Source organism: Streptomyces sp. NPDC046859 (assembly GCF_040645135.1).
Lineage (GTDB): Bacteria > Actinomycetota > Actinomycetes > Streptomycetales > Streptomycetaceae > Streptomyces.
Map to the genome: position 1 here is coordinate 180,412 of NZ_JBEYXR010000011.1, position 57,671 is coordinate 238,082.

46 protein-coding genes are annotated in these 57,671 nt (G+C 69.2%); 28 read left to right on the top strand and 18 right to left on the bottom strand.

Translation table 11 applies throughout. The features are described from left to right. The 3 genes from ABZ899_RS18870 to eccE form a co-directional block, all read right to left on the bottom strand. On the bottom strand, nucleotides 1-490 hold a 490-nt coding region (locus ABZ899_RS18870), incomplete at its 3' end, for an SCO5717 family growth-regulating ATPase (protein WP_361347133.1). A 390-nt stretch (nucleotides 491-880) separates the two neighbouring features. Beyond that, complete coding sequence (locus tag ABZ899_RS18875) at nucleotides 881-1,720, bottom strand: hypothetical protein (protein WP_361347136.1); 840 nt, start codon at nucleotides 1,718-1,720, stop codon at nucleotides 881-883. Continuing rightward, the gene (eccE, locus tag ABZ899_RS18880) at nucleotides 1,720-3,030 is read right to left on the bottom strand and encodes a type VII secretion protein EccE (protein ID WP_361347138.1); all 1,311 of its coding nucleotides are present in this window, start codon (nucleotides 3,028-3,030) and stop codon (nucleotides 1,720-1,722) included. The genes ABZ899_RS18875 and eccE overlap by 1 nt, the downstream gene beginning before the upstream one ends. 374 nt (nucleotides 3,031-3,404) lie before the next feature. On the opposite strand from eccE, the gene eccB reads away from it, so the two are divergent. The 12 genes from eccB (at nucleotide 3,405) to ABZ899_RS18940 (ending at nucleotide 15,818) form a co-directional block, all read left to right on the top strand. Further along, complete coding sequence (eccB, locus tag ABZ899_RS18885) at nucleotides 3,405-4,967, top strand: type VII secretion protein EccB (protein WP_361347140.1); 1,563 nt, start codon at nucleotides 3,405-3,407, stop codon at nucleotides 4,965-4,967. 246 nt (nucleotides 4,968-5,213) lie between these two features. Then, on the top strand, nucleotides 5,214-5,525 hold the full coding sequence (locus tag ABZ899_RS18890; protein WP_055623214.1) for a WXG100 family type VII secretion target: 312 nt from the start codon (nucleotides 5,214-5,216) through the stop codon (nucleotides 5,523-5,525). A gap of 98 nt (nucleotides 5,526-5,623) precedes the next feature. Further along, nucleotides 5,624-5,914 (top strand): WXG100 family type VII secretion target, encoded by a 291-nt coding sequence (locus ABZ899_RS18895; RefSeq protein WP_055623213.1) that lies wholly within the window; start codon nucleotides 5,624-5,626, stop codon nucleotides 5,912-5,914. A 209-nt stretch (nucleotides 5,915-6,123) separates the two neighbouring features. Continuing rightward, nucleotides 6,124-7,383, top strand: a complete 1,260-nt coding sequence (gene mycP, locus ABZ899_RS18900) for a type VII secretion-associated serine protease mycosin (RefSeq protein ID WP_361347144.1) — start codon at nucleotides 6,124-6,126, stop codon at nucleotides 7,381-7,383. A gap of 66 nt (nucleotides 7,384-7,449) precedes the next feature. Next, on the top strand, nucleotides 7,450-7,788 hold the full coding sequence (locus ABZ899_RS18905; protein WP_361347147.1) for a hypothetical protein: 339 nt from the start codon (nucleotides 7,450-7,452) through the stop codon (nucleotides 7,786-7,788). Nucleotides 7,789-7,823: 35 nt separating this feature from the next. Continuing rightward, nucleotides 7,824-9,275: a hypothetical protein gene (locus tag ABZ899_RS18910; protein WP_361347150.1), complete on the top strand. Its 1,452-nt coding sequence runs from the start codon at nucleotides 7,824-7,826 to the stop codon at nucleotides 9,273-9,275. Nucleotides 9,276-9,354: 79 nt separating this feature from the next. Further along, nucleotides 9,355-10,644 carry a type VII secretion-associated serine protease mycosin gene (mycP, locus tag ABZ899_RS18915; protein WP_361347153.1) on the top strand — a complete coding sequence of 430 codons (1,290 nt, stop codon included), beginning with the start codon at nucleotides 9,355-9,357 and terminating at the stop codon, nucleotides 10,642-10,644. A 435-nt stretch (nucleotides 10,645-11,079) separates the two neighbouring features. Further along, the gene (locus ABZ899_RS18920) at nucleotides 11,080-12,393 is read left to right on the top strand and encodes a S8 family serine peptidase (protein ID WP_361347156.1); all 1,314 of its coding nucleotides are present in this window, start codon (nucleotides 11,080-11,082) and stop codon (nucleotides 12,391-12,393) included. A 128-nt stretch (nucleotides 12,394-12,521) separates the two neighbouring features. Beyond that, entirely contained in the window at nucleotides 12,522-12,857 is a 336-nt protein-coding gene (locus tag ABZ899_RS18925) for a hypothetical protein (RefSeq protein ID WP_361347159.1), read from the top strand. After that, entirely contained in the window at nucleotides 12,854-14,020 is a 1,167-nt protein-coding gene (locus ABZ899_RS18930; RefSeq protein ID WP_361347160.1) for a WXG100 family type VII secretion target, read from the top strand. The genes ABZ899_RS18925 and ABZ899_RS18930 overlap by 4 nt, the downstream gene beginning before the upstream one ends. Further along, on the top strand, nucleotides 14,017-15,369 hold the full coding sequence (locus ABZ899_RS18935; protein WP_361347162.1) for a hypothetical protein: 1,353 nt from the start codon (nucleotides 14,017-14,019) through the stop codon (nucleotides 15,367-15,369). The genes ABZ899_RS18930 and ABZ899_RS18935 overlap by 4 nt, the downstream gene beginning before the upstream one ends. Before the next feature lie 134 nt (nucleotides 15,370-15,503). Continuing rightward, nucleotides 15,504-15,818, top strand: coding sequence for a hypothetical protein (locus ABZ899_RS18940; protein WP_361347165.1), 315 nt, complete (start codon nucleotides 15,504-15,506; stop codon nucleotides 15,816-15,818). A 33-nt stretch (nucleotides 15,819-15,851) separates the two neighbouring features. Here ABZ899_RS18940 and ABZ899_RS18945 read toward each other — a convergent pair whose 3' ends face one another. After that, complete coding sequence (locus ABZ899_RS18945; protein WP_361347168.1) at nucleotides 15,852-16,454, bottom strand: hypothetical protein; 603 nt, start codon at nucleotides 16,452-16,454, stop codon at nucleotides 15,852-15,854. Between the two features lie 82 nt (nucleotides 16,455-16,536). Further along, nucleotides 16,537-16,833, bottom strand: coding sequence for a hypothetical protein (locus tag ABZ899_RS18950; RefSeq protein ID WP_361347171.1), 297 nt, complete (start codon nucleotides 16,831-16,833; stop codon nucleotides 16,537-16,539). A gap of 370 nt (nucleotides 16,834-17,203) precedes the next feature. Here ABZ899_RS18950 and ABZ899_RS18955 point away from each other — a divergent pair, with 370 nt between their 5' ends. The 5 genes from ABZ899_RS18955 to ABZ899_RS18975 all read left to right on the top strand — a co-directional run bounded on the left by ABZ899_RS18955 (nucleotide 17,204) and on the right by ABZ899_RS18975 (nucleotide 20,809). Further along, complete coding sequence (locus ABZ899_RS18955) at nucleotides 17,204-17,572, top strand: hypothetical protein (RefSeq protein WP_361347173.1); 369 nt, start codon at nucleotides 17,204-17,206, stop codon at nucleotides 17,570-17,572. A gap of 20 nt (nucleotides 17,573-17,592) precedes the next feature. Further along, nucleotides 17,593-18,675, top strand: coding sequence for a PE-PGRS family protein (locus tag ABZ899_RS18960; RefSeq protein ID WP_361347176.1), 1,083 nt, complete (start codon nucleotides 17,593-17,595; stop codon nucleotides 18,673-18,675). Nucleotides 18,676-18,883: 208 nt separating this feature from the next. Further along, nucleotides 18,884-19,291, top strand: a complete 408-nt coding sequence (locus ABZ899_RS18965; protein WP_361347178.1) for a hypothetical protein — start codon at nucleotides 18,884-18,886, stop codon at nucleotides 19,289-19,291. 84 nt (nucleotides 19,292-19,375) lie between these two features. After that, nucleotides 19,376-20,506, top strand: a complete 1,131-nt coding sequence (locus ABZ899_RS18970) for a hypothetical protein (protein ID WP_361347181.1) — start codon at nucleotides 19,376-19,378, stop codon at nucleotides 20,504-20,506. Nucleotides 20,507-20,527: 21 nt separating this feature from the next. After that, a complete protein-coding gene (locus ABZ899_RS18975; protein ID WP_361347184.1) occupies nucleotides 20,528-20,809 on the top strand; it encodes a hypothetical protein in 282 nt (93 codons plus the stop codon). A 96-nt stretch (nucleotides 20,810-20,905) separates the two neighbouring features. Here ABZ899_RS18975 and ABZ899_RS18980 read toward each other — a convergent pair whose 3' ends face one another. The 3 genes from ABZ899_RS18980 to ABZ899_RS18990 all read right to left on the bottom strand — a co-directional run bounded on the left by ABZ899_RS18980 (nucleotide 20,906) and on the right by ABZ899_RS18990 (nucleotide 30,033). After that, nucleotides 20,906-23,152: an SUKH-4 family immunity protein gene (locus ABZ899_RS18980; protein WP_361347187.1), complete on the bottom strand. Its 2,247-nt coding sequence runs from the start codon at nucleotides 23,150-23,152 to the stop codon at nucleotides 20,906-20,908. 136 nt (nucleotides 23,153-23,288) lie between these two features. Next, nucleotides 23,289-25,337: an SUKH-4 family immunity protein gene (locus tag ABZ899_RS18985; RefSeq protein WP_361347190.1), complete on the bottom strand. Its 2,049-nt coding sequence runs from the start codon at nucleotides 25,335-25,337 to the stop codon at nucleotides 23,289-23,291. 124 nt (nucleotides 25,338-25,461) lie between these two features. Continuing rightward, nucleotides 25,462-30,033 carry a toxin glutamine deamidase domain-containing protein gene (locus tag ABZ899_RS18990; protein ID WP_361347193.1) on the bottom strand — a complete coding sequence of 1,524 codons (4,572 nt, stop codon included), beginning with the start codon at nucleotides 30,031-30,033 and terminating at the stop codon, nucleotides 25,462-25,464. Nucleotides 30,034-30,441: 408 nt separating this feature from the next. On the opposite strand from ABZ899_RS18990, the gene ABZ899_RS18995 reads away from it, so the two are divergent. After that, a complete protein-coding gene (locus tag ABZ899_RS18995) occupies nucleotides 30,442-30,819 on the top strand; it encodes a hypothetical protein (protein WP_361347196.1) in 378 nt (125 codons plus the stop codon). Nucleotides 30,820-31,057: 238 nt separating this feature from the next. Beyond that, nucleotides 31,058-31,483 carry a hypothetical protein gene (locus ABZ899_RS19000; protein ID WP_361347199.1) on the top strand — a complete coding sequence of 142 codons (426 nt, stop codon included), beginning with the start codon at nucleotides 31,058-31,060 and terminating at the stop codon, nucleotides 31,481-31,483. Between the two features lie 103 nt (nucleotides 31,484-31,586). Here ABZ899_RS19000 and ABZ899_RS19005 read toward each other — a convergent pair whose 3' ends face one another. The 8 genes from ABZ899_RS19005 to eccCa all read right to left on the bottom strand — a co-directional run bounded on the left by ABZ899_RS19005 (nucleotide 31,587) and on the right by eccCa (nucleotide 45,257). After that, entirely contained in the window at nucleotides 31,587-33,665 is a 2,079-nt protein-coding gene (locus ABZ899_RS19005; RefSeq protein ID WP_361347202.1) for an SUKH-4 family immunity protein, read from the bottom strand. Between the two features lie 82 nt (nucleotides 33,666-33,747). Next, the gene (locus ABZ899_RS19010; RefSeq protein ID WP_361347205.1) at nucleotides 33,748-35,727 is read right to left on the bottom strand and encodes an SUKH-4 family immunity protein; all 1,980 of its coding nucleotides are present in this window, start codon (nucleotides 35,725-35,727) and stop codon (nucleotides 33,748-33,750) included. 246 nt (nucleotides 35,728-35,973) lie between these two features. Continuing rightward, nucleotides 35,974-36,681 (bottom strand): SUKH-4 family immunity protein, encoded by a 708-nt coding sequence (locus tag ABZ899_RS19015; RefSeq protein WP_361347207.1) that lies wholly within the window; start codon nucleotides 36,679-36,681, stop codon nucleotides 35,974-35,976. Nucleotides 36,682-36,727: 46 nt separating this feature from the next. After that, nucleotides 36,728-38,056 carry an SUKH-4 family immunity protein gene (locus tag ABZ899_RS19020; RefSeq protein ID WP_361347210.1) on the bottom strand — a complete coding sequence of 443 codons (1,329 nt, stop codon included), beginning with the start codon at nucleotides 38,054-38,056 and terminating at the stop codon, nucleotides 36,728-36,730. A gap of 83 nt (nucleotides 38,057-38,139) precedes the next feature. Continuing rightward, nucleotides 38,140-40,107 carry an ATP-binding protein gene (locus ABZ899_RS19025; protein ID WP_361347212.1) on the bottom strand — a complete coding sequence of 656 codons (1,968 nt, stop codon included), beginning with the start codon at nucleotides 40,105-40,107 and terminating at the stop codon, nucleotides 38,140-38,142. 216 nt (nucleotides 40,108-40,323) lie between these two features. Continuing rightward, a complete protein-coding gene (locus ABZ899_RS19030) occupies nucleotides 40,324-40,638 on the bottom strand; it encodes a DUF397 domain-containing protein (protein ID WP_361347215.1) in 315 nt (104 codons plus the stop codon). Nucleotides 40,639-40,770: 132 nt separating this feature from the next. Further along, the gene (locus ABZ899_RS19035) at nucleotides 40,771-41,157 is read right to left on the bottom strand and encodes a hypothetical protein (RefSeq protein WP_361347218.1); all 387 of its coding nucleotides are present in this window, start codon (nucleotides 41,155-41,157) and stop codon (nucleotides 40,771-40,773) included. Nucleotides 41,158-41,312: 155 nt separating this feature from the next. After that, on the bottom strand, nucleotides 41,313-45,257 hold the full coding sequence (gene eccCa / locus ABZ899_RS19040) for a type VII secretion protein EccCa (protein WP_361347220.1): 3,945 nt from the start codon (nucleotides 45,255-45,257) through the stop codon (nucleotides 41,313-41,315). A 266-nt stretch (nucleotides 45,258-45,523) separates the two neighbouring features. Between eccCa and eccD the strand changes: the two genes are divergently transcribed. From eccD to ABZ899_RS19070, 6 genes are all read left to right on the top strand, one after another. After that, nucleotides 45,524-46,981 carry a type VII secretion integral membrane protein EccD gene (gene eccD / locus ABZ899_RS19045; protein WP_361347223.1) on the top strand — a complete coding sequence of 486 codons (1,458 nt, stop codon included), beginning with the start codon at nucleotides 45,524-45,526 and terminating at the stop codon, nucleotides 46,979-46,981. Nucleotides 46,982-47,178: 197 nt separating this feature from the next. Further along, nucleotides 47,179-47,466: a 30S ribosomal protein S15 gene (gene rpsO, locus ABZ899_RS19050; protein WP_030046008.1), complete on the top strand. Its 288-nt coding sequence runs from the start codon at nucleotides 47,179-47,181 to the stop codon at nucleotides 47,464-47,466. A 340-nt stretch (nucleotides 47,467-47,806) separates the two neighbouring features. Then, nucleotides 47,807-50,026: a polyribonucleotide nucleotidyltransferase gene (locus ABZ899_RS19055; RefSeq protein WP_361347226.1), complete on the top strand. Its 2,220-nt coding sequence runs from the start codon at nucleotides 47,807-47,809 to the stop codon at nucleotides 50,024-50,026. Next, a complete protein-coding gene (locus tag ABZ899_RS19060) occupies nucleotides 50,023-51,402 on the top strand; it encodes a pitrilysin family protein (protein ID WP_361347228.1) in 1,380 nt (459 codons plus the stop codon). Before ABZ899_RS19055 ends, ABZ899_RS19060 begins: the two co-directional genes overlap by 4 nt. Before the next feature lie 28 nt (nucleotides 51,403-51,430). Beyond that, nucleotides 51,431-52,183, top strand: a complete 753-nt coding sequence (dapB, locus tag ABZ899_RS19065; protein WP_361347230.1) for a 4-hydroxy-tetrahydrodipicolinate reductase — start codon at nucleotides 51,431-51,433, stop codon at nucleotides 52,181-52,183. A gap of 15 nt (nucleotides 52,184-52,198) precedes the next feature. Beyond that, nucleotides 52,199-52,651, top strand: a complete 453-nt coding sequence (locus tag ABZ899_RS19070; protein ID WP_361347233.1) for a hypothetical protein — start codon at nucleotides 52,199-52,201, stop codon at nucleotides 52,649-52,651. 59 nt (nucleotides 52,652-52,710) lie between these two features. Here ABZ899_RS19070 and ABZ899_RS19075 read toward each other — a convergent pair whose 3' ends face one another. Both ABZ899_RS19075 and ABZ899_RS19080 read right to left on the bottom strand, forming a co-directional pair. Then, a complete protein-coding gene (locus tag ABZ899_RS19075) occupies nucleotides 52,711-53,265 on the bottom strand; it encodes a hypothetical protein (RefSeq protein WP_361347236.1) in 555 nt (184 codons plus the stop codon). 90 nt (nucleotides 53,266-53,355) lie between these two features. Further along, on the bottom strand, nucleotides 53,356-53,592 hold the full coding sequence (locus tag ABZ899_RS19080; RefSeq protein WP_361347238.1) for a hypothetical protein: 237 nt from the start codon (nucleotides 53,590-53,592) through the stop codon (nucleotides 53,356-53,358). A gap of 200 nt (nucleotides 53,593-53,792) precedes the next feature. Between ABZ899_RS19080 and thyX the strand changes: the two genes are divergently transcribed. From thyX to ABZ899_RS19095, 3 genes are all read left to right on the top strand, one after another. Then, complete coding sequence (thyX, locus tag ABZ899_RS19085; protein ID WP_361347241.1) at nucleotides 53,793-54,533, top strand: FAD-dependent thymidylate synthase; 741 nt, start codon at nucleotides 53,793-53,795, stop codon at nucleotides 54,531-54,533. Between the two features lie 213 nt (nucleotides 54,534-54,746). After that, nucleotides 54,747-55,646, top strand: a complete 900-nt coding sequence (gene dapA, locus ABZ899_RS19090; protein WP_361347243.1) for a 4-hydroxy-tetrahydrodipicolinate synthase — start codon at nucleotides 54,747-54,749, stop codon at nucleotides 55,644-55,646. A gap of 152 nt (nucleotides 55,647-55,798) precedes the next feature. Further along, nucleotides 55,799-57,484: a ribonuclease J gene (locus ABZ899_RS19095; RefSeq protein ID WP_361347246.1), complete on the top strand. Its 1,686-nt coding sequence runs from the start codon at nucleotides 55,799-55,801 to the stop codon at nucleotides 57,482-57,484. Nucleotides 57,485-57,671 lie beyond the last annotated feature (187 nt).

Consider the following 57,671-nt stretch of genomic DNA (forward strand, 5'->3'; position numbering starts at 1 on the left):
CGAATCCGCCGGGGGTGTTCGGCTGAGGCGTGCCGAATCCGCCGGGGGTGTTCGGCTGAGGCGTGCCGAATCCGCCGGAGGTGTCCTGGCTCTGCTGCGGCGCCGTCGGACCGGGCTGCTGCTGCGGGTAGCCGTAGGCGCCGGACGCAGGGGCGGCGCCCGGGACGGACTGCTGCTGGGGGAAGCCGTAGCCACCCGCGGTCTGCCCCTGCTGCGGCGCGGCCGGTGTGCTCCGGGCCGGTGCGGGTCCCGGGCCGGCCGGAACGCCGGGTGGACCCGCGGGCGTTCCGACGGGTGGGCCGGTCGGCGGCGGTGGTGCCGCCCGCTCGGCATCCTGCTGACCGCTCGGCGGGGAGCCACCCTGCGTGCTCTGGGCGTACCAGGCTGGAGGTGTGTAGACGATTTCGAACTCGCCCGTCAGATCCACCTCGTGATCGTCCCCGTCCGAGGAAGGGCTCCCGCCGTTGTACTCGGACCGATCCCTGTTCACTGCTTGCCTCCTGGTCAGCCACTGCTGCTGAGCGTGTCGTCGTCGCGGCCGGGCGGACCGAGTGGCGAGTCCCCCGCGACTGCGATCGTCACCGCACCACCAGAAGCCTAATCACTCGCTTGGCGGGACGGAAAAGGCCCCATGTGCGCGGACGCTATAGCCCGGACTCCGTGGACGGAAGGGGTTTCCGGGCCCGGAGGGACCTGACCGCCGAGCCCGCCGGAAGCGGGCCGCCGGCCCCGGGGGACCTCCGGTCGAGCCCCCGAAGGACGCGACGGTCGAGCCTCCGACGGTGTGACGGTCGAGCCCCGGAGCGCCCGACCGGTGAACACCGGCACAAGTCCCGCGCGGGTGCGCCCCGTTCACACCGCGCCCGGCACCGACGACGGCTCAGTCCATCCGGCGGGCCACACCGAGCAGCCCCGTCTCCGCGTCGGTGGGCTCGGTCATCACGAACTTCTGGTGCTTGCGCGTACACCACAGCGCGACGCCGTCGTGCAGCGTCGGAAGGTGCTGAAGGTGCTCCTCCGGGATGCCCAGGGTGTCCTTCACGGCCTCGGTCTCGTACGGCGAGATGCGCTGGATGCCCACGAGGTGGGCCTGCGCCAGCCAGCGCGGAGCGTGCTCGCTGACGAACGGCAGCACCGTCACCACGGACTGCCACGGCACCGACGTCACCCGTCCACGCGGCGGACGGATACCGCAGTCCCGGATCAGCACGACCGGGCTGGACACGGACGGGCCCTGCGCGGGCACCCGGCCCACCGGGTACACCGTCACACACTGCTGACCGCCGCCGGCCGCCTGGGCCAACTGCTGCCACGCCTGCGGGCGGCCGGTCTCCACACCCACGCGCGCCCCGGTCGCGGCGGCCCGCAGCGCCAGCACCTGCGCCAGCCACAGACCGCCCACGAGCACGACGTCGAAGGGCGTGGGCCGGGCCAGTCCAAGCACCGCCGGCTGCGACTCCGCGTCGGTGCCGATGAGTACACCGTCGTCACCGATCGGCATGCTGATCGCCGCGAGCTCGTCGACGGTCACCACGTGACGGTTGCGGCGGGGGCCGCGCAGCCCGAACCCCGGGCTGAAGATGCGCCGTTGACGCTGGGGCGCCTCCGGCTGCCGGATGATCGGGATCATGCCGGTGTCGGTGGGGGAGGCCACATGGGCCGGGGTGCCGGGGGTGCGGCCCTGCTGTCCCGGGGGCATGGTCGGAGCGGGCTGGGACATCAGTAGGTACCTCCGAGCGGCAGAGTGGCGAGGGCTCCGGGGACCTGCTCCCGGTCGAGGCGGACCAGACCGACCTTCGCGGCGCTCGCGGCCCGCTCCAACTCCCTGCCCACCTCGCCGAGTTCGTCGTCGCCGCGCGCGGTGACACGGATGTGCCCGGTGAGGGCGACACCCCGGTTGCCGGCCTTGCTCAGGGTCATGCTGAACGTCGTGGCCAGCACCGGCAGCGAGGTGAACCGCGTCACCAGCTCCGGCAGCGCCACCCCGCCGGGGCCCAACTGCGGCCAGCGGGACACCCAGTACGTGGTGTGCCACCGGTCGTCGACCCGCCAGGTGCGCACCGCCTCGACCGTACGGCGCTGGGTGCGCCCGTCCTGGCCGTGCTGCTGGTTGGCGCGCGGGTTCAGGCAACTGGAGGTCGCGAGCGCCTGCACCAGTTCGGTCTCGTCGAGGATCGTCGCCTTGAAGCCGGCGCCGGCCAGCCGGCTCGCCAACTGGTCCGCCACCCGCAGCAGGGCGCGCTGCGCGCCCGGGACCCCGTCCCCGCGCGCCTTCACCGCCTCCGGGCACAGCTCCGGGTCCAGCTTGAGGGCCACCCAGGTCAGCCGCAGCGCGGGCGAACCGGACTGCGCCTGGAGCGGGCCGTAGGAGCGCGCGGCGAGCGACTGCGGCGGCAGGTGCGGCGCGGGCGCCGGCTGGGTGTGCTGCACGACCTGCACGGAGGCCAGCCGGATCCCGTCGACCTCCAGGGCGTCCTGGACCAGCTTGAGCGGCAGTTGCCGTTCGCCCGCTCCGGGGCGCAGCGGCTGGTCGCCGGGCTGCACGAAGAGCACGGCCGTCAGGAACGTGCCGTCGCCGATCATCCCGATCGAGCGGTCGTCACGGGACACGAAGGAGTACGTCCGCAGGGCCGGGTCGCACTCGACGACCGGCACCAGCATGGCGTCCGTCCCCGGCGGCACGGGCAGTTTGGCGTCCCGCCGGCGCCGGCTCAGGGCGCGCGTCGTCTCGTACCACTCCGGCAGGGGGCGGCGGCCGCGGCGCAGCACGGCGAGGAGCAGCAGCAGCGCGGCCACGGCACCGGCCGGGGCAAGCAGCCAGGATGTCCCGGCGGCCCAGGCGGCCACCATGACGGCCGCGGCCAGCTCGACCAGGATCAGCTGCTGCAGACGTACCGGACCGAGCCCGCCCGGGCGGGGCAGCGTGCGCGGCGAGGCGGCGGAGGGAGCGGCAGGCGTACGTCTGCCGTCCGGACCTCCCGGTTGCTGCGGTGCGCGGCGTCCGCGCCGAGTGCTCGTAGCGCTGCTCATCCCCCGGGACATCCCTTTCGCGAAGTAGTGGCCGTCGGGCGGGCGGGAACCGCTGTCCCGGATCCCGGCGCCGGGCCGGAGGCTTCATCGGCCCACACCATCCATGCGGGTGGCTCACGGTACCCGCTGCGGCACTTCGGGCGACACATGGGGACACCCGAACCCACGGACAACACCCCAGCCCCAAATGGCCAGCCTGCCATGGTCCGCGCCCGCGTGGTGGAGAGCCGTGGAGAAGCTCTGTGAAGATGCGAGGGCCGGTTCCCACCTGAGGGATCGTCGGCACACGGCGCAGGGCATAGTAGGTCCCTGCACGGCCGTTGCGGCCTTTTCGAGCGCGATCGAAGCATCACCAAACGGGAGATACGGGGACCATGGCAAAGCGTCGGGACGAGCTCGCCGCCTACACGTTCGCTCGCAAGCGCACCGTCGCGGCCTTCCTGGCGCCGTCGCCGGGCGGCTCGGAGGAAGGCGCCCCGCGCCCCGTGCGCACGGTGATGCCGAGCCTCGCCGTCGGAGTGGTCCTGGTCATCGGCTTCATCGCATGGGGCGTCATCAAGCCCACCGCTCCCAAGGGCTGGGACACCCCCGGCGAGCACATCATCGTCGACAGCGACTCCACCACGCGGTACGTGGTCCTCGACCCGAACCCCAAGGACAGCAAGGTGGAGAAGGTCCTCCACCCGGTCCTCAACTACGCCTCCGCGAAGCTGCTGCTCGACAAGGGCAAGGGCAGCGTGCTCGAGGTCCCCGGCAAGGAGATCGACAAGAGCGGCATCCGGCACGGAGCGACCATCGGCATCCCCTACGCGCCCGACCGGCTCCCCTCCAAGGAGGACGCCGAGAAGACCAAGACCTGGGCGGTGTGCGAGCGTCCGGCGCCGGGCTCCAAGGCGGCCATCGACCGCGCGGTCTTCGTCTTCGACGACAGCGACGCCAAGTCCCTGGAGAACACGGGGAAGGTCGACCCCCGCGAGGCCCTGTACGTCACCGACACCAGGACCAGGACCGAGTACCTGGTCGACAGCAAGGGGAACCGCTTCCTGCTCGGCGGGAAGGCCGGACTCGACGAGACCTCCATGGAGCAGCTGCGGTCCGCCGTCATCGGCAGCAGCGCCACCACCGACCCGCAGCCGGTGAGCCAGGAATGGCTCAACACCCTCAACGACGGTGGGGACATCACCTTCCCCGTCGTGCCCGGCGCCGGCGGCCAGACCGCCGTGCAGGGGCTCCCCGCCGAGGCGGGCACCATCGGCCAGGTGCTGCGGGCCCGTGACGCCCAGGGCGAGCAGTTCTACATCGTCCTGAAGGACAAGGTCGCGGCCGTCTCGCCGTTCGTCGCCGCCCTGCTCGTGGCGCGCGACGACAACGGCGCCCTGAAGGTCGACACCCGCGCCGTCATCGAGGCCAACGGCGGCCGCGCGGACCGTTTTTACGCCGACAAGGGCTGGCCCGAGATCGTCCCCCGGCAGGCCAACAGCGCCAACACGGCGACCGGCGCGACGATCAGGACCTCCTGCAGCGTCTACAAGGGCACCTTCGGCGCGGACCGCAAGCCGAGCCTGGCGGCCTGGGCCGGGGCCGACTACCCCAAGAAGGTCATCACCGACTCGCTGAGCGCCTACGTCTCCTCCGGCTCCGGCCTGCTGTTCCAGGAGGTCGCCGGTACGGCCGCGGGCGGCGGCGCCACGTACCTGCTGACGGACACGGGCCTGCGGTACTCCCTGCCCAAGGGCAACGACAGCGAGGCGCAGAACCCGGCCGCGTCGGCCGGCGGCTCGTCCCAGGGCGAGGCGAGCGAGACGGACAAGGCCCGTACCCGGCTGGGCTACGAGGACCTCAACCAGCCGGCGGTCGTGCCGCAGACGTGGGCGACGTTCATTCCGAAGGGGCCGACGCTCGACACGGCGGGTGCGGCGCAGCCGCAGAGCCAGTGACACGGGTACGGACAGGGGGGCCGGTCCGCCGGCCCCAACAACCCCTTGCCGCAACCCATTTGAGGTAAGACGGCGCACGGGTCACAGCTTCGTCGCTCGTGTGTGTGAGGCGTGTAACTGATTGGCCGCGCCTGTGGATGAGTGACAGGCTGACGATAGAGTGTTTGCAGCGCTCAAGCGTGCGAAGCAGCTCCGGGCAACGGCATCAGGTTTCCCGGATCAACGACGACATGGGGGAAGGTTCACATGGCCGGCCAGTTCCGGGTAACAGAGGACGAACTCACCAAGCTCTCCAGCGACATCAGCACCGCCAACGGTCAGCTGCAGGGCGAGATCCGCCGCCTCAACGGAGTGATCGACCAGATCGCGGGCGGCTGGAAGGGCCAGGCTGCCCAGTCCTACCGCCAGTTGCAGGAGCGCTGGAACGCGGACGCGAAGAAGATGAGCGACATCCTCAACGACATCAAGGAAGCCGTGGACTCCACGCGGAGCAACTACTCCGCGTCCGAGGAGCAGCAGAACTCCGAGATCAGCAAGATCATGTCGGACTTCGGCTGATCGAGCCGTACCGGTTCGCGCGTCGTGCCGTCCACCGGCAGGACCCGTCCGCTCCTCCCTCTTTCCAGCGACTTTCCTCCGAATCTTCCTGAAAGGGAATGACGATGTCGATCCTCGTCAATTACGCAACCATCACCAACGCGTCCACCGACGTGAAGTCGACGGCCGGCCGCATCAAGCAGCAGCTGGACGACCTCGAGGCCGCCGTCAAGCGCGTCGCCAACACCTGGGAGGGTGAGGCGCAGGAGGGGTACCAGCGCAAGCAGCGCGAGTGGGACCAGACCGCCGCCGACCTGCACTCCACCCTGCTGAAGATCTCCACCGCCCTGCAGAGCGCCGCCGAGAACTACCAGGCCACGGAGAAGAGCAACGCCTCCACCTGGGGCTGAGCCAGCCGGCGAACCGGGGGACATCGGATGAAGAGATTCGGCCCAGCCGACGCCATGGCGTCCGCTGGGCCGACCTCTGCTTCGGGGTCGTTCACACCGTCTTCCGGACTGCGCACGGTAAATCCGCCGAATCTTCACATCGGCCAACGGCGCGGGACACGCGCCGGCGGCCGGGACACCGTCGACAAGAAAGCCCTGGGGACCTGGACATGAGGGGCCTGAACGTGGAGGGCCACAAGGCCCGTTCGCGTAGCCGCACGAGTGGGACCCGCGCACTGAAGCGGGTCCTCGGCGTGCTCGCGGTGACGGGTACCTGCGTCACCGCGACGCCGTTCGCCCCCACGGCGGCGGCCGACGGCGGCCCGGACTTCGGTCTGTCGGCCAGCACCGAGTGCGTGTTCGGCGGCGACGTCATCAAGTCCACGCCCTGGTCGCTCCAGCGGATCCTCCTGGACCAGCTGTGGGAGCACTCCACGGGCAAGGGCGTCAAGGTCGCGGTGATCGACACGGGCGTGGACAAGCGGAACCAGCAGCTGACGGCCGCGGTGACCGGCGGCAAGAGCTACGTCGACGGCTCCGCCACCCGGGACATCGAGGGCCACGGGACACGCGTGGCGGGCATCATCGCCGCCCGCCCGCTGAAGGGCACCGGCTTCGTGGGGCTCGCCCCCGACGCCGACATCCTGTCCTACCGCTACACGGGCGGCGAGGAGAAGCAGGGCAACTCCCGCACGATGTCCCAGGCGATCGGCGCCGCGGTCGCCGCCGGGGCCGACGTCATCAACATCTCCTCGGACACCGCGAACAAGGTGGACGACGGGGGACTGCGCGCCGCCGTCGCCTCCGCCGTGCAGAAGGGCGCGCTGATCGTCGCGGCGGCCGGCAACGATGGGGCGGACGGCAAGTTCGCCGACACCTACCCGGCCGCGTACGACGGCGTCCTGGCGGTCGGCGCCTCCGACCGCAACGACGAGCGGGCCTTCTTCTCGCAGTCCGGCGACTTCGTGGACGTGGCGGCACCCGGCGTCGGCATGGTCTCCACCGTCCCGGGCGGCGGCCAGTGCACCGCCGACGGCACGAGCTTCGCGGCGCCGTACGTCGCGGGCGTGGCGGCCCTGCTGAAGGAGAAGCACCCGGAGTGGAAGGCGGCCCAGATCGCCACCCGCATCGAGCAGACCGCCCAGCGCCCGGGCCGCGGCCCCAACGGCTTCATCGGCTGGGGCGTCGTCGACCCGGTGGCGGCTCTCTCGGACGACTCGACCCCGGGCACGACTCCGGAACCGGATCCGCCGGTGAAGGCCGGGTCTGGCGGTGTCGTCCCGATGGCTGTGACGATGGGCGAGACCGAGGCGGAACGTGAACGCCGCACGGCCATCTACGTATTGGGCACAGGGGTGGCCCTGGCCCTGGTGATCGCGGGCAGCGGCGTAGCCGTACGGGACTGGCGCACCCGACGGACCGGGCGATGAGCAGGCATCCGGGGATGCCGAGGACTTGGACAACAGGGGAGAGGACAACGGGGTATGAGTAACGGGATGCGGGTTGATCTGAGCGCGCTGGACGAGGTCATCCGAAAGCTGTGGACGCTGCTGGACGACATGGACAAGGCGGGGCAGACGTCGCGGTACAACACGGAGATCCCTGCTAGCGCTTTCGGCAACATTGGCACGTTCAAAGAGGCGGGCGACCTCTTCGGTGCGCATAAGAGGGCCAAGGACGACCTTGAGCGCGCGATCAAGGGGTTGCATGACCTGATCGACCGGTTCGGTAAGAGCACGTCCAAGGTAAAGGACAAGTACACCGAGCAGGAGTACGCGAACAAGCACCAAATGGGTGGTAACACAGGGGGCTCGGACGGCTCCTTCGCCAAGTAGTCCGATCGAGGATCACCTATTAAGGGAGAGTTCAAGTGGCCGGTGACAAAGAGCTACCTAAGCCTGCAATTGAAAACGACGTCTGCGTCGCAGACCCGGGTCGACCTGAAACCAAGACCTCATTCATCGACTACTCGCTCAAAGAGCTGAAGCAGATGCTTGAGGGAACCAACCCCGACCTGATCGAAGAGACGGGCCGGCACTGGGGTAAAGTCCAAGAAATTCTTGCGGGAGGCCAGGGGGGAGGAATTGCTGGCCTGCTCGACAAGTCGGTCGACAATGTGCTGGAGCACTGGGAAGGTGAGGCTGCCCGTGCCTTCGAAAAGGAGGCGCGCAAGATCTCGCAAAGTCTGCGTAACGCAGCTTGGCATGCGGATCTCAATAGTGGCCAGATGGCGGACGCTGGCTCGCAACTGCGCAGGTACAAAGCGCAGCTGGATGAGATCGACGAGCCAAGCGGGTGGGCGAAGGTTGGTGACGCCCTCAGTGACTGGCAGTGGGACAACGGTGAAGCCGTGGCTAGCGACCTGAAGGACCGCAAGCTGACAGCGGCGGAAGTTGCACAGATCAACGAAGGCAAGATCGGTGCAAGTCGTGAGGCTCAACTCAATGGCGTGAGCGTTATGGAGAACCTCGGCGCTCAGTACATGCGGGTAACTCGGAACCTTAAGAACAACACCATAAGGGACTCCGGAGACGGACATGTCGGCGAGCCCAACCGCGATGTGGAGTACCCTCCGCCAGTTACGCCGCCCAGCGGAGGTGCTTCGCGTCCCGGTACCTCGGGCCCGACTCCGAAGCCTTGGAGCGCGGGACCGACCACAAGTGTGAAGCCCGCACCCAACCTGCCCCGCGACCAAGGCATCACGGGGGGCACGCAGCTCCCTGCAGCCAGAACAAAGATTGACAGCATCACACCCGGGCTGACAGGAACTGGTCCTGTACCCAGCCCTGGCGCAGGCTCCGGTAGTGGGGGAGTCGGCACTGGCGGGGCGTCTGGCCCGGGCATCGTTGCGCCTGGTGGAGGACCTGGCTTTGGGCGCGGATCCTCCATCGGCCGTGGAGGCATCGGCGCACTTGGTGGCCGCGGGGGTATGACAGGCGGCGGCTCGGCTGCTGGACGCGGTGCCGGAGGACGAGCCGGCGTCGGTGGTATGGGTGGTGCTGGAGCTGGTGGAGCCGGCCGTGGCGCTGGTGCGGGAAGCGGCCGTGGATCCCTCGCGAAGGCTCGCGGCGGCGTCGTAGGTGCAGCAAAGGGGATCGCCGGTAAGGGCGCTGGCGGTGGCGCTGGCCTGCACGGCAGTCGCGGTGGCACGCAGCGCGGCGGTATGGCTGGTGGCATGGCTGGCGGTATGGGTGGTCGTAACGGACGACGGTCCGACAAGGAAAACAGCCAGGGTGACCGTCCCGACTACCTGGTCGAAGACGAGGAGACCTGGATCTCCGAAGAGGATCGCAACCGCAACGTGCCGCGGACCATCGAGTAGGTTCGAGCGGCGGCCGCACAGCGAGGTGTGCGGCCGCCGACGGCTGGTGAGCCCGATTGGGTGAGTGAGGAGTGGAGTAGTGGGTTTCAAGCGAGTCTGGTCTGCGGCGGGAGTCCTGACGCTGACGGGAGGTCTGCTCCTCACCACAGCCCACACTGCGTCTGCGGATTACATCAGAGAAAAGCAATGGGCCCTGGGCGCTTTTGCTGCAGAGGATGTATGGCCTGAATCTCAGGGTGCGGGCGTCACTGTGGCTGTAGTTGACTCAGGCGTTGATGCCACACATCCAGATCTCAACGGTCAAGTGCTGGCGGGGAAAGACTTCACCGGCGGTGAAGACGCGCATGAGGACCTTGTGGGTCACGGCACAAAAATGGCGAGCATCATTGCCGGTCATGGACATGGTGCTGGTAATGACTCCGGCGTCATCGGGTTGGCGCCAAAAGCGAAAATTCTGCCGCTGCGCACACTCCAGACGCGAAAAGATAGAAATCTCGAAGAAACGTGGGGGCCCGCTGTTCGGTATGCGGTGGATAACGGCGCCAAGGTCATCAATCTGTCGTTTGGTAGCGATGGCGGCAGTAAGACCTCGAGTGAAGGTGTCGAGGCCATTGCGTATGCCCAAGCACATGACGTGATTGTTGTTGCGGCGGCTGGTAATGAGGGGGCTGCTGTGATCGAGCCGGCGGCACTCCCAGGAGTCGTGTCTGTGGGTGCTGTGAATGAGAAGGCCAACCTTTGGGAGGATTCAAATACCGGCAAGGCATTGGCCCTCACCGCGCCCGGTGCGGACATCGTGGGCGCCAACAACACTATGTCCAATGGATATGGCGTTTCGAGTGGTACCTCTGAAGCAACTGCGTATGTGTCCGCTGCCGCCGCCTTGGTCCGATCCAAGTATCCTGATCTCACCGCAGGCCAGGTGATCAACCGCCTGATCAAGACGGCTACATTCGCCCACCACAAGGGCTTGAAGGCGCCTGACGAGAAGTACGGCTACGGCATCGTTCGACCGTACTCTGCGCTCACAACGGACGTCCCGGCCGGGTCGAAGAAGAACCCTCTGGGGCAGCTCGAGGCAGCTTCTGTCTCTAACCAGTCGTCCCCAGGCAAGGACTCTGCGACTCAAGCCGAGAACGAGTCCTCCAGCAACCTCGTGCTCATCGGCGGCATCGCCGCAGTAGTGGTCATCGGCGTTGTCGCCTTCGTAGTAATCCGGAGTCGCCGCAACGGCGGCAACAATGGCGGCCCCGGCGCCGGTGCGCCCTCTCCGGCCCCGGGTTACCAGCCGTATCCCAACGCTGCCTCGGGCCAGGGCTACTCATCGCACCCCGGTCAGGGCCCGCAGAACCCGAACCCGTACTCCTGACATGAGCACACGCCTCGCGTCCCGGGCAGCGACACGCCCGGGGCGCGGCAGTGTGCTGAATCCGTCGGTGTGATAGGCGGCGATGCGACTGGCCACGGTGCTTGTTGGTGCCACAGGAGCAGGCTCAGTAGGCGAGGCAGAGTCGGAGCCGACGAGCTTAAGTTTCTTGGCGAGTTGCGCGGCACTTGTAATTGTCGCGACCAAGGGCGCACGGGCGAAGTGCAGGTCTCCTGGCAGCCACGGCGGTACCCAGCGCAGTGCCAGGGCTAGCCGCAACCGACGGTCCGAGGACGAGAACAGCCGCGTGGCCACCCCGACTACCCGGTCGTGGACGAAGAGACCCGGCCAATTGAGTGCATCGAGAGTGGAATAAACGGCGTGCCGTCGTCCGTCGAGCCAGGCTCGTGTAGCCAAAGCTGAGTGAGGAGCAAGGGAATGGGTGTCAAGCGAGTCCGGTCCACCACTGGAGTCGTGGCGTTGACGGGCATCTTGCTCCTCACTTCGGCGCCGATGGCATCGGCTGATCAGGTGCGAGACGCTCAATGGCCTCTGACCGTTTATGACGCTGAGAAGGTGTGGAAGACGTCTCAGGGAGAAGGCGTCACGGTCGCGGTGATCGACTCGGGGGTTGATGCTAGTCACCCAGATCTGACTGGTCAGGTCCTGCCTGGAAAGGACTTCACCAACGCCGGCGACCCACACAAGGATGATGACGGGCATGGAACCGGCATGGCCAGTCTCATCGCCGGACATGGCCATGGGGTAAATGGCTCATCGGGAGTCCTGGGTCTTGCACCGAAGGCAAAAATTCTGCCGATTCGTACTGGCTCAAACGGTGACAAACTAAATACGACGGAATGGGCCGCCGGAGTTCGCTATGCGGTGGACCATGGCGCCACTGTGATCAATTTGTCGCTGGTTGACTCTTCCGCCTATCCCGGATCCAAGGCCGCTAAGGCGATTGAGTACGCGCAAGATCATGACGCGGTGGTAGTGGCTGGTGCGGGAAATGATGCTGGCACCGTCAACTATCCTGCTGCTCTCCCGGGTGTGGTCGCCGTATCCGCTGTGAATCAGGGCCTCAACTTCTGGTCGAAATCAAACACCGGCAACGTAACGGTTGCAGCGCCTGGTGTTGAAACCCCTCAGGCTGACCCCACCAGTTCTAGTGGCTACGTAGTGGCAGACGGTACTTCGGGCTCGACCGCCTACGTATCAGCCATCGTCGCTCTCCTCCGCTCCAAGTACCCCGACCTGACCGCAGGGCAAATCATTAACCGCCTGGTGAAGTCCGCGTCCTTCCTCCAGCATGAAGGTAAGAAGGCCCCGGACCGCGAACTCGGCTACGGCATCGCCCGGCCCGGCACCGCCCTCACCATGGACATCCCCAAGGGGTCCAAGCAGGGTCCCTTCCTCAAGGGATCGTCGTCGACCTCGACGAATTCCGTGGCAGGGTCGGACGACAGCGACAGCACCACCCACGCCAAGAAAAAGAAGAAGAAGTTCTCCTCCGGCAAGATTCTCCTGATCGGCGGCATCGCCGTAGCGGTGGTCATCGTCGGCTTCCTCCTCGCCGTCCTCCGCAACCGCCGCAACGGCGGCAACAACGGCGGCCCCGGCGCCGGCGGCGGCACCCCAGCTCAGGGGCCGGGCTACCAGCCGTACCCCAACGCAGGTACCCCCGGTCAGGGCTACCCGCCGTACCCCGGTCAGGGCCAGGGGCCGCAGAACCCCAACCCGTACTCCTGACAGCAACGTCCCATCCCGTGCCCCGGGCAGCGACACGCCCGGGGCGCCGGTGTGTGCGAAACCGCTGCCGTCACCGCTCGTTGAGATCAGTACGAGCGTGAGCGTGCACAGGGGAAGCAGGGGGCGCCATGGCTGCCAATTCGGCGTCCTACGAAGACGGCGTGGGCCGGAATCTAGCCAAAAAATTCGAGTTACAGGCGTACGACCTGCGCGCCTATCTCAAGAAATTCCGTGACGAGACCGGAGAAGAGGCGATCTCCGACGGCTTCGGTTTTCTGACGGAGTCGGACGAAGTCCGAAACGCCTACATCGAGTACTCGACCACCGCAGCCGGCGCCATGAAAGCCGTCCACCAGCACCTGGACACGCTCGCCGAGGCGTTGCGGCAGGTCAACAAGAACACGGAAGTCACCGACGGCGACGTCGCCGTGCTCTTCGGTAAAAGCACCGGAGCACAAGGATGAGCGGCAACGAGACCGGCACGGAAGAGCTCATCGAACTCGGCCTCGAGCTCATCAACCCCGGTGGCCGACCGGCCGAACTCCGACAGGCCGCCAAAGCTTGGCGACAACTCAAGTCGGATGTCGCGGGCCCGGACGGTCTCCTCAAAGCTCTCGACCGAAATGTCGAGGACACCGTCGGCCACACCTGGCGAGGACCGGCGGCAGAAGCCTTCAAGCACCACTGGCGTGAGTTCAAGGCGGCCGTCCAGGACGCGGTCGAGGAGTACGACGACATCGCCGCACAACTCGACGCCGTCGCCGACGAGATCGAGGCCGTCAACGAAGAGATCCACGCCATCTACGCCGAGATCGGCGTATCCATCGGCGTCGGTGTCGCCCTGTCGTTCGTCAGCTTCGGCGTAGCAGGCGGTGCCGCCGCCGCGAACGTCACCCGCCTCGCCGCCCAGGCCGTCCGCATCTCCGCCCGCCTGGGCGCGCTGCTGCGCCGGATCGCGCAGGCCATCCGTGCTTACCAGCAGGCCGGGACGATGACCCGGTTGACGGCCGGGTTCTTCGTGAACTGGGTCGGCAACACCGGCGGATCCCTACTCGGCGCGGGCCTCACCGGCGAGAACGTCGACGCGGCCAAGGTGTGGGAATCGACGTGGCAGGGAGGTCTCGCCGCCGCCGCCGGCACCCCCGTCGCCGGGCCAGCAAGTGCCCTCACGCGCCGAATGTTCCCGAGACTCGGCGACGCGGCGGGGTCGCTCGTCGAGAACGCCGCGGGCGGCGCCGTGGGCAACATGGCCGGAGGCCTCGCCACGGACGCCCACACCGCCCTCACCACGAACGAAGACCCCGCGTGGTTGAAGAACCTCGGAGTCAATGCGGCGGGCGGAGCGGTCGGCGGGGCGACCGTCGGCGCCGTCGGGCGGTACAGGGACGCCATCCCCACGGCCAGGGACTGGGATGCCTCACGCTACGGGCGGCGCGGCGAGAATCCCGACTTCGCCATCGAGGGCCCCGCCGGAGGCGTCACCGCCGGACTGGCGGGCGCCGGCGGAGAACTCGCCGATCGCCCCGAACCGCCGGAAGACCCCAAGCGCCGTCGGGAGAAGGAAGCGGAAGGGCCGCACACGGCGTTCGGGCGCGAACAGCGCAGTCTTGAAGAAGAGTTCGGATGACGGTGGGCTCCAGCGCTTTGGTCCGCTGCCTGACTCTGCTGGGCCTGTCCCTCGCCACCACGGTGTCCATCGTCCTCCTCCAGCCCTCCCTCCGCCTGCCCCGATGGGATCTCTTCGCGTGCCTGATGCTGGGCGCAGTGGCTGCGGGCGCGAGCATCTTCCTCGTCCGACGCCCCGTCCCGGGCCGTGACGACGGCGCGGGCAGGCACTGGTGGGCCGACCAACGCAACGCGTGGGTCAACTTCGCGACGATGTCCTGGCCGGTGGTCGCCTCTCTCGTCGCCCACGCTGTGCTCTCGCCCTCTCCCGCAGCCTGGACGATCTTCGATGCCGGGCACGCGATCCGCTCCACCAAGATCGAGAAAGTCCTGTCGGCGGAACACATCGGGACGGGGCGCAACCGGCAGTACGACTCCACCGTGCGGGTGTCCGTGCCGTACGAGACAGGTACGGAGACCTACGAGACGGGGCTGATCTCGAGGAAGGAGCCGTTGCGGGGAGAGGAGACCTGGGTGCTCTTCGCGCCTTCGTCCCCGGAGAGCGGCTACCTCATCGGCGACCGGCAATGGCTCGAGGAGCAGATCGGCGGACGGGCAGACGCAGGGACGATTCTGGTGACGTCGATGTACCTCACGGCCTGCTGGTTGTTGGCCCTGGTCGGCAGATGGCGCTCAGATCCCGTGGGGCACCTTCCTCGCGGAGTCCAGAAGAAGCGGCTGCGCGTTCTGCCCGTCCGTGTCACCGGGGTGGGAGTGGCCATCGACGAGCGCCCACCAACCAGCCGGGTGACCACACACCTCAAACCGCGCGTCCATATGGCCAGTACGGACGGCGACGACCTGCTTCTGCACCTCTATCTGGATGACATCGTCCACCACGTGCCCCTGGCCAAGGACCTCAAGGGCGCGCGGGGAACGGCCTACTGGTACGGCGATGGCCGCGACCTCGCGTACGCGAAGTCGGTGGGAGTCGGCGTACTGGTCCTGGACGACGGCCGTTTCGTCGCCGGTTGGCTCGAGACCGCCGATCCCGCGGCGGAACTACCGGCGGACGCGGTACCGGGTGATGATCACGATCTTCCCGACCCGGAAGGTGTGAGGGCGATCCACCCCGCCTCTCCGGTCGAGGCGCACGCCAACTACATTTTCCTACGCTCACTCCTGGCCGCCATCCCGATCCTCGGCGTGACCACCTTCGGGGTAGGGGACGCCGGGACGGTCGTTCTCGCCATCACATCCGTCGTCGTGGTGCTGCGCGGGCGGAGGCGTGCAAGGCGTCGCGTGCAGCAGTACCTGAAGATCGGGGCCTCGCTGCAGGACGTCCGCACAGGAACTGTCCGTACCTCGTGAACGGCGACTGTCACGTGCGTCACGGCTGATTCCGGGCCGCCGGCCGTGTGCCGTGTTGCGTCCTGCGGCAGGCTTGGGCACTGCGGGGCGGCCACCCACCGTTCCCCCCCACCTATCGAGAAGGGACACCTTCCATGGGCGCAATCGTCCTGATGGTCGGCCTCGTCGTGCTGATCGGTCTTGGCATCGTCTTCGCCGTAGTGCGCGGCCGCCGCTCCTCCGGACCCGGTCAGGTCGGCCCCGGCCCGCACGGCCATCCCCAGCCGGGCTATTCGCCCCAGCAGCCGGCGTACCCGCCCCCGGGGCAGCAGCCGTACCCGCAGAGCGCGCACCCGCCGAACCCGTACCAGCAGAACGCCGCCCCCGGATATCCGCCCCCGCCCGGACAGGCCCCCCAGCCCCAGCAGCCGAATCCCTACGGCCAGCAGCCGCCGAACGGGGGCCAGTGAGATTCTCCCCGCGTAGGCGGAGTGCTGCTCCGCCTACGCGAAGAACATCACCAGCAGGCTGAGCCCGACGCCGACCACACCCACCGCGATCAGTGTGTAGACCGTGCTGAGCAGACCGTGTCCCACCGCCTGCTTGGCACGGTTGAAGTCGGAGGTGCCGCCGAAGGCGAAGCCCGTGGTGGTGCACAGGAGTCCGAGGGCGAGAGGGATCAGGGAGCCGAACCACCACGCGCAGCCGACCGCGATCGAGCCCACCCAGCCGTGGTCCTGCTGGTAGGACGTGTCACCGGTCTTCAGGGCCTCGATCACCTCGCCCCGCTGGTGCAGGGAGTCGCTGCGCAGCTCGGCGTTGAGATCCTTGACGGAGCCGTCGGTGGCGGTGAACGTGCCGTAGCACCACCTGGTCTTGGTGCGCTTGCGCGAGGTGCTGGACGAACCGCTGCGGTGCTTGTAGTCGACCGTGCAGGTCTCGACCGTGAGCTTGCCCGCAGTGGACGTGGAGTACGTGTACGGCCCGAGGTAGGCGCCCAGGGCCAGGAGGACCACGCTCGCCAGGATCAGGCCGACGCCGATCAGCCGGCCGAGGCCGCCCGCGCTCGATCCCGACGAGGTGGAGCTCGCTTGTGCTTGTGCCATGGGGGTGTTCCTCACGGTGCGATTACGGGGGTGGTCACGGGCGAGAGCGCGTGTTCGGGGCGGGCGGTCCAGGATTCGGGCTTCACAGGACGAGCGCGCAGATCAACGCCGCCAGGAGACCCAGGGCGAAGAGGCCGCCCAGCAGCGGGCCGGTGACGGTGGCGGCCGGCAGGCGTCGCCAGGACGCGGCGAAGCCGATGCCGTTGCGGGCACCGAAGCCGGTCAGCAGGCAGTAGGCGCCCGCGGCGAGCAGGGAGAGACAGAGCGCGACGACGGCCGCGTCGTCCCCGGGATCGCGGTCCTGGGGAAGTTCGAACGTGTCGTCGACCTGTATCACGGGGATCTTCGAGCCTGTCTCGAAACGCGATGAAGTGTCCACTTCCACGTCCTCGTAGGAAGTGTCACCGTGCCGCGCGGTCCAGGTCCCGACGCAGTTGAACCGGAGTTCGGTGGAACGTCGGTGCGTACCGTAACGAGTCTTCGTGTGTGCCTCGCATGAAGAAACCGTGAGGGTTCCCTCGGTCCCTTCTCCCGCGAGTTCACTGCGCAGTTCCGGTATCGCCACCGCGGCGATGACTACAGCCGCGAGGAGTGCTCCGAGCCCTATGAGCCGTCCCGTCCAGAGGCTTGCTGAGCTGGGGTGATGCGGCGGTGACGTCACCACTTGGGTGTCCTTTGGTCAACTTGACGATCTCTTGACCCATCGACTTTCCGGGTCGTGCGCGAGGAGTCTAAGCTACCGGCCTGTCGTGCAATATGACGTGCTGCACCGGGAGTTCGGGGGAGATGCGATGACGTTCGGCGGATTTGACGTGGATACGGCTGTGCTGCGACGGCAGGGCCAGAATTTCAGCGACCTCGGAGCCGATTTCGCCAAGGCGTCCAAAAAACTGGAGAGTTCTCTTGAAGGTCTCGGAGAGCCCTGGTCGGACGCCGATTTCGGAGATGTCTTCGGCGAGATCTACACGCCGATCCGGGACGGAATCCTCACCTCGATGGACAGTCTCGCCGAACGGCTCCAGGAGATCGGGCGCACACTTCAGGACAACGCCCGCACGTACGACGCCTCCGACACCTCGAACAGCGGCCTGCTGAGCGGCATCGCCGGTCAACTCTGAGCGGGCCCGGGGGATTTCACATGTCGCTCACTCTGCCCGGCGAGCTCGTCTGGGTGCTGGACCTGCTCGGTTACAACTGGCCCGAGGCCGACGAGGAGGCGCTCCACCAGGTCGCCGAGACCTGGCGCGGCTTCGGCGCGGAACTCGAGAAGATCCAGGCGCAGGGCGAGGGCTTCGCCCGTACCGTCGTCGCCGGCAATGCCGGCTCGGCCATCGAGGGCTTCAGCAAGGACTGGGGCGCCTACACCGGCGCGAACGGCGAGGACAGATACCTGCCCGACGCGAGCATCGCGTGCGAGGTGATCGCCCTGGCCTTCGACGCGGCCGCCATCGCGGTCCTCACGGCGAAACTGTCCGTCATCGCCCAGCTCATCGCCCTCGCCATCGAGATCATCGCGGCGCAGGCGGCGGCGCCCTTCACCTTCGGGCTGTCCGAGCTCGGGGCGATGGGCGCGACCCAAGCCGCCCGTGTCATCGTCCGCGAGCTGCTCGACCGCCTCAAGAAGGAGGTCATGGAGGCCGTCACGAAGGCCATGGAGCACGCCACCGTGGACGCCCTGAAGAAGGTCGCCAAGCGGGTCGTCAAGGAGCAGGTCAAGCAGATCGTCCAGGAGAAGGTCGTCGACGCGGCCAAGGAGAAGGCCCGCGAGGCCGCCGTCGGCATGGCCCAGAACGTCGGCCAGCAGGGCATCGAGGCCTACTTCGACGCCCGTTCCGGCATCGATCTCGGGGAGACGGCCGACGTCGCGAGGAAGGCGGGCGGCGAGTACCTGGACGGCCTGAGGACCGAGGTCACGGGAGGAGAGGGCTCGTCGCTCGCCGGTTACCTCGATCCGAATACGTACATCGACCGTGGCACGGAGGCGGTCACAGGCGCGGCCGGTGACCGCGTGCAGCGGGGAGTCGACGCGCTGAGCGGGCATGGCGGGACGGGCGGGGAGCAGGCATCCGGCGATCCGACTCCGGCCGCCGAATCACCCGCCGACCCGCCCGCCGTGCCTGCGGCGGCTGCCCACACCGCAGCTCCCCGTCCGTCCCGTCCCTCCAGCCCTCCGGCCGCTTCGGGGGTCGGGGAGGACTGGGCGCGGAGCGAGTTCGGGTGATGGTTTGTCCCTAAGAGTCCATGCGCTGAGTTCGGTGGCCGACTCTCCAGGGGACCTGTACACCTTTCTGCAGAGGCTATGTCCGCTTTTCGTCAGCCGAGTTGAGGCGAAGCAGGCGAGTAGGCGCCCACGGCGCGTTGAAGGGCTCGCGGGTGCATTGGTAAGTTCACGCCGGTCGAGACCCGCCGACCACCGATGAGGTGTTCCCTTGGACAGCGCCCGTGACGACTCCGAGAGACGCGTAGACGACTCCGAGTTCTTCGAGATGACGCAGCAGGACCCTGCTCAGGCGAAGATCCTGCGGCAGTCACTTGAGCATCTGGCCTCGGGTCTGGGTGGTCCGGCACTCAAGGAAATGGCACAGGAAGTTCTCTCCGGGCGGATGGGGCTGCGTGAGGCAGCCAATGTCTCGGTGTATGCCGAGGAGGCCGTCCAGCAGTCGACGCCACTGGCTGAGAAGTGGGCCGCCATGTCCGACAGTGAGCGTGCGGAGCTCGCCGCAGAGGGAGAGCACCAGCTCCAGGAGCGGCGGAAGGAAGAAGAGGGGCGTGCCGCGTCCGAGAACCGATCGGACGCGAAGTCACGTCACGACGGACGTGGCTGGTCCTTGTACTGAGTGTCCGGGAGGCCGTGTGGCTTTGGGCCGGCTCTCCGAGACAGGACGACCGACGTGCCCGCTGAGGCGGGTGATGGGGGAACTGTGGACTTCAATGTGGATCCCGACGCGATCGACGGCTTTTCGAAGCTGATCGGGCGAGCCGCCGAGGGCGGTGAGAAGGCCGTGGCCTACGTGCGGACACATACCCAGATCGAGAAGGGCGGAGGGGACCTCTACGATCTTGTCACCGGAGATCACGACCGATATGTGAGCGAGGCCGAGAAGGCGCTGGCCAAAGTTCGTGGCGTGCTGGACTCCTCCATGAAGGAACTGGCGAAGTCGGCCACCTACTATCGGGCCACGGACCGGGATGAGGCCGCCAAGCTCGATGCCACTTATCCGGGTTCCAAGGTGTCGGCCGGCGCATCCGGCGGAAGCCCGCACGACTTTTCGGACGCCAGCGACGCAGCGGACATGCTGAAGCCGCCGGACGGGGACAGCAACAACCCGCTCGTCAAATACTTGTCGGGCCATGCGGACGAATACCAGATGAGTCCCGTTCAGAAGACGCTTGGCAGCGCACTCGACCTGGGCAGTCCGGCGGCCATGGCGGTCGAGGCGTCCAAACTGCTTTTCGACTTCGATCCCTTCGCCGTGTGCACGAACTGGGTGTTCGGGGACTGGAACAAGTACAACGACTGCGCTGATGTATGGAACAACCTCGCTTCTTTCTGCGATGCGGTTGCTGCCAACGTGCGCAAGGGCACCCAGAACGTGGGACTCAGCTGGGACGGCAATGCGGCGGACGCCGCCACGGTCTACTTCGATGAATTCAGCAAGAAGCTGGATCAAATCAAGGAGACCTTCGAATCTCTGCGGACCTGCTACGCGCAAGCCGCACAACTGGCCTTCCAGCTCGCTGAAGCCCTCAAAGCGATCCTCGTCACACTCTGTGACATGCTCGTCGTATGGATGGTCAACCTGGCCGCGGCGTGGGCGGTGAACGCGATTCCGGTCGGGGGACAGGTGGCCTCTGCGGGCATGTTTGCGTTGGCTGCTGCCCAGGCTGTGCGAATCATGGAGATGTGGGCAGAGGCCGCCAAGACGTTCGACAGGTTCGCGATGGCGCTGAGCGGGATTGCCCTGGCCGCCTCGGCAGCCGTCAACGGGTTCTCAGCGGCGGAGGGTTTTCCTGAAGTGAACACGAGCAGTTACGACCACCAGGCCGTCTAGCAGACGACGAGGACAGATTCGATGAGTTTCTTCGGCGGGGTGGACGACCTGGAGCGTTTCCTCACCCGATCCTGCTATATGAGTGTCGTGTCCGTCCCGGCCTGCTGGGGTCTCATGGTCTTCCTTGCCAACGATGTGGGCTGGCGATTCAGCTACTTGCTGACAGGCGTAATCCCCCTGGTCGCAGCGTATTTGGGCGTCCGAGGCAAGCGGGAGATTCGTACGGGGATGGCGCTCGGGGCGCTCGGGCTCGCCCTCGTTTCGACGCCGTTGATGCTCTACCTGGCGCACATCGAGGGCTGAAGCCCAGGCAGCTCGGTCGGTTCGGCGAGCTTCGTTTTCGGCGCGGAATGTGCTGAATTCACGCGCCGAAGTTCGTGGCACCATCAGTCGTGCGGCTCAGACCCATTCCAGTCCGTAGGAGGCCAGGTCCCATGTGCTGTCCTCGAAGTCGTGGCCCTCGAGGATGAGCGTCCAGGTCTCGGCTTGGGAGGCGGGGCGGTCGATCTGCTCGCACCACCTGGCGAGGTTGTCCTGTGCGTCTTTGTGGTCGGTGACGTAGGGGAAGTGGGTTCTTCGGAACTCGTCGTACAGCCGGGCCATGGCGAAGAATTGGGTGAGGCTGCTGCCGGCGATCGGGTCGGGGGAGCCGCCCGTGGTGTCCCGGTAGAGCCGGCCGGTGCTGCCGTCGAGCAGGAGCCTGGAGTACATCCACATGCCGAGCTCGTAGAACGGGCCGCTGCTGGGTGCTTCGCTCTTGGCGCGGCGTTGCCGGGGCAGGTGCCGGTCCTGGCCGGGCCAGGCCACTTCGATCAGGGGGCTGTCCCCGCGCGGGGTGATGTCCAGGTGCAGGAAGTCCCTGATCTCCGGCAGACCCGTCCGGGTGAGGAAGTCCCGTGTGGCGGGATCCGTGAGGCCGTGGGGGAGCTGTCCATCCGCGAGCTGGTGGCAGGTCCCTGCGCCGAAAGTCTCTTCGAGCCAGTCCCGCAAACCTTCACCGCGTAGGGCGGCGGCCGCGGACGGGGGCAGCGGGCAGGGAGCGGGGCGGGTGTGTGCGGCGATCATGGGTCGCTTGGCGTATGTGTCCTGGGCGGTGCTTGCCGTGGTCTCGACGGATACGGCGAACAGGCCCGCGGTGCCGGCGAGCACCCAGTGCCCGTCGACGTAGAGGCCCTTGGTCACGGCCTGGGGGCAGGCGGGCGGCTCGGGGACGGCGTGCCTCTCCAGCTTCCAGCCGTTGTCCGTGTGCTCGGCGAAAATGACGTCCGCTGCCTCATGACTTTCGGAGCGTCGCGGGCTGCTCCAGGGGAGAGGGGCGTCGGACAGAGAGGCGTGCACCTCGACCGGAGCCGCGACAGGGTCCCCGGTCGTCGGGCTCCACTCCTGGCGAAGGTACCGGTATTTCGGGTAAGCGATCTTGCCGGTGGTCGCGTCTCGTGCTGTGACGATGTTCAGGCCCGACTCCGCGACTACGAAGCCGAGTTCATCGACGCGGCCGACGTCGCCCTGGATGCGGCCGAAGATGCCCGCGGTGCGCCAGTGGGTCCACGTGGTCTGCCACGGCAACGGAATGCCCGCGGCCAGTAGCCCATCGGCCAGCTCGGTGCGGCCCGAGCTGAGCGCGGCGTGGTGGAGCCAGGCCACCCACTCACCCTGTGAAGAGGGGGAGACGCCCTGGACCTCCAGATAGTGCAGCATCGCGGCCACGCTTCCGTACGGCACGCCGTCGGGGTGGGCGATGGCGAGGGCCTCACGCAGTGTGGTGACCGAGAACTGGGCCAACAGCCGTCCGTCGTTCAGGAGTCGGGGCAGAACACCGGCCAGGGCTGCATGCAGGGGAAGCGCCTGAGCGGCGTACCGCCTCACCGAGCCCTGCTCCGACCAGAGCCCCGGTCCGTCGCCGTCCGTCGTCGAGGACATGAAGGCGTCGACGGCGCGGGATTGGATCGCGGAATCCCAAGGTTGCTTGCGTCGCCATGCATGGCGAAACGCTTCGGACCGGAACGCGACCGATGACCGGTCTTCGTCCACGACCAGGACGTCCGGGCGCTTCTCGGCGAAGGAGAGGAGCGTGCGCGCCTCCGCGGGCACCCCGTGCGCGGAGCACAGCAACTGCCAGACCGGCACCGGCACCTGGCGAAGCTCGGCAGCGGCCAGTGCGCCCAGCCACCCGGCCGCGGTCGGCTCCTCCCCGGCAGTCTCCGCGGCCGAAGCCGGTGCCGGCAAGGTGACTTCGTACTGGGCGGTACGGCGGAATCTCACGAGGGCAGGGTCGTACTCCGCCATGACCCAGACCTCACGACCTTGGAACCGTCGGAACCCCGGAGCCAGAATCTCCGCCACACGGGTCGGTTCGGTCGACGTCACCGTCTCACCCGCGTACTGCACATCGGTGAGGAGGAGGACACAGGGGCGCCCGGCGGGAGCGGCACGGCACTCCTCGCGCATGCGGGTGGCCACCGCGTCGGCGCTCATACTCCGGCAGTCGATGAGTGTGGCGCTGGGCCAGCGGTCCCGCACAGCACCCAGATACGCGGTCTTGCCACTGAGCGCCGGGCCGAGGACGGAGAACACTCGCCGCCGGCCCGCGGGCAACTCCCGCCAGGCTTCGATACGAGCCCAGTCCTCGGCGCTGATCTCGGGCACTCGTGTGTCCCCCCCTATGAGTGGTGATGCGGTCCCTGACGTGATCGATCCTGCTTGGTGTTGCGGCACCTGAGGGGATGCCGTCATTCGCGCCAGGCCCGCACTTGCCGCCTGCGATCGACCCCCGATCCTCCCGTCAGACTCGGTCTTCGAAGTTGTAGTCCTCGAAGACTCTCTGCCACCCCTGTGTCCGATAGGCATCGGGGTCGATGAGATCCAGCCAGTGACGTACGTCCGACTCCGTGTCCTCGATCGACCAGTCGGAGGCGAACCACCAGTAGTAGAGGCGGACCATGGCGACGAACTGACTGAGGCTGCTACCGGCGAGCGCGTCCTCGATCCCGGACGAACCGTCTTGCAGCACCCTCCCGTCGCGACCGTCGAGGAGCAGACGCGCACCTTGCCACCAGCCGAGCGAGTAGTACGCGGGTTCCTGCTCGGTCGGCTCGGCGACGGGGCGAAGGCCCGTGTGCGTGAGGCCGGTGGTGTCGAGTTCGAGGAAGCCCGCGACGCAGGGAAAGCCGACCGAGGAGAGGAACTGGCGCGCGCCGGCGTCCGAGAGGGCGGACGGCAGAGTCTCCTGCGGGAAGCGCTTGACCGCCGTAACGTCCCAGAGGTCCGTCAGCCAATCGGTCGTGGGGGCCAGGGCCGCGGCCGGCAGATCCGCCGGAGCGAGAGTCGTTCCGGTGCCCACCAGCCGCTTGAGGAGACCGGAGGCGGCCTCCCGCCCTGCGCCCTGATTGATCTCGACCACGAACACTCCGTCCGTGGAGGCCAGAGCAAGGTGATCTCCCAGGCGTACGCCTCGACGAACGTACTCGGGCATGCGAGGGAGATCCACTGCGCCGTCCGCGGCTCCGGCAGGCCGCCAACCTTGAGGCCCCTGATCCGCTGACGTCGTACCCGGCGGGCTCGTGGCCTCGCCGGGCTCGGGGCGTGATGCGCCCGTGGCCAGATCCCAGGTGCCGATGTGGTCGCGGCGGGTGCGGGCTGTGAGCACGTCACCGGACGGGGTGTGCACGATCCGGAGAGTCCGGACGATCGGCCGCTTGACCAGGGCGTCCGTACGGAACGCGCCGGCACCGGCACCTTGGGCCCAGAGCGTCCGCCACGGCAGGGCCACGGGCCCGGCCTCCGCAAGGAGCCGATCGGCGGCCGCTCTCTCCGTCGATCCGGCCTGCATCAAGGTCAGATGCAACAAGGCCAGCCACTCACCCTGGGACGAAGGCTGCCCACCACGGCGTGCCAGGTAGTGGAGACGGGCCGCCGCAGTGCCCTGCGTGATGGGCTGCCCATGGAAGGCGGCCTCGAACGCCTCGAAGAGCGTCGCGAATCCGGCCCTGGCGACTGCCTCGGTGTCCTCGAGGAATGCCTCGAATCGGTCGGCTGCGGCGGCGTGACCGGCCAGGGCGCGCTCGGCGTACCAGCGCGTGGCGTCGGAAGCGTCTGCGGCCGACAGAGTGGTGACGATGCGCGCGTGGCAGGACGTGGCCTCGTCGGCGGGCATCTGCGCACGCAAGTGCCGGGCGGCTGCTTCCTGCTTGAGGGAGACCAGCGGAGTGCCGGTCCCGTCGTCGGTCCGGTGGATCCACTCCGTGGCCGCCGCATCGCCGAGCAGGGAGTTGAGCTCGGCCTCGGGCATGTCCCGGCCCAGAGCCGAACAGAGACCGGACCATACGGTGAGGGGAACGAAACGGTGCTCGGCCAAGGCCAGCGCGCGAAGGGCAGACGACAGGGGCGCCTCGTCGTCCGGTGCGGGGAAGGCGGGCCCGGGCTCGAAGCCGCCTTCCAGCGTCAGTTGGCGTCCCCGCCACTCGGCGACCCTGCTCGGACCGTCGTCGACCTCGACCAGCAAGCGCATCCGCAGGCCGCGCCGGTGGTGCTCGATCAGCGCGCGTGCCACCTGACCGAGCACACGTTCCGGTTCACGCGAGGTACGCAGCCGGCCGGCCCACTGCGTGTTGGCGAGGATGATCACGGGGTCGTCGGTGATCCGACCGGCGACGGTGGCGAAGTTGCCCTTGAACGAGTCCGTGGCGGGGACGCCAAGGGCTGCCGCCACGTCCCGGGCCACCTCCTCCGCGGACCTGTCGGCGCAGTCGACGTACACCGCGGCAGGGTGGCGGGCGACGACTTCGCGCAGCAGCGCCGTTCTGCCGCTGCCCGCCCGCCCGCCGATCCACATCCAGGCGCTGGTGTCGCGAGGTCGATCGATCCACCGCAGCGCGCGGTTCAGTGCGAGTTCCGGTGTGATCGCGTCCGGGTTCGGGTTAGTACTCATGGCTCAGGTCTTTCCTGCCGTCATATCCCTATGCGGGGCTCTTGGGCGTGGGCAAGGCATAAGCCTTGAGAATATCTGCGACCTTGTTCAGGTGGTCCTGGAAGTCGGCTTCCATCGCCTGGGCCGCATTGTGGATGCCCTCGCGTGGATCGCTGAACGGTTCGACCTGTGCGCCCTTTCGGTAGCCCGTGGCGTACGTCGTCCCCATCTGTTCCGGTAGGTAAGCCCGAATATAGCCTCCGCAGTCTGCGTGCCCCTTCGACTCGGAAGGATGGCCACACGGCTCTCGCTCCGTGTACAGGTGCGTGGGAACGAGCGGCTGCTGGCCTTCGGCGGCGCGGTCCTCATTGAGGCGCTCGATCCACCCGCCCAAATGCGGTTCAGAGTGATCGGGTCGCGGCCCGGCGTGGCTGAACGAACTGTCGGCCACGTAGTGCGTCTGCTGGGTCTCCGGGTCGTACACCTCCATGACGGCGAAGTTGCGTCCCGAGAAATTAGGCTTCATATCCGCGGTGGCGTCGACGATCTGATCGGCAACGCTCGCGCCGTATGTCTCGTCAAGGTGGTGCCGAGTGCGCTGCGCCGGGCTGGCCGAGGCCGCGTTGGAGCCGCCCACTTCGGAGAAGGGCTTACCGTTCGCGGCCGCGACAGCGGCCCTTGAATCCTTGAATTTCTCGTCGTCGTTGCCCGGGAAGTTCGTCTGCCGCTTCTCGTCGCGTTGCCGGTGCGCCTCTCGTGCTTCCTGGGCTTCTTCCGACTCCGACCAGTGGTAGGCAGACTGGTCGTCGCCACGTCGGTACGGGCTGGCGCCGACCCCCTGGTTCATGTGGAAATCGTTGCTCAGGCGTGCCAGAACACCCACCGCGGCGGCCTGTTGCCCTCGGCTCAGGTCGTCGAAGCCAGGGATGCGATCCGCGAGTTCGTCACGGCGCCAGGTCCTACCGTCCTGGCTCCCCTCAAGCAGGTCGCGCAAGCCGGCATTGTCGTTGTTCGCGAAATCCCGAAGGGTGTCGTAGACCGGGTCCAGGTCGATCTGCCGGATGTCCCGGTGCTCCCGGAAGTCTCTTTGCGCCTGGTCCCCAGCGACGCCGTAGTGCAGGTGCTCGGGTGGCTGGTCTCCCTCGAACGGTGTGGAGCCCAGTCGCTCCGGGTCCTTTCCGGTCGAGTCACCGGTGTTGTCGCCCTCGTCGTCCTCGGAATCCTCGGTTTCATCTGGCGTTCCGGCTGGTTCTTCCGGGGCTCCAGCGGGTTCGTCGGGAGCCCTGCGGTCGGCGCTGGTGGACGGGGGAGCCTCGGAGGACGGCCGTTGCGTATCCGTAGCGTCGGCGGCACGGTCGTCGGGTGTGACCGGCTGGCGGTTCGAGTCCAGGGGGATCGCGAAGACGCCGTGGTCGCCGCTGTGGAGCGGGTTCCGGCTCTGCTGGCCCGTCTGGGCGTCGATGTAGGTGATCTGGCCGTTGTGGTTGACGGCGTTCCACGCGTGGGCGCGGCCGTTGGCGTCCTGCGTGATGATGACGGCCTGGGAGCCGTGGCCGCTGTCGCGGAGGGTGTTCTCCAGGCGATTGAAGGCCTCGCGGCCGTTGCCCATGTCGCTGAAGCGGGCGCCGAGCGTGTTCTCGATGCGGTCGCGGCCACCCCTCTCGCCGCGGTCCGAAGGGTTGCCGTCCGCGTCCAGGTCGGGGGTACGGGCGCCGGCAGCCGTGGGGTTGCCCGCGTAGGTGTCGACCGTGGACAGCGCCGTGTCGACACAGTTGTTGCTCCGGCCCGGCGCGTCCGGGCTCTCGCCGTTGATGCGCTGCACCCAGGGGCCGTCGGCCGGGTCCGGCGGCCTCGTCGGGTCGCCGTTCTCATCTCGGGGAACCGAGTTCTCCAGGGCGTCCTGTTCGGCCCGGGTGGGGTCGGTCACGCCACCCGGGGGGTTCGTGTTGCGCGTCTCCGAGGCCGGGGTCGGGACGTCCCTCGGCTTCGGGTTGTCGGGGGTGCTCTGGCGGTCGGGCGTGGTCGGGCCTGAATCCGGGTTGTTGTGGGGTGCGGAGGGGGTGGGCTGTCCGCTCGGCGTGGTGGTCACGTGGTGGATCGGGACCGGCGTGACCTGCGGCTGCTGGTGGTGGTTCGGGGTGCTCGCCGGGGGCTGCTGGGTGTGCGGCTGCGGCTGGGCGCCGGGCTGGTTCGGCGTGCTGCCCGCGGGCTGCTGGGGCGGACGGGACGGGGTGCCGGTGCCCGGCTGGTTCGCCGTACCGGGCGTTCCCTGAGACGTCGGGTTGTGCGTGGTGGGCCCCGGTGACGTCGACGGGGAGTGGCCAGTGCTGCCGCCCGGTGTCGGCGTGGACGGCGACGTGGTGGGCCTGCTCGAGGCAGGCGGCGTCGACTGGGCGGGGTTCTGGCCCGGCGTGGGGGTACGGCTGCTGCCGGGCTGGTCCGGGGTGCTGCGCGGAGGGGTGCTGTCGCCCCGAGGGGTCGTGCTCGGGTTGCCGGGGGTGGTCGTGCGGGGCGGCGTACGGTCGCCGCGGTCGTTCGCCGTCGTACCGGGGTTGTTACGGGAAGCCGAGTTGTCGCCCGGTGTCGTACTGGCGTTGTTGCGGGGCGTTGAGGTGTCGCTCGGCCTCGCACCGGGGGTGTTCCGGGACGTCGAGTCGCCCGGCGCCGTACTCGGGTTGGTGCGGGACGGCGTGCCGTCGTTCGGTGTCGGCGTGGTCGAGCGGGGCCGGGACGTGTTGCCGTCCCCGGGGGTGGTGGGGTTGCCGGGGGTGGTGCCGCGCGGCGCGGTGCGGTCGCCGGGTGGCGTGCTCGGGGCGTTTCGTGGTGTGGTGCCGGCGTCTCCCGTGGGAGTGCCTCCGGGGCGCTGCGCCGGTATTCGGTTGTCGGGCGTGCCCGGCGTACGGCTGTCCCCGGTTCCGGGAACGCGGCCGTCCGCAGTGGGCGTGCTCCGAGGCACCGTGGGGCCGGTGGTGCGGGGGGTGGAGGCTGGTCCCGTCCCGGCGGTGGGCGCAGTGCCGGGTGTGCTGGCGGAGGGATTCCTCGCCGGACCCGAGTTGGCGTGCGGGCTCGTGGGGGACGCACTGCCGCCCGACGGCCCGCCCGAACTGTGGCCCGTGGCAGGAGCCGTGCCGGCCGGGGCGGCTGCCGTGGGAGACGTCGGGATGCCCGAGCCACCGTCCGGACGGCCTCCGGAGCCGGTCGGGGAGGCGTCGCCGGCCGTCGGCGTCGGCGCGGCGTTGGACTGCGTGGGTGTGCTGGCCGCAAGGCTGTCGATCTGAGTGCCGATCGAGCCGCCCGTCGGCGAGGACGAGGGACTGCTGGACGACGCGTGCGTGGGCGCGGACTGCGGCGACGGGGACGACAGTCCGGATACGGGGGAGCCACCGCCGGTGTGGGACGGGCCCGACGTGCTCGGCGTGCCGGAGGAGCCGGTGGGGCTGTCGGAGCCGATGGGCGAGCGGCTGCCCGGCGAGGGGTCGTCGAAGTCGGACAGGGACGAGTCCGACGGCGCCTGTGTCGGCCGCGAGAACGGCGTGTCCGACGTGGACGGACCGCTGGAGTCCGAACCCGGCCCGGAACCGGAGTCGGGGCCCAGACCCACATTGGGTCCGCCGATGTTGTTGCCGCCGGTGTCGGCGGATATGCCGTTGCCTATGTTCGTGCCGGGCAGGTTGGTGCCGTTGCCCGAACGCGTGGTCGTCGATGAGTCCGACCCGTTCGCATCCGAGGTGGAACTGCCGGAGTTACTGTCCGAGTTCGATGACGGGGAGTTGGAGGACGGGGAGTCGGAGGACGAGGACGACCTGGAGCTGCTGTCCGAGCCGGGGTCGCTGCCGACGTCGCCGTCCGGCAGCCCCGACGTCCCGTCGTAGCCATCGATGCGGCTGTCGATCGCATGGCGGGCCCGGCTGCCGGCCTTCTGGCCCAGGCTGTCGCGGACGCCCTCGGCGAACGTCTGCGGGCTCTGCTTGAGCGCGTCCAGCCCCGCCGTACCACCGGCCTTGAGGGTGGCACCGACGTCGTAGCCCTCCTGAGCGCCGAAGCCGACGTTCACCGTCTGGCGGACGAGGTCGGTGATGATCGCCTCGATCGCCGAGATGGCGGGTTCCTTCATCGTCTCCACGATCGCCTCGAGCAGCGCCTGCTTCAGCTCGTCGAGGAGGCGGCGGACGATGAGACGGGTGATCTGGGTGGCGCCGAGGCCGGCGACCTCGGACAGGCCGAAGGTGAAGGGCGCGGCGGCGTGCGCGGCGATGATCTCGATGACCAGGGCGATCAGCTGGGCGATGACCGCCCATTTGGCGAACTCGACGAGGTAGGCGCACGCCTCCAGCACGTTTGCGATGAGAAATGCGGCCTCGGCGGCGTTGCGGAGGTAACCGTCCCCGCCGCCACCACCGTCGAACTTCTCGTACGTCTTGACGAACTTGTCGATCGACTCACCGGCGTTATGTGCGGTGACCTGACGGGCGGCGCCGTTCGCCGTGCCGTGCAGCTCGTTGACCTTCTCGCCGAACTGCCGCCACACCTCGGCACAGTCTCTGAGCTTGTCCTCGTCCGCTGTGGGCCATCGGTAGCCCAGCATCTCGAGCACCCACTCGAGTTCGTCCGGCAGCATCATCGACACAGCAGAAAGCACCCCCGTCAGACCGAACGGCCGTACAACTCCCTCACCCGTCCAGGGAAATCACACAGGAGTACAGCCGTCCGCAAAGTTTACGGAATCACCGTCGAACCGACTCAGGGTGGTGCTGTCACAAGTCCGTTTCAGGACGGAGCCGTTGGCGGGACCACTCGGCCGGAGTCGCCGCGATTCCATGCCGAACGCAACACACCCTTCCCTGAAGGCCGCCTGCTCTTGGGGCGATCGGCGGTCCACCGGCCCCCCTCACCGCCCCTCAGCAAGACCGCGCCTGAACAGCCAGGCTGACGTCGGCCGTTAAGCGCCACTCGACGGCCGTCTGCGCTCCCGCTCACGGGACTCGCCCGCCCTTCGCGCACGGCCCGGCGGGCGCTACGCTGCCTGCACATGACGACGCGTGATGGGGAACAAATGCTGGCGGAACGCGGCGCGGACAGTCTGGTGCGGGACGACGTGGAGGAACCGCGGGCGCATCCTCAGAGGCCATCGGAGCCGAGCACGCCGAGCGAGCGCTCGCAGCAGGCACGGAGCGCTCGGGGCGGCCTCATGGCCATAGGAGCGCTGGTCGCGGTGGCATGCCTTTTCGCGATCGTCGGACGGCTGAACGGCGGTACGGAGGCCGGAGCCTGGACCGTGGCCTACGCGATAGGCCTCGCCTCCGCCACCCCCGGTGTGGAACTGGCCCGGCGCGGACGCACCCGCTGGGCCCTCATGGCGACCATCGTGGGCGCGGTCGGCGCGACGCTGGGCAACGCGCTGCCCTGATCGCATCGCCGAGCGGCCTGTCGTCCTGGGCGGGTCGGTGGGTGCCGCTGTTCGGCGCCGTGGGACAGCTGTGTCCGCATGTGAGGCTGTTGTGGAGGGCCGTACGGCTGCTTGCGGCGGCGGCCGTACGGTTGGGGTGGCCACCGCGGCAGCCATGCGGTCCCCCGGAACCTCCCGCACGAGATCACGAGATACTGCGGGGGCCGACGAGCGGACCGGAACAGCGAGGAGATGCGACATGGCACGGCAGCCCGACAACTCATCGAACCCGCAGGGCGCGTCGCCCGAGCGCGGTGTGCTCGACGAGGCACTCGAACCCGAGCAGATCAAGTCCCTGAACTCCGCGCTGCGCAAGCTGTCGCAGACCGACAACGTGAGCAAGGACCTCCAGGAGGCCGCCAAGCGGATGCTGTCCGGCCGGCTGGCCCTGCGCGACGCCCTGGACGACCCTGCGTTCGCCCGGGCCTTCGGAAGCGGGGGGCTGGCGTCGCTGCGCGGCCAGTGGGAGTCACTGCCCGAGGAGGAGCGCGACCGTCTGCGGCACGGCGAGCCACTGCAGGGTGACACTGACGCCGCTCAGAAGGACACCCAGGGCAGGCCCGTGGAACCGGACGGCAAGAAGCCGGGCGGGGGCCGGCACAGTGGGGGCTTCTCGCTGTACTGACGGTTTCGTGTGGCCGTTCCCGCCCGTCGCCGCCGCGCACCGAACAACCAAGGTCATGGCCCGGCCAGCACGGACATCAGTCAGGCGGTCGATCGTAGTGCACTCATCCAGAAGGCGGTGCCCATGTAGTCGGCGTCGGCCAGCGTGGACTCCAGGTCGTCTCTGATCGCGCTGCGCTCGATACGGCTGCCCGCCGAAGCCAGCATGCAGCGGCCACGAGGTAGTGCTGAAGCCGGTCGATGAACGTGGTCAGGCTTCCGGCGATCACCACAGCGCTGGTGCTCTGCTCCCCGTCGTCATCGGGTTCGTCGGGTTCGTCGTCGAAGTAGTCATCGAAGTCGTCCTCTGTGCTGCTCCAGTCGCCCGCACCGAACACGACGACCTGTCCGGTTTCGCCGTGCAACGCCAGGTCGCCACCGCCCCACATGCCGATCCCGAAGCACGGACCAGATGCGCTGTCGTCCTGGAGGTCACCGGGGGAGAGCAGGGGAAGGCCCACCTCGTCCAGAGCCTCGATCCGGAGTGCGGCACCTTGAAAGGCGGGTAGTCCGACGTCCGTGAGGACGCGGCGTGCGTCGGTGTCCGTCACGCCGTCCGGCAGCCGGCTGTGGGGCAGACGACGTACGACACCCGGTTCGAAGAGGTCGGGGTCGTAGGAGCCTCGGGGCCGTGCTGGGCGGTGGTGCAGTGCGGGGAGGAAGCCGGAGTCGTCGAAAAGCGGCTCCCCGTGCACCTTGCTGATGCCCTCGCTCACGGACGGGTCGTGGACGTCGACCGCGAAGATGCCGCCGAGCCCCGTCACGACCAGGAGGTCGCCGACCCTCACGTGGTTCGATACGAAGGGGGGCGCCAAGGTTTCGAAGACGGTCAGATCGTCCCAGTCGGGTGTGACGTTGCGTTCAGCGTCGATGGGCCAGAGCTGCTCGCGCTGTCCTGGCGCGGGAAGTGCCTCCGGCCAGGGGCCGGCCAGCTCTTCGCCGGTCTCCGCGTCCCAGACTCGGTGCCGGGAGTCCCACTCGCCGGGAGCGGTAACGGCGGGGCGGCCGGGGAGGTAGTCCTCGGGGGCGACCACCGGGTCGCCCAGCGGCCCGGGTCGCACGTACGCGGCGCTCAGGGCACCCGGCGGCCGCCAGTGGGCCCAGCGCACCGTCCACGGCAGCGATTCACCGGACCCCGCGATCTCAGCGGCGGTCTCCGTATCGCCCCGCACCGTACTCATCACGTGCAGCCACGACGCCCATTCACCCTGGGAGAGTGAGCCGACCCCACACATCCACAGGTTGACGGCATCACCGGCCGGAGACGCCCCGCTGACGGCATACGAATCGTCGGCGTGAGCCGCGTCGATCAGGGCGACCTGATCGATCCGGGCGACGAGCCTGCCGGAACGCTGAACGGTGTCGAATTCGCCTGCCTGCACGGCGTGCATCGCCAGTCCCTGCGTCAGGTACTGGCCGGTCGACCCGTTCGCAGGCTGGTCGCGCAACCATGCGACCAGGTCCACATTCACCGCTCGTACGACCTCCGCAGTGGTGGTCCGACGCAGCGCCTCGGCGTGGCGCTCGTCGCGGAAACGGACCCAGACGTCGCCGTCCACCTCTATGAGGTCCTCGGAAGCTTCCAGCGCCGCGGCGACATTCAGAGGCCCGCCCACATGGGGCTCCAGAGCTTGTGCCAGGGCGGCCCAGACGGGCATCGGAGCACGACGGACCTCGGCCAGTGCGAGGGCACGCAACGCTTCGGTGTCCGCGCCGGTCGGCACCAGCCCCGGGGACTCGCCGGCAGGGTGCGGTCGCAGTGCCACGACCAGGTGATCGTGCGCCCGGCGGACATCCGGCAGGTCCCGTTCGACGACGACCTTGAGACGGCCCGCTACGGCCAGTTCGACGCTGAAGCGGTGCACCATGCGCTCGGGCTCGCCGGAGCGCCGAGTACGGCCCGCCCGGTGGGCGTTGACGATGATGACCAGTCCGTCTCCGAGCGGGGAGTCTTCGAGCTCGAATCCCCAGTCCGCCCGTTTCTCCGGGAGAGCGGCGCATCCTGCAGCGCTCATGACCCGTTCGATGACGTCCTCACACGTCAGCCCGGTCGCATCCACGACCACTGCCTCGTTGCGGGCTTCGCTCAGCCGCAGCAGCGTCTCCGTTCGCCCGGACCCAGGAGGGCCGGTCACCTCGGCCACGCTCTGGCTCCCGTCTTCCGGCCACTCCAGGAGCTCGGCCAGGGCTTGCTCAGGAGTCACGGGTGAGGGGGCGGGGATTGCTTCAGTCGTTGCCATAGAGGGCATACGTCCAGGCTTGGGAGGCTCCGCCGTCCTCGTCGATTGCGGTCAGCGAGTCCTCGATCTCGTCGCGGAGATCTTCGCGTTCCGTGCGACTCGACGCCATCGGCAGCAGGCAGCGCCCCAGCACGTAGTTCTGCAGCATGGTCACGAACTGTCCCAAGGTCGCGGCTGCCTGGGGGTCCGAGTCGTCCTCCTCGCCCTCTGCCGGGAGGCGGTGGACGGTGCCGCTGTCGCCATGGATGACGATGCGGCCGTCCAGCCATGTTCCTAGGAGGTAGTACGCGCCGCTGCCGTCATCCTCCCCCCATACATCTTCCGCCGTGAGTGCGGTGAGACCATCCTCGGCCACGGCCACGAGACTCATCTCGGCGCCGGTGAAGGCGGGCAGTCCCACTTCGCGGAGAATGTGCCGGGCGTCTTCGTCCCGAAGTCCTGGCGGCAGCTCCGTCGCCTCGAGTCGCTGTACCGCCTGAGGCTCGAAGAGCTCTTCGAGAACCGTACGATCGGGTTCCTCCCAAAAGTCCTGTGCGTTGTTGTCGACCAGCCCGAAATGGCCGAGCAGTGCGGATCCATAGGTTGGCTCCGGTTGCTTGAATGCGTCCGGTTCACCGGGCGCCACCATCACGACGCCACCGATCCCGGCCAGAACGACACCGTCGCCCACGGGCAAGACCTCGGTGAACTGGGGGGCGGCCAGACTGCTGCCGAATGCGTTCAACTCCGTCCAGCCCTGTGTGAGGCCATTGTCTTGGCCTCGCGGCCAGAGCGGCTCCGACTGCCCTGGCGCTGGAGTGCCGTCGCTCCACGGCCCGGCGATGAGGTCACCCGACTCGGCGTCCCACAGTCGTACCCGCCGGTCCCATCGGCCCTTGACCGCTACGGCGATACGTCCACCGGCCTCGACTTCGCCGATCTCCGTCACCGAGCCGCCACGCAGGTATCTCGCCCGCCATCCGTACGGAGGCCGCCAATGCGCCCAACGGGTGCGCCACGGCATAGCGATCCCTGAATGCTCCAGCGCCTGTGCAGCTTGCGCATCGCCGCGCACCGTGGCCATGAGGTGAAGCCACGCCGCCCATTCGGGCTGACTGACGGAACCGACCCCCGCCACCCACAGTGCGGCCGCATCACCGGCGAGGGTCTCGTTGGGAATCGCCGTGGCCCGCTGATTCGTCGCGTCGAGGAGCGCCGTAGGGGCGATATGCGCGACCAGGCGCCCGTCGCCGCTTACTTCATCAAGCCGTTCAGCTTGAAGGGCGTGGGCGGGAAGGGCGTGCGCCAGGTAGTGCCCTACCGGCCCGGTTGCTGCCCAGCCCTGGGAGGACGCCAACTGCTCGGCAAGGGACAGCAGTCGCGTCATCAGCCCTGTATGGATCAGGCGCAGGTCCGAGGCCGCTGTCTCCGCCCGGATCGCATCGACGATTCGCTCGTCCACGAAGCGGACCTGGCCCTCGACGGGTTCGACCAGGTCGGGCAGATCTTGGGCGAGGGCGTCCAGGGCGTCCTCATCGATAGGCTCACCGGTGACGGCCTGCACCAACGCCGACCACACCGGCAAGGGTGTCCACCGCAATTCCGCGAAGGCGAGCGCGCGCAGAGCAGGCCGGCTGCGCACGGCAACGAGGCCAGGCGGTGCGCTTGGCGACACGTGGAGCTGGAGGTTCAGCCAGTTCTGCGGAGCATGGTCCGCCTCCGGACCCGATTCGACGATCACCCTGGCCCCGGCATTCCTCACGAGCGGGTTCAGGACCTGCTTGAGGATACGGCTGGGCTGCATCGATCGGCGCGTACGTCCGGCCCGATGGGAGTTGGCAACAAGAAGGGGCCTTCCGCTCACTCCCGCCTGCTTGAGCTGCCACACCCAATCTACCCTCCGGGGCCATAGATCGGGCACACCGAACGCGTCGAGGATCTTCCACAGGATCTCCTCGGCGGTGAGCCCGGTGGCGTCCAGATACACGGGGTCGGGCAGTGCATCGCGTAGACGCACGAGGACCCCGGTCTTGCCGGAACCGGCAGCCCCGAAGACCTCGACCGATCGCTCAGGGCCACGCTCCTGCCACCATGACTGAATCCTGGACACACATTGGTTGGCGGACCATGAGGATCCTGTGGGCTCCGAAGCCATGACGTCCTTTCGAAGTGCCCCCGGCCGCGACGGGGTGGGTGCCAGCCGTGAACCCAGCCGTGTCGCCGTACCGACACCCTATTCGGTGCCCCAGAAGTCCAGATCTCCCTCGAAGACCTGCTCCCATTGATCCGCGTCCTCCGTCGCCGGGTCGATGTCATCCGCCCATTGCCGCAGACCGCGACGGGCGGCTATGTGTTCGGCGGGGGTGTGGAGCGAGCCGGTCAAGAGTGCGTGGTACGGGCGCACAAGAATGCGGAACTGACGCAGTCCCGTGGCCAAGGTCCAGGAGTCGTATCCAGTGGTGTAGTCGTGGACGACCGCACCGAACCTCCTGATCAGTCGTTGTAGAGGGTAGGTCCAGATCTGGGCTTGGGAGCCGGCCTTGTCGATGATCCAGACGGCGTCTTCGAGGTGCTGGCGGAAGAGGTGTTCTTCGTCCTGGTTCTCGATGGTGTTGAGGATGCGGTGGCCGGTGATCCACCAGGTGACCATGGCGAGGAAGCGGTCGAGGTCGGTGGCGACGAGGTAGTCGTCGAGTCCGCTTTCGTTGGTGCTGCGGGGCATGCGCAGGATGTGGCCGGTGGGGCCGTCGATGACGAGTTCGGCGCCCGGCCAGAGGCCGATCTGGAAGAACGGGCCGGTCTCCGCCGGGGGGCCAGGCCCTCGGTCCAGGCCGTTCCCACGGTGCCTCTTCTTCGGCGCACCATCACCCCACCGGTTACGCACCCGCGCGACCACCTGGTCCGGAGCGAGACGTTCAGCGGCCGGAGCCGAGTCGGACACGCGCCCCCCACCATCCACCATCAACCGACAACCGACCGCCCGACCGTCAGAACAGCCCGTGCCACATCTGCTCGACCACCAGCGACCACCACGCGTCCGGGTCCGTCAGCGCCGACGCGTCCACCGCCACCAACTGTTCCTGCAGCGCGGCCACTTCGGCGCCCGCCGCCACCGGGTCCAGGCCCCGCATCCGCTGCCGTGCCGTCGCGAGGAGGGCCAGAGAACGGGCGAACGCGGCTGTCGAGACGTTGACGTAGCGGGCCGCCGCCGTGACCGGGTCCACCGCCCAGAGCGCGCCCAGGCCGTCCGGCTGGCCACTGCCGGGCAGGCACTGCACCGCGATGACCGCGACCCCGTCGAAGCCGATGCGGACCAGGTAGGACAGGGCGGCGATCTTCTCCTCGCCGGCCGGGCTGCGCCGCTCGCGCAGGTTGGTCGAGACGTCCGTGAACAAACCCCCGGCCGGGGGCGCGTCGGGCCGGTCGGCCGTGAAGAAGAGCGGGAGGTCGGCGGGCAACCCCGCCGAGGTCAGCGACGACGCGGCGGTCTCCGGGAGAGCGGTGCCCGCGACCTCGTCGGCGGCGTAACGGCGTACGCCCTCCCCGCCGAACACCTCGACGAGATGACGGCCGAGCTCCTCGTCGGACATCGGCGCGGCGGGCGTCACCTGCGTCGGCACCGGCACGCGGTGCGGGCGGGGCGGCGGCTGCTGGCCGGCGATCCGGTGCGTCGTCTCGACCTGCTCGACCAGCGCCGCGATGCCCTCGGCCCGCGTCTCGGCACGGGCACCGTATGTCTGGGAGCAGGACAGCTGGGCGTTGCGGAAGGTGTTGAGGAGCTCGGCGGTGTAGCCGCCGGGCAGCAGGCTGGGGCGCAGGTCGGTGTGGACGGCGACCACGTTCTCGACGGGCACCTGCATGCGCCGCAGCTCGGACCACGCCTGGTACTCGGCGGGGGGCTGCCCCGGGGCGGAGGTGCGGAAGAGGGTGGTCTCCTCACCGTTCGCGGGGTCGATGTACGTGAAGACGGCCGTGTTCCCGGGGCCGGTCACCGGGCGCTCACCACCACGGGAGGCACCGGCGGCGCCCGCACCCCCGTGCTTCTCCCGGTACATCCGCACGACCTCCTCGACCGGCACCGACGGCCAGACCGTCAGTTCGCCGGTACGGCGGTCCACGACGCCGCACGCGTCACCGATCTCGGCGGGCGGCCGCCGCTCCCCGGTCTCCGGGTCGCGCTCGGGCGCCGCGGGTGCCGCCCATACGACCCAGCCCAGGTCGAACTCCTGCATCCGGACCTCGCGGCGCGGCTCCGTCGACCCTTCCGGGTTGAGCCAACGGTCGGCGACGGCGAGCGCCTGCTCCTGGCTGGTCACGGGGAGGCTCCTTCGATCGGTCTGTTCGGTGCTGGGGGAGAGGAAGGACGGGCTGGGCCAGGCTCGTCGGTCGTACGTCGTGCCTACGAGGCTATCTCCGCGCCGGCCGCCCGGATCCTGAGGGCCTTCGCCCCCCGCTCCGTTGCCACGAGCAGGATGCCGTCGGGGGACAGGTCGGCGGCCGTGAAGGGCGTGTCCGAGATCAGCGCGGCCACCACCTCCTGGTCCGCCCGGTTCCAGACCCGCAGATAGTCCCCGCCACGGCTCAGACCGAGCGGCGCGGCGGCCCGTTCCTCCTCGGACGGGCGCACGATCCGGTCGAGGTCGACGTCGTCCAGGAGACCGGGCCGGACCAGGCCATGGACGAGTACGGAGGCCCCGGGCTCCTCGCCATCCGTGCCGGCGCCGACGGGCCGCGCCCCCGGTGTGCCCGGCGGCACGACCAGGACGGCGACCGGCGTGGCGGCAGCCCCCTTCGCGCCGGGCAGACGGCCCACCGTCACCGCGCTGACACCGGCCACCGGCAGGCTCCACAGCGTCTGCCAGGGCAGTTCCAGACCGAGCCGCTCGCGAATGGCCTCGGCGTACTCGGGCAGCCCGTCCTCGACGAACGCCGTCTCCAGGAAGGCGGCCCGCAGCTCGGCGGGCGCCTGCGTGCGGGTCAGCAGGGGAGCCGTCCGCAGATACGTCCGGGCCGGCGCGCCCAACTGCTCTAGGGGTACGGCCTCGACGGCGGCCCGCAGCGGCACCGGATCGGCGTGCACGAACAAGCCCGGGTCGGTCAGGAGTTGGGGCAACAGCCCCGCCTGCAGCGTATGGCCGGCGATGTGGTCGCGGACGTACGGGTCGGCCTTGCCCCAGTCCTGCTCCGGCACGGCCTCCAGCAGGGACATCGCGATCTGCGTCTGGGCGGCGGCGACGCTCGGCAGCCCGGCCCGGATCTCCTCGGCGAGCGCCGGATGCAGCAGCCGCAGCAGCGTGCGCCCCCCGTCCGCTCCGTCGCTCTCCGCACCCTCCTCCGATTCGGCCGGCACCTCCTCCGGCTGCACGAACGGCCCGGCCAGCAGCATGCCGCCCGCGATGGCCGGGCTCATGTCGTGCCCGGCGACGGCGCTCGCCAGCCGTGACCAGAGCTGGACGGGTATCCCGTCCGCCTCGGCCAGCGCGAGCGGCGCCAGCAGCAGCCGCAGCGTCTGCGAGTCGGTGCCGAGCCGCCTGGCGTGCAGGTCGAGGGCCGCGCCGACCGACGTCGGCAGGAACCGTTCGTCGGCCGGGTCGAAGCCCTCCGGCGCCATGAGGACGCAGTTGACGGTGAGTTGGACGACCAGGGGACTGCCGGCCCGCCGCCCGATCGCCGCCCCCAGCGCGAGACGGGCGGCCGGATCCACGGTGAACGGCAGCTCCGGTGCGCCGAACTCCGGGTTCAGCGCGGCCTGTGCGTACCGCACCAGGAGGTCCGGGTCGGCCCACTCCGGTGCGTCGAGGTCGATGATCTGCGCGGTGCCCGGCGGCAGCCCGTCCACCAGCTCGGCGGCGAGCGGGCGGGGCACCTCGGCCATCAGCCGTACGGTCTCGGTGGCGGCCAGCGGGGCCAGCACCTCCCTCACGAGCCGGGCCGGTTCGTCGGCGGCCCGTACCGGACCCGCCCGGTCCACGTCCGGGACGACGACGGTCACCGGCTGCGCCAGCGCGGCCAGTTCGGCGTAGACACCCTCGACGCCGGTGGCCCTCAGCTCGAAGTGGTCGGCGATCAGCCACAGGACCTGGGCCGCGGTCAGCCCCTCGGCGCTCGGCACTGCGGGCGCGGGAAGCTCCGGCGGCACCGTCGACGGGTCCATCGCGTCCAGCGGCAGCTGCTTGCGGTACTCCGGCTCGCACAGCATGAGGAACCCGGTGAGCAGTCGCGAACGCCCGCTGCCCGCATCCCCGGTGAGCACTACCACGCGCGGAGCGCCTGGCGCCGCCGCCCGCCACGCGGCGAGCGCGCGCAACGCCGCCGTACGGCCGCCTATGTGGGGGTGCGGTGCGTAGTCCTCGGTCGAGCCGGTCATGGGTCCCCGTCCTCCGCCGTCGCGGACGCAATCGATATGGCCCCGATCTTAGGGCGCCCGGCAGGCGCCGAACACGACGGTGGGCGATGCGAACGGCACGACCGCGCCCCCGAGGGCACCGCCGCCCCCGTAGCCGAGCCAGCCCGCTACGCGCCCGCTCCGCCGCACCCCGGGGACACAGGCCCCCGCCCCGCCCCCCGCAGCCGAACCGCGCCGCTACGCGCCCGTCTCGCCGCCCCCCGGCGCCGGCTCCAGGTCGAACTCGCCGTCGCGCGCGCCCAGGACGAACGCCTCCCACTCCGCCTCGGTGTAGCGCAGCACGGTGCCGGGGTCCAGGGAGGACCGCATGGCGACCGCGCCGTTCGGCAGGTGGGCGATCTCCACGCGCTCCTCGTCCTGCTCGGTGCCGGGCGCGCAGTGCCACTCGACGCCGGAGATGTCGAGGGCGTACAACTCGTCCCGCTCCCGCTCCTTGCGCGCCTTGGTGTCCTCGGCCGCGGTCCCGGCCTCGTTGGTGCGTGCCTCGGTCATGCCGCTGGGCCTCTTCCTGACGTGCGAACGACGTACGGCTCTCACCCTACTGACGCCAGAGGTCCCCCACAGGGCGGTCGCGCACTCGTCCCCCGGGCGGGTGGTCCGCCGCGAACGGCGGGAGGTCGGTGGTCAGTTCGACGGCCGGGTGTGCAGCTGTCCCTGCGCCACCCCCGACGGCACCTTCACCTGGCCGTCGTAGTCGGCCATCGTGTCGCGCCAGATGGCGTCCTGCTCGGCCTCGTTCTTCTCGTGGGCCAGGCCCATCTTGGTGAAGGCGACGCCCATCCCGGCGACGCGTTCCGCGAGGCTGCCCATCGACTCGTACATGCCGTCGCGCAGGCCCTCGTAGACGACGCCGAACTTCTCGCCGATGTCGTCGTCGCCCCAGGGCGGGGTGTCGCCCTTCTCCAGCGCGGTCAGCCCCGTCTGGAGCTCCTTCACGGCCTTGGCGAAGTCCACGCCGACGCTGAACATCGTGTAGCCCTCGCTCTTGAGGACCGCGGGATCGGAGTCCATGTAGTCCGATGACACAACTGCCCCCCGTGGCTCGGCATTTCTGTCCCACCGCCACCATAACCGGGGCACCGGCCACAGACCCAGCCCCCTGGGACGGCGGAGGGGCGGCACCCTGCTCGGGTACCGCCCCACAGAAAAGGCCGACAGCGCCCGGCTCAGAACCGGTTCGGCAGCCACCCCGTCTGGATCAGCTGCCCACCACGCCTGCGGGTGTGGAAGTAGCCACGTCCCGGCGGCAGCTGGGTCGCCGTGATGTTGCCGAGGAGCGCGCCCTCGGACCGGTCGCCGGAGAGCACGACGCCCTGGGCGCCGAGCTCCCGCATCCGCTGCATCACCGGCTCGTAGAGGGACCGGCTGGCGCCGCCCGACGCCCGCGCGATGATCACGCGCAGACCGATGTCACGGGCGAACGGCAGGTACTCCAGCAGCGGTGCCAGCGGGTTCACGCCGGTCGCCACCAGGTCGTAGTCGTCGACGATGACGAACGCGTCCGGGCTGCTGTACCAGCTGCGGTTGCGCAGCTGCTCGGGCGTGACGTCCGGGCCGGGCATCCGGCGGTGCATCGAACCGGCCAGACCCTCCAGCGTCTCCGTCAGGGCCGGCGCCGCCGCGCAGTAGCGCGACAGATGCGACTCGGGCACGCCCTCCAGGTGGGCGCGCCGGTAGTCACCCATGACGATCTTCGCCTGCTCCGGCGTGTACCGCTCGGTGATCTGCTTGATGAGCAGCCGCAGCATCGCGGACTTACCGGACTCGCTCTCACCGAACACGATGAACAGCGGGTCGGTCTCGAAGTCGACGAAGACCGGCGACAGCGACGACTCGTCGATGCCGATGGCGACACCGCGGTCCGGGTGCTCGAAGCCCTTGGGCAGCCGGTCCGCCGGCATCATCGTGGGCAGCAGGCGCACCGCCGGGGCGTGGCTGCCCTGCCAGTTGTCGTTGATGCCCCGGAGCAGGATGGACGTGGCCTCGGACAGGTCCTCCGTCTCCGAGGAGCCGTCGACACGGGGCAGACCCGCCATGAAGTGCAGCTTGTCCTGGGTCAGACCGCGGCCCGGCACGGTGGCCGGGACGTTCTGCGCGACCTTGCGGTCGATCTCGGACTCGGTCGGGTCACCGAGCCGCAGCTCGATGCGGTTCTGCAGCATGTCCTTGAGCGCGGGCCGGACCTCGGTGTACCGGCTCGCGGTGAGGACGACATGCACGCCGAAGCCGAGGCCGCGTGTCGCGATCTCGGTGACGGACGACTCCAGCTGCTCGTAGTCCGTCTTGAACGTGGCCCAGCCGTCGATGACCAGGAACACGTCGCCCCAGGGCTGGTCGGGCAGCAGGCCCGACGCCCGGCGCTGACGGAACGTGGAGATCGAGTCGACGTTGTGGGCGCGGAAGTACTCCTCGCGCGCGTTGAGGATGCCCTCGACCTCGCTGACCGTACGGCGCACCTTCTCGGCGTCCAGCCGGTTGGCGACGCCGCCGACGTGCGCCAGCTCCTCCATCGAGATCAGACCGCCACCGCCGAAGTCCAGGCAGTAGAACTGCACTTCGGACGGCGTGTGGGTGAGCGCGAACGACGAGATCAGCGTGCGCAGCAGGGTCGACTTGCCGGACTGCGGGCCACCCACGAACAGGCCGTGACCGGCACCGCCGGAGAAGTCCCGGTACAGCACGTCACGCCGCTGCTCGAACGGCTTGTCGACCAGGCCGACCGGCACGTTCAGCCGGCCCAGAGCCGTGTAGTCGGGGGCGGTCAGACCGCGTTCCTGGGTGACGGCGAGCTGCGGGAGCAACTGCTCCAGCGACGGCGCCTCCTCCAGCGGGGGCAGCCACACCTGGTGGGCGGGCGGACCCTGGTTGACCATGCGGCTGACCAGGACGTCGAGGACGGTGTCGGCCAGCGCGTCGTCCACGCGGTTGTCGGGCTCCGGCTCCTCCACGACCGGCTGCGGGGGCAGCGCCACCTGCTCCGCCGTGAACAGCGCGGGCCGCAGCTGCGTCGAACGGCTCACCCGCGACGGACCCTCGCCGTGGTACGGCCCGGACACGTACGCGGCCTTGAAGCGGACCATCGTGTCGGTGTCGTAGCGCAGGTAGCCGGAGCCGGGGATCGACGGCAGGTGGTAGGCGTCCGGCACACCGATCGCCGTACGGGACTCGGCGGCGGAGAACGTCCGCAGACCGATCCGGTACGACAGATAGGTGTCCAGACCGCGGAGCTTGCCCTCCTCCAGGCGCTGCGACGCCAGCAGCAGGTGGATGCCCAGCGACCGGCCGATACGGCCGATCTGGATGAACATGTCGATGAAGTCGGGCTTGGCGGTGAGGAGTTCGGAGAACTCGTCGAGCACGATCACCAGCGAGGCCAGCGGCTCCAGGGCGGCACCCGCGGCCCGGGCCTTCTCGTAGTCGTGCAGGTTGGCGTAGTTGCCCGCCGAGCGCAGCAGCTCCTGGCGGCGCTGCGTCTCACCCATGATCGAGTCGCGCATGCGGTCGACCAGGGTGAGGTCGTCGGCCAGGTTGGTGATGACGGCCGCGGTGTGCGGCATGTCCGCCATGCCGGCGAAGGTCGCGCCGCCCTTGAAGTCCGCGAGGATGAAGTTCAGCGTCTCCGAGGAGTGCGTGACCGCGAGACCGAGCACCAGCGTGCGCAGCACCTCGGACTTGCCGGAACCGGTGGCGCCGACACACAGGCCGTGCGGGCCCATGCCCTCCTGGGAGGCCTCCTTGAGGTCGAGCATGACCGGCTCGCCGTTCTCCCCGACGCCGATCGGCACCCGCAGCCGCTCGTGCAGGGTGCGCGGCCGCCAGGTGCGCGAGACGTCGACCGTACCGGCGTCGCCGATGCCCATCAGGTCGGTGAAGTCCAGGTTGGACAGCAGCGGTTCGCCCTCCTCCGCCGAGCCAACCCGGAACGGGGCGAGCTGGCGGGCCAGGGACTCGGCCTGCGCCACGTTGAGGATGTCCGGCCTGCCGCTGTACGCGGACTCGTGGCCGACGAACAGCCGCATCCGCTGCGGCTTCACGTACGCCGTGAGGCCGGCCCGCAGCTCCTCCTCCAGCTCGCCGGGGGCGATCTCCAGGAAGGTGACGCCCTGCAGTCCCTCGCTGCTGGCCAGCTCGGAGTCCGGGGGCACGGTGCCGCCGTCGAGGATGACGACCAGGTGCGGCTGGTCGTAGACGGGGTTCGCCTCGCGGTTCCAGCGCGGCCGGTCGCCCAGTTGGTCCGCCAGCGACTCCTCCAGCTCACCCAGGTCGTCGAAGAGAAGCCGGGCCGAACCGGCGCCGTCCTTGGCCTTCGGGTGCTGGCTGTGTGGCAGCCACTTGATCCAGTCCCACTCCTCCACCGAGGACGGATGCGCCACGACGGCGATCATCATGTCCTCGGGGGAGTGCAGCGTCGCCAACTGGGCCAGGGCCGCGCGGGCGTTGCCGTAGACCGTCTCGGTCTCGCCGCAGATCGTCACGTGGTAGAAGGCGCGCAGCGAGATCGCGACGGGCAGGTCGGACAGGCTGCCGTGCGCGTCCAGGAACGCCTTCATGGCCGCCGCCGTCAGCGGCTCCAGCTCCTCCTTCGGCGCCGTCTCGGGCGCCACCAGCGGGGTGTTGAGCTGCTGGACACCCCGGCCGACGCGCACGGAGGCGAAGTCGCCGTCGGTCGGGCGCCGTTCCCACAGCCGCCTGCTGTCGGCCGCCACCGCCCACAGCTGCTCCGGGTCGGGATGCTGGAACAGCTGGCTCTGCCGCTGGAGTTCGGCGGTCTTGTGCACGTCCTTGCGGACCTGCTCCAGGTAGCGGAAGTAGTCACGCCGGTCCTGCGCCATGCCCGCGCCGCCGCCCTGCCGCGACTTGGCGAACTGGGCTATGGCCATGGCCACCGTCGAGGCCAGCATCAGACCACCGACCACCCTCATGTACGAGGGCAGGTTGGGCATGAAGAAGAAGCCGACCGAACCCAGCATGCCCATCATGGGCAGCAGGTTCATCAGCATGCTCTCGTCGCCCTCGCGCGGAATCTCGGGCGGCGTCTCGAGTTTGACCTCGCCGTCCGGGACGGCCGGGGGCACTGTCCGCGGTGGTCGCTTGATGATGACGACGCTCACCGATGCACTCATCCTTCGCGATTGATACGTCCTGGCATTGACGCCCCCGTGTACCGCGACGTTCTTTTCGCGTAGGCGTCGTTCGCGTAGGCGTCGATCCTACTGATGCGGGCAGGACGCCAGGGAGCCAGGAGGATGGAGATGCGGCGCAAATCCTGGGAGGAATGCGGGAGGTAGCTCCTGAGGCAGGTGCCCCAACGGATAGGGTGGCCAACCGCGTCGTACGAGCGACGCGAAGAAGCCTTGTCTAGCAGGGGGAACACCAGGTGAGCACGGGGACTTCGACAGGTTTCTGCCGAATCACCATCGCGGCACCGGACAGCCGTGTCGACGTCGCGCTGCCCGAGGACCTGCCGATCCAGGACCTCTTTCCCGAGATCGTGAGGCTCTCGGGCCTGGTCCAGTCGGACACCAGCCCCTCGGGTTACCACCTCGTCACCCGCGAGGGGCAGGTGCTCGACGCCAGCCGTTCGTTGCTGGAGCACCGGGTCAGGGACGGCGAGGTGCTGCTGCTGCGCACCTTCGCGGACTCGCTGCCGCCGGCCGTGCACGACGACGTGGTCGACGCCATCGCCGCCGCCGTCAAGCAGGACCTGCGCAGCTGGAACGACAACCTGATGCGGCTCGCCGGTCTCGTCGCCGGGTCCCTGCTGCTGGTCATGCTCGGCTTCGTGTTCTGGTTCGCCGACCCGGTCCGGCACGACATGCACGGACTGCAGGGCATCCTCGCCGGAGTCACCGCGCTCGCCCTGACCGCCCTCGCCGGCGTCCGGGCCCGCGTCTACGACGACCGCGGCTCCGCCGTCGCCCTCGGCATCTCGGCGCTGCCGCACGCGCTGATCGCCGGCTCCGGCGTCATCCCGCAGGACGCGGGAGACGGCCCCGGACGCGTCCAGTTCCTGGTCGGCTGCGTCGCCGTACTCCTGTTCTCCGTCGTCCTGATCATGCTGCTGCCGCAGGGCGACGCCCCGTTCGTGGCCGCCGCGCTCGCCTCCGCGATCGGCACCCTCGCCGTGTTCTGCGGTGTGCTCACCGAGGCCGAGCCCCGCGAGATCGCCGCCGGCACCGCCGTCGTCGCCCTCGCCGTCGTCGGCTTCCTGCCCGGCTGGTCGGCCCGCTTCGCCAAGCTCCCCATCGGCTTCCGCAACCCCGAGGACCTGGCCCGCGCCCGCCGCGAGGGCCGCGACGGCGACCTGGAGGCCGTCGACGTCCAGCGCATCGTCGCCCAGACCAGCCGCGGCCACGAGCTCCTGCTCGGCCTGGTCGGCGGCTGCGCCGCGGTCATCGTCGGCTCGGCCGGCGCCGTGCTCGGCTTCAGCGCCAGCGGCTGGGCCCAGCTGCTCGCCCTGTGCACCGGCCTGGCCGCCATGCTGCGCGCCCGGCTCTTCCGCTACACCGCACAGGTCACCTGCCTGTTCGTGGCCGGCGTCGTCACCCTCGCCCTGCTGGTCCTCGGCCTCGCGATCTCCCCGCCGGCCGACATCATCATGGACCTGCTCCAGGGCAACTCCGGACCGGTCGACGTGCGCACCCTGTGGCTCGGCGCCTCCGTCGGCGCCGGTGTGCTGCTGCTCATCGCGATCGCCCTGATCGTCCCCCAGAAGGGGCTGTCCCCCTTCTGGGGCCGCATGCTCGACCTCGCCGACTCCCTGGTGCTGCTCTCCCTGGTGCCGATCTGCCTCGCCGTCCTCGACGTGTACGCCGAAGTCCGCGGCGGATTCTGACGCCGTTCCCACCGGGGCGGCCCCCGTCCGGGGGTGTGCCCCGGTGCTGGTACGCTGTGTGACGGCCGTTTGTGTACGCGCCCCCGGTCCACCTGGGGGCAGCGCCCAGCGGATCCCCGCCTCCCGAGTCACGGAAGCTCCCCTGAGATGCAGACCAGGGGCACTCGGTGGCAACAGAAGACACCCAAGGAGTACGCGTGCCGCTCGACGCCGCTACGAAGAAGCAGATCATCAGCGAGTTCGGCCAGAAGGAGGGCGACACCGGCTCCCCCGAGGTCCAGGTCGCCATGCTCTCCCGTCGGATCTCCGACCTGACCGAGCACCTCAAGACCCACAAGCACGACCACCACTCCCGTCGTGGTCTGCTGATCCTGGTCGGTCAGCGTCGCCGCCTTCTGCAGTACCTGGCCAAGAAGGACATCCAGCGCTTCCGTACGCTGGTCGACCGCCTCGGCATCCGCCGCGGTGCGGCGGGCGCCAAGTAGGACGCCATGAGGGGAGCGGTTCCCGTGAATCGGGGGCCGCTCCCTTTGCCGTACATGCGGGAAACCGCCCGCACGTGCGGAAACATGCGGACTGTCACTCACGCTTTGTAGTGTGGTAGCACAACGCATGACGTGGAACACGGAAACGAAGTGGTCCACCGACATGAGGAGAAGCGCGCCTAGCCGCCGCCGGTCCTCGGTAGTGGCCCCCGGGGGAAGCGATCCCCGGGTGCTTCGATCGAAGACCGGCCCGCACCGCACGGAGCGCTTCTCCGCCACCGTCCCCCTGCCACACGGGCAGTCGGCGGACGAAAGACGACAAGTAACGGAGAAAACGCTAGTGGAGAACGAGACCCACTACGCCGAGGCCGTCATCGACAACGGCTCCTTCGGCACCCGCACCATTCGCTTCGAGACGGGCCGCCTGGCCAAGCAGGCCGCCGGTTCCGCCGTGGCGTACCTGGACGACGACACCATGGTGCTGTCGGCCACCACCGCCTCCAAGAACCCCAAGGACCAGCTCGACTTCTTCCCCCTCACGGTGGACGTCGAGGAGCGGATGTACGCGGCCGGCAAGATCCCCGGCAGCTTCTTCCGCCGTGAGGGCCGTCCCTCCGAGGACGCCATCCTCACCTGCCGCCTGATCGACCGCCCGCTGCGCCCCTCCTTCAAGAAGGGCCTGCGCAACGAGATCCAGGTCGTCGCCACGATCATGGCGCTCAACCCCGACCACCTGTACGACGTCGTGGCGATCAACGCCGCGTCCGCGTCGACGCAGCTGGCCGGCCTGCCCTTCTCCGGCCCGATCGGCGGCGTCCGCGTCGCGCTGATCAACGGCCAGTGGGTCGCCTTCCCCACGCACACCGAGCTCGAGGACGCCGTCTTCGACATGGTCGTCGCGGGCCGCACCCTGGAGGACGGCGACGTCGCGATCATGATGGTCGAGGCCGAGGCCACCGAGAAGACCATCCAGCTGGTCAAGGGCGGCGCCGAGGCGCCGACCGAGGAGGTCGTCGCCGCCGGTCTCGAGGCCGCGAAGCCCTTCATCAAGGTCCTCTGCAAGGCCCAGGCCGACCTCGCCGCGAAGGCCGCCAAGCCGACCGCCGAGTTCCCGATCTTCCTGGACTACCAGGACGACGTCCTCGAGGCCCTCGCCGCCGCCGTGAAGCCGGAGCTCGCCTCCGCGCTGACCATCCCCGGCAAGCAGGAGCGCGAGGCCGAGCTGGACCGCGTCAAGGCGCTCGCCGCCGAGAAGCTCCTCCCGGAGTTCGAGGGCCGCGAGAAGGAGATCTCCGCCGCGTACCGCGCCCTGACCAAGCAGCTCGTCCGCGAGCGCGTGATCAAGGAGAAGAAGCGTATCGACGGCCGTGGTCTCACGGACATCCGTACGCTCGCCGCCGAGGTCGAGGCCATCCCGCGCGTGCACGGCTCCGCGGTGTTCGAGCGTGGCGAGACCCAGATCCTGGGCGTCACCACCCTCAACATGCTCCGCATGGAGCAGCAGCTGGACACCCTCTCCCCGGTGACCCGCAAGCGCTACATGCACAACTACAACTTCCCGCCGTACTCCACCGGTGAGACCGGCCGCGTCGGCTCCCCGAAGCGCCGCGAGATCGGCCACGGCGCCCTCGCCGAGCGCGCCCTCGTGCCGGTCCTGCCGACCCGCGAGGAGTTCCCCTACGCGATCCGCCAGGTCTCCGAGGCGCTGAGCTCCAACGGCTCGACGTCCATGGGCTCGGTCTGCGCCTCCACCATGTCCCTGCTGAACGCCGGTGTGCCGCTGAAGGCCCCCGTCGCCGGTATCGCCATGGGCCTGATCTCCCAGGAGATCGAGGGCGAGACGCACTACGTCACCCTCACCGACATCCTCGGTGCGGAGGACGCCTTCGGCGACATGGACTTCAAGGTCGCCGGCACCAAGGAGTTCGTGACCGCCCTCCAGCTCGACACCAAGCTGGACGGCATCCCGGCCTCCGTCCTGGCCGCCGCCCTGAAGCAGGCCCGTGACGCCCGCCTCCACATCCTCGACGTGATGATGGAAGCGATCGACACGCCGGACGAGATGTCCCCGAACGCGCCGCGGATCATCACCGTGAAGATCCCGGTCGACAAGATCGGCGAGGTCATCGGCCCCAAGGGCAAGATGATCAACCAGATCCAGGAGGACACCGGCGCCGAGATCACGATCGAGGACGACGGCACCATCTACATCGGTGCCGCCGACGGCCCGGCCGCCGAGGCCGCCCGCGCCACGATCAACGGCATCGCCAACCCGACCATGCCGGAGGTCGGCGAGCGCTACCTGGGCACCGTCGTGAAGACGACGACCTTCGGCGCGTTCGTCTCGCTGCTGCCCGGCAAGGACGGTCTGCTGCACATCTCGCAGATCCGCAAGCTCGCCGGCGGCAAGCGCGTGGAGAACGTCGAGGACGTCCTCGGCGTGGGCCAGAAGGTCCAGGTCGAGATCGCCGAGATCGACTCCCGCGGCAAGCTCTCCCTCGTCCCCGTGATCGAGGGCGAAGAGGACTCCGCCGACCAGAAGGACGACGCCGACAAGTGACGTCGATCAGCTCCACGGCGACGGCCCGCACCTCCTCGGAGGCGCGGGCCGTCGCCCGTACCCAAACCCTGATCAAGGGCCGGAACGGCATCGGCACGGTCCGCAAGACGACCCTCCCCGGTGGTCTGCGCATCGTCACCGAGACCCTGCCCTCGGTCCGCTCGGCGACCTTCGGCATCTGGGCCCACGTCGGCTCCCGGGACGAGACGCCCGCGCTGAACGGCGCCACGCACTACCTGGAACACCTGCTGTTCAAGGGCACGGCCCGCAGGTCCGCCCTGGACATCTCCGCCGCGGTCGACGCGGTGGGCGGCGAGATGAACGCCTTCACGGCGAAGGAGTACACGTGCTACTACGCGCGCGTGCTCGACACCGACCTGCCGCTCGCCATCGACGTCGTCTGCGACATGCTGACCGGCTCGCTGATCCGCGAGGAGGACGTCGACGTCGAGCGCGGCGCCATCCTCGAGGAGATCGCCATGACCGAGGACGACCCGGGCGACTGCGTGCACGACCTGTTCGCGCACACCATGTTCGGCGACAACCCCCTCGGCCGTCCCGTCCTCGGCACCGTCGACACCGTCAACGCGCTCACCGCGGATCGTGTCCGCCGCTTCTACAAGAAGCACTACGACCCGACGCACCTGGTCGTGGCCGCCGCGGGTAACGTCGACCACCAGAAGGTCGTCCGGCAGGTCCGTGCGGCGTTCGAGAAGGCGGGCGCCTTCAAGGACCCGGCGGCCGTCCCCGTCGCCCCGCGCGACGGACGGCGCACCATCCGGGCGGCCGGCCGCGTCGATCTGATCGGCCGCAAGACCGAGCAGGCGCACGTCGTCCTCGGCATGCCCGGCCTGGCCCGCACCGACGAGTGCCGCTGGGCGCTCGGCGTCCTCAACACCGCCCTGGGCGGCGGCATGTCCTCCCGTCTCTTCCAGGAGGTCCGCGAGAAGCGCGGCCTGGCCTACAGCGTGTACTCGTACACCTCCGGCTTCGCCGACTGCGGCCTGTTCGGGGTGTACGCGGGCTGCCGTCCCTCGCAGGTCCACGACGTGCTGAAGATCTGCCGGGACGAGCTCGACCAGGTCGCCGAGCACGGCCTGTCCGACGACGAGATCGACCGCGCCATCGGCCAGCTCCGCGGCTCCACGGTCCTCGGCCTGGAGGACACCGGCGCGCTGATGAACCGTATCGGCAAGAGCGAGCTGTGCTGGGGCGAGCAGATGTCCGTCGACGACATGCTGTCCCACATCGCGGCCGTGACCCCCGACGACGTGCGCGCGGTCGCCCGCGACATCCTGGGCGCACGACCCTCGCTGTCGGTCATCGGCCCGCTCAAGGACAAGCAGGCGGCCCGGCTGCACGACGCCGTCGCCTGACCATCCCCGGTTGAAGGAAGCACAAGAGATGAGCAAGCTGCGCGTGGCGGTCCTCGGCGCCAAGGGCCGGATCGGCTCCGAGGCGGTACGGGCGGTCGAGGCCGCCGAGGACATGGAGCTGGTCGCCGCCCTGAGCCGGGGCGACAAGCTGGAGACCCTGGCGGAGACGGGCGCCCAGGTGGCCGTCGAACTGACCACGCCGGACTCGGTGATGGCCAACCTCGAGTACTGCGTCGGCCATGGCATCCACGCCGTCGTCGGGACGACCGGCTGGACCGACGACCGCCTCGCGCAGCTCCGCGGCTGGCTCGACGCCTCCCCGAAGACGGGTGTGCTCATCGCGCCGAACTTCTCCATCGGCGCCGTCCTGACGATGAAGTTCGCGCAGCTCGCCGCGCCCTACTTCGAGTCCGTCGAGGTCGTCGAACTGCACCACCCGAAGAAGGTCGACGCCCCCTCCGGCACCGCCACCCGCACCGCCCAGCTCATCGCCGAGGCGCGCCGGGCGGCGGGCACGGCACCGGCGCCGGACGCCACGGAGACCGCCCTGGAGGGCGCCCGCGGCGCCAGCGTCGACGGGGTGCCGGTCCACGCGGTCCGGCTGCGCGGCCTGCTCGCCCACCAGGAGGTACTCCTCGGCGGCGAGGGCGAGATTCTCACCGTCCGGCACGACTCCCTGCACCACAGCAGCTTCATGCCGGGCATCCTGCTCGGCGCGCGGCGGGTGGTGACCACTCCGGGCCTGACCTTCGGCCTGGAGCACTTCCTCGACCTGAGCTGACACGAGACCCCACTGATGCGCGCGAAGATCTCCTACGCCGTGACGGCCGCCGTCCTGGTCGTCTACTTCGTCCTGGTCGGCAGCCGGGGCGTCATGCTCATCCAGTCCGGCACCGTCCTCACGGTCACCTTCGGTGTGGCCGTGCTGATCCTGCCGGTCATCGGCGTGTGGTTCCTGTGGAAGAACACCCAGTTCGTCCGCCGGGCCAACGCGCTGGCCGCCCAGCTCGACGCCGAGGGCGGCCTGCCCCGCGACGAGCTGCGGCGCACTCCCAGCGGCCGTATCGACCGCGACTCCGCCGACGAGGTCTTCGCCCGGCGCAAGGCGGAGACCGAGGCCGCGCCCGACGACTGGCGCAGCTGGTTCCGCCTGGCCGTCGCCTACCACGACGCCCGTGACACCCCGCGGGCCCGCAAGGCCATGCAGCGCGCCATCGCCCTGCACGACGGTCGGACCGCCGACGTCTGACCCGTACGCGTGAGGGGCCGGCCCACCACCGTGGACCGGCCCCTCACGCGTACTCCGGCTCAGCCGCGCGCGTTCTCCGCGGCCCACGCCTCGACGGCGTCGGTGGCCCGGTCGAACGCGACGGGACGGGCGAGGAAGTCCGCGCTGTGCGTGGTCATCAGCACGGGCATGTCGTCCGCTCCACGGCCCTGGCGTACGAGCAGCAGCGCCTGCCCCTGCACGGTCCGGGGCAGCCCCAGCCAGCGCACCGGCTGCTGCACCGTCCGCACGGCGGCGACCTGCTGCCAGGGCACCGTACGGGTGGCGAGGAACCGGACGTGACGCAGTCCCCGGGAGCTCACCCACACGCCGATGCGCAGCATGCGCAGCGCCCCGGCGATGACGACCAGCGCGACGCCGAACACGGAGGCGGCCGCGGCCAGGGTGCCGGTCAGCGCGATGATGACCGCGGCGAACAGCACGTAGGAGGCGAGCAGCAGCCACAGCGCGGCCGCGCCCACCCGCCACGGCCCGGGACGGTAGGGCCGCCGCCAGCGTTCGTGGTCGTCGTAGGGCAGCGCGACGTCGTCGGCTGCCTCGAACGCGCGGTCGGCCGTCAGGAAGGGCAGGGGCACGGCTGGTCCTCACTCAATCCATGCATGGGCTGTGCCCGGTGAGGCTACCGAGCCGGATGACCACTCACCACCCTTGGGGGTCCGAAGGGGTCAGCGCCCGTCGGACGCCTGCGACTGCTGGGTGCCGTCGCCGGTGTCGGTCGACAGGGCAGGCGTACCGATCACCAGCGAGCCGACGAGACCGGCGACGAGGGTGAGACCGAGCAGCGCGCGCCCGGCCAGCTGCCCGAGGGAGGCCCGCTCACGGGGCGGGGGAGTGACATTGCTGCGGAACCGGTCGGCCTCGGCGACGAAGGCGAAGGGAACGGACTCGCGCCGGCGGAGCATCGGGAGGTCGTCTCCTCTCGGGGGCGAAGGGGGTGAACGTCATGAGGACAGACGGACGAACGCCCCAATTGGTGCCCGCTTTCACCGAATTCACAGAAATTCGCCGACGTATGTCGTGACCCGGCACCGATCGCCCCGTTGTCAGAGCCGGCCCGTAGAGTGGGCGCCGCCCGAAGACGTGATGGAAGGACTCCCCAGCCGTGACCGACACCCCCGCCGCCGACGTCAAACCCAGCTTCCGCAGCGATGTCACCGTGGAGCTGGTCAAGCACAGCGCGGCCGACTCCGACGTGCTGTGGGCCGCCCGTGTCTCCACCGCCGGAGAGCAGTCCCTGGACGAGCTGAAGAAGGACCCGGAGCGCTCCAGGGGCCTGATCAACTACCTGATGCGGGACCGGCACGGCAGCCCCTTCGAGCACAACTCGATGACCTTCTTCATCAGCGCCCCGATCTTCGTCTTCCGCGAGTTCATGCGGCACCGCGTGGGCTGGTCGTACAACGAGGAGAGCGGCCGCTACCGGGAGCTCCAGCCCGTCTTCTACGTCCCGGACGAGTCCCGCAAGCTCGTGCAGGAGGGCCGCCCCGGCAAGTACGTCTTCGTGGAGGGCACCCAGGCCCAGCAGGAGCTCGTCGGCCGCGTCATGGAGGACTCCTACCGGCAGGCGTACGAGGCGTACCAGGAGATGCTCGCCGCCGGGGTGGCACGCGAGGTCGCCCGCGCGGTCCTCCCGGTCGGCCTGTTCTCCTCGATGTACGCCACGTGCAACGCCCGCTCGCTGATGCACTTCCTCGGCCTGCGCACCCAGCACGAGCTGGCCAAGGTCCCGTCCTTCCCGCAGCGCGAGATCGAGATGGTGGGCGAGCGCATGGAGGCGGAGTGGGCCAAGCTCATGCCCCTCACGTACGCGGCCTTCAACGCGAACGGCCGGCTGGCGCCGTGACCCGACCGCCCCGGGGCGGTCGGTGCGGCAGCGCGGCGTCAGCCTCGCGAGGTGTCCGTATTGCGGCATTTAGAGAAGTTCATCTAGCCTGATCAAACGGACCCGGCACTGCTTGAACCCCCGAGCAGGCAGTGCCGGGCTCCTTATTTGTCCGGACTTTGCCGCACCCCCCGAGGGAAGACCCGGCCGTGCACAACGAGTAGCGTGTATCCCATGGCTCCGACCTCGACTCCGCAGACCCCCTTCGGGCGGGTCCTCACCGCCATGATCACGCCCTTCACGGCGGACGGCGTACTCGATCTCGACGGCGCGCAGCGGCTCGCCACGCACCTGGTGGACGCAGGCAATGACGGCCTGGTCATCAACGGCACCACCGGCGAGTCCCCCACCACCAGCAACGCGGAGAAGAAGGACCTCGTACGCGCCGTGCTGGAGGCCGTCGGCGACCGGGCGCACGTGGTGGCCGGAGTCGGCACCAACGACACCCGGCACAGCCTGGAGCTCGCCGACGACGCGGAGCAGGTGGGCGCACACGGCCTGCTGGTCGTCACGCCGTACTACAACAAGCCCCCGCAGGAGGGCCTGTACCAGCACTTCAAGGCCATCGCCGACAGCGCCGGCCTGCCCGTCATGCTCTATGACATCCCCGGCCGCAGCGGCGTCCCGATCAGCACCGAGACGATCGTCCGGCTCGCGGAGCACCCGCGCATCGTGGCCAACAAGGACGCCAAGGGCGACCTCGGCCGTGCCAGCTGGACCATCGCCCGCTCCGGGCTCGCCTGGTACTCCGGCGACGACATGCTGAACCTGCCCCTGCTCTCCGTGGGCGCGGTCGGCTTCGTCTCCGTCGTCGGCCATGTCGTCACCCCGGACCTGCGCGCGCTCATCGAGGCGTACACCTCCGGTGACGTCCAGAAGGCCACCGAGATCCACCAGAAGCTGCTCCCGGTCTACACCGGCATGTTCCGCACCCAGGGCGTCATGACCACCAAGGCGGCGCTCGCCCTCCAGGGGCTGCCCGCGGGACCGCTGCGCGCCCCCATGGTGGAGTGCTCTCCCGAGGAGATCGAGCAGCTCAAGATCGATCTTGCTGCCGGCGGGGTACAGCTCTGAGCACAGACTTCGCGCGCTCGCCGCGCACCTGACTTCACAACTGAATAAGCAGGCCACCGGTGCCTGCACCCCACAACGACAACTGCTTCTGCACGAACGTCATGCGCGCCACGTGCCAACCGGTACGTGGCGCGTGTGGTGAGGAGAGTCTTTTGAGTCATCCGCATCCTGAACTGGCCCCGCCCCCGCCGCTCCCCGAAGGCGGACTACGGGTCACCCCGCTCGGCGGCCTCGGCGAGATCGGCCGGAACATGACCGTCTTCGAGTACGGCGGCCGCCTGCTGATCGTCGACTGCGGAGTGCTCTTCCCCGAGGAGGAGCAGCCCGGAATCGACCTGATCCTGCCGGACTTCTCGTCCATCAGGGACCGCCTCGACGACATCGAGGGCATCGTCCTCACCCACGGTCACGAGGACCACATCGGCGGTGTCCCCTTCCTGCTGCGCGAGAAGCCGGACATCCCGCTGATCGGCTCCAAGCTGACCCTGGCCCTCATCGAGGCCAAGCTCCAGGAGCACCGCATCCGCCCGTACACCCTCGAGGTGTCCGAGGGGAACCGCGAGCGCATCGGCCCCTTCGACTGCGAGTTCGTCGCGGTCAACCACTCCATCCCGGACGCCCTCGCCGTGGCCATCCGCACCCCCGCGGGCATGGTGGTCCACACGGGCGACTTCAAGATGGACCAGCTCCCGCTGGACAACCGCCTGACCGACCTGCACGCCTTCGCACGTCTGAGCGAAGAGGGCATCGACCTTCTCCTCTCCGACTCCACGAACGCGGAAGTGCCGGGCTTCACCCCGCACGAGCGGGACATCTCCAACGTCCTGCGCCAGGTCTTCGCCGGCGCCCGCAAGCGCGTGATCGTGGCCAGCTTCGCCAGCCACGTCCACCGCATCCAGCAGGTCCTGGACGCGGCCCACGAGTACGGCCGCCGGGTCGCCTTCGTCGGCCGCTCGATGGTCCGCAACATGGGCATCGCACGCGACCTCGGCTACCTCAAGGTCCCGCCGGGCCTGGTCGTGGACGTCAAGACGCTCGACGACCTGCCGGACAGCGAGGTGGTCCTGGTCTGTACGGGCTCCCAGGGCGAGCCGATGGCCGCCTTGTCCCGGATGGCCAACCGCGACCACCAGATCCGCATCGTCCAGGGCGACACCGTGATCCTGGCGTCGTCGCTCATCCCCGGCAACGAGAACGCGGTCTACCGCGTGATCAACGGCCTGACCCGCTGGGGCGCCAACGTCGTCCACAAGGGCAACGCCAAGGTCCACGTCTCGGGCCACGCCTCGGCCGGCGAGCTGCTGTACTTCTACAACATCTGCCGCCCGAAGAATCTGATGCCGGTCCACGGCGAATGGCGCCACCTGCGTGCCAACGCCGAGCTGGGCGCCCTGACGGGCGTCCCGCACGACCGCATCGTCATCGCCGAGGACGGCGTCGTCGTCGACCTCGTCGAGGGCAAGGCCAAGATCGCGGGCAAGGTCCAGGCCGGATACGTCTACGTCGACGGCCTCTCGGTCGGCGACGTGGGCGAGCCGGCCCTGAAGGACCGCAAGATCCTCGGCGACGAGGGCATCATCTCGGTCTTCGTGGTGGTGGACTCCTCCACCGGCAAGATCACGGGAGGCCCGCACATCCAGGCCCGCGGCTCCGGCATCGAGGACTCCGCCTTCGCGGACGTCATCCCGAGGATCACCGAGACGCTGGAACGCTCGGCCCAGGACGGCGTGGTCGAACCGCACCAGCTCCAGCAACTGGTGCGCCGGACCCTCGGCAAGTGGGTCTCGGACAACTACCGGCGCCGGCCGATGATCCTGCCGGTGGTCGTGGAGGTCTGACGACCCGCCGGCCCACGGCCGCCTGACTCAGGAGCGGGGCGCCTCGATTTGCATCGGGGCGCCCCGCTCCAGTAGGTTTACGGCTCCGCCCGAGGGGAACCCGGCCACTTCATGTGCCCGGACCGGCCCCGCAGGGGGCGGGAAATCCGACTCAGAACTTCTGATAAAGTCGGAACCGCCGGAAAGG

What these genes read in the sequence shown, in the direction of transcription:
- ABZ899_RS18945 (WP_361347168.1), bottom strand. Translation starts at nt 16,454, where the DNA reads ATGGCACAAGCACAAGCGAGCTCCACCTCGTCGGGATCGAGCGCGGGC.
- ABZ899_RS18985 (WP_361347190.1), bottom strand. Translation starts at nt 25,337, where the DNA reads ATGTGGATCGGCGGGCGGGCGGGCAGCGGCAGAACGGCGCTGCTGCGC.
- dapA (WP_361347243.1), top strand. Translation starts at nt 54,747, where the DNA reads ATGGCTCCGACCTCGACTCCGCAGACCCCCTTCGGGCGGGTCCTCACC.
- ABZ899_RS18975 (WP_361347184.1), top strand. Translation starts at nt 20,528, where the DNA reads ATGAGTTTCTTCGGCGGGGTGGACGACCTGGAGCGTTTCCTCACCCGA.
- ABZ899_RS18940 (WP_361347165.1), top strand. Translation starts at nt 15,504, where the DNA reads ATGGGCGCAATCGTCCTGATGGTCGGCCTCGTCGTGCTGATCGGTCTT.
- ABZ899_RS18905 (WP_361347147.1), top strand. Translation starts at nt 7,450, where the DNA reads ATGCGGGTTGATCTGAGCGCGCTGGACGAGGTCATCCGAAAGCTGTGG.
- dapB (WP_361347230.1), top strand. Translation starts at nt 51,431, where the DNA reads ATGAGCAAGCTGCGCGTGGCGGTCCTCGGCGCCAAGGGCCGGATCGGC.
- ABZ899_RS18935 (WP_361347162.1), top strand. Translation starts at nt 14,017, where the DNA reads ATGACGGTGGGCTCCAGCGCTTTGGTCCGCTGCCTGACTCTGCTGGGC.
- ABZ899_RS18930 (WP_361347160.1), top strand. Translation starts at nt 12,854, where the DNA reads ATGAGCGGCAACGAGACCGGCACGGAAGAGCTCATCGAACTCGGCCTC.
- eccE (WP_361347138.1), bottom strand. Translation starts at nt 3,030, where the DNA reads ATGAGCAGCGCTACGAGCACTCGGCGCGGACGCCGCGCACCGCAGCAA.
- mycP (WP_361347144.1), top strand. Translation starts at nt 6,124, where the DNA reads ATGAGGGGCCTGAACGTGGAGGGCCACAAGGCCCGTTCGCGTAGCCGC.
- ABZ899_RS18995 (WP_361347196.1), top strand. Translation starts at nt 30,442, where the DNA reads ATGACGACGCGTGATGGGGAACAAATGCTGGCGGAACGCGGCGCGGAC.
- ABZ899_RS19035 (WP_361347218.1), bottom strand. Translation starts at nt 41,157, where the DNA reads ATGGACTCCGATCCCGCGGTCCTCAAGAGCGAGGGCTACACGATGTTC.
- eccB (WP_361347140.1), top strand. Translation starts at nt 3,405, where the DNA reads ATGGCAAAGCGTCGGGACGAGCTCGCCGCCTACACGTTCGCTCGCAAG.
- ABZ899_RS18875 (WP_361347136.1), bottom strand. Translation starts at nt 1,720, where the DNA reads ATGTCCCAGCCCGCTCCGACCATGCCCCCGGGACAGCAGGGCCGCACC.
- ABZ899_RS19025 (WP_361347212.1), bottom strand. Translation starts at nt 40,107, where the DNA reads ATGACCGGCTCGACCGAGGACTACGCACCGCACCCCCACATAGGCGGC.
- ABZ899_RS18925 (WP_361347159.1), top strand. Translation starts at nt 12,522, where the DNA reads ATGGCTGCCAATTCGGCGTCCTACGAAGACGGCGTGGGCCGGAATCTA.
- ABZ899_RS18920 (WP_361347156.1), top strand. Translation starts at nt 11,080, where the DNA reads ATGGGTGTCAAGCGAGTCCGGTCCACCACTGGAGTCGTGGCGTTGACG.
- ABZ899_RS19070 (WP_361347233.1), top strand. Translation starts at nt 52,199, where the DNA reads ATGCGCGCGAAGATCTCCTACGCCGTGACGGCCGCCGTCCTGGTCGTC.
- ABZ899_RS18990 (WP_361347193.1), bottom strand. Translation starts at nt 30,033, where the DNA reads ATGATGCTGCCGGACGAACTCGAGTGGGTGCTCGAGATGCTGGGCTAC.
- ABZ899_RS19030 (WP_361347215.1), bottom strand. Translation starts at nt 40,638, where the DNA reads ATGACCGAGGCACGCACCAACGAGGCCGGGACCGCGGCCGAGGACACC.
- ABZ899_RS18895 (WP_055623213.1), top strand. Translation starts at nt 5,624, where the DNA reads ATGACGATGTCGATCCTCGTCAATTACGCAACCATCACCAACGCGTCC.
- ABZ899_RS18960 (WP_361347176.1), top strand. Translation starts at nt 17,593, where the DNA reads ATGTCGCTCACTCTGCCCGGCGAGCTCGTCTGGGTGCTGGACCTGCTC.
- ABZ899_RS19080 (WP_361347238.1), bottom strand. Translation starts at nt 53,592, where the DNA reads ATGCTCCGCCGGCGCGAGTCCGTTCCCTTCGCCTTCGTCGCCGAGGCC.
- ABZ899_RS18890 (WP_055623214.1), top strand. Translation starts at nt 5,214, where the DNA reads ATGGCCGGCCAGTTCCGGGTAACAGAGGACGAACTCACCAAGCTCTCC.
- ABZ899_RS19000 (WP_361347199.1), top strand. Translation starts at nt 31,058, where the DNA reads ATGGCACGGCAGCCCGACAACTCATCGAACCCGCAGGGCGCGTCGCCC.